We start from the raw sequence: 54,072 nt of genomic DNA on the forward strand, positions 1-54,072 counted from the left end.
CCCCGGGCCTGCCCCACCTACCCGGTGCGGCCGGCCCCGGTCAGGGCTCGCGCAGATCGAGCCTTCCGTGGGCGTCCCGAGTGATCTGAACCCGCGAACTCCACCTCCGGCCGCGCCAGGCCACTCGGGCCTCCTTATCGAAGTCCAAATCGTTCATCTCGACGATCCGCACGGTGCGACCTTTGTAGGCGAAGACCATAAGGCCGTTGTCGAGCGGCCGGTAGACATCCTTCGGGTAGGAGATCCCGGTCTTCCTCTTCAGATCGGACGGCTCGATCACCCGCATGCGATCCCAGGAGAAGCCGAGGTCGCCGATGGCGACATGGTCTCCGTCATCGAGACCGTCGGCCTTCTTGATGAAGACGTCCCGTGCGGCGGTGTCGAAGAGACGGCGAAACTCGCTGGGCCGGCTCAACCTCATTATGCCGCTCCCGTCGGGGTCGACGAGATACGAGTCGGCCGGGTACTCCCTGCCGCTGTCGTAGTGCAGTGGGTGGTCCGTGTTGAACGCGAGCCGGACGACCTTGGCCAGGGTGGTTCCACGGGCGAAGACGAGGAGATGATTGTCCTCGTCGAGCTCCCGCCCGTCCGGCATGAAGGTGAAGCCCGTCCTGGTGCGCACGTCCCGTCCGCTGGCGCCCGGGCCGAAGGCGAACAGGCGGTCCCAGGAGAAGGGGGTAACGGTTCGCATCGGGACGCCGGGAAACTCGGGGTGCGTCCGGGAGGTCCGGTTCAGGAGCGCGGCCACCTTGGCGGTCGCCCGGTCGTCGATGGCCTCCTCCCAGGGCCGGGGAGCGCAGGCCGCCAGGCCGCAGCACAGCAGCGCGACGGCGAACACGGCGGCCCCACGGTCGCGCATCGGCTTCGCTATCACCGTCCGACCTCGGACGGCGGCCGCCCCGGGCCGAACTCGGGCAGCTTGTTGACGCTCGGTTCCGGCATCGAGTGGCCTCTGGGGACGCGGTCGCTCCAGTTGAGCTGCCCGTCAGGCCCGACGACGACCATCCTCCCGCCGTCGACCGCCTCCCTGATGTGCGCGGCGAGCTCCTCGTCGGTGGCGTCCGGGTACCGCAGCGCGATCTGCCGCCCGACCTCGTTGTTGTACAGGTCCATGGCTTCGCGCGGGCCGGGGTTGTGCAGGGAGGTGCGCTCGTGGGAGACGGCGAACTTCCGCGTCCACTCCTCACCGAAGTCGCGGGTCATGAGGGCGTTCCAGTACGCGTGCCGCCAAGCATCGCCGTGGCCGTCGAAGCGACCTTCGGGCAGCCATTTCGGTGGACCTTCGGTGGCGGAGCTGCGATCATGCTGGAACTCGCTCAGCCCCTTCATTCCCTCCTTGTGGAAAAGGTCATCGAGCATCTCCTTCTCGCTCATGGTGACCGTTTGCGGATCATGGCCGAACCGCTTCGCCACCCATTCGAGCCAGCCGTCCGGATATTCCGTCATGCCCTGCGGGTCTTTCTCCACCTGGTAAAGCTTCATGATGTCGGCGAGGGAACGGCGTCCTTCGACGTCGTGAGGATTGGCCATCCACACCGCCCGGTAGGCGAGCTGCCGCGGATCCAGGCCCGCAGCCCCGATCTCCAGGACTTCCGGCGTCAGGGTCGCCAGCGCCTCGGTGATCCTTCTGTCGGCATCGGCGGCCGACTGGAGCGCGGACCGCATGCGGGTCTGGACGGCCTTGCCGTGTTGCTGCATCAGCGTCTGCTCGGCGACCGTGGTGGGACCGTCGGCGGGGGGAAAGCGCAGCGAGCCGTCGTCTCCGACCTGGATGTGCAGTTCGCCGGCGCTCTCGATGGCCTGGCGGAGGGCGGTCTGGGCGGATGAGAGGCGCTGGTGCGCCGCCTCCAGGACGCGGCTGATTCCGCTGACGGCCAGGTAGGCGCCGCGCGTCTTCTCGTGCAGCGTCTGCATCTGTGCGTTGGCCGCCTCCGCGTCGTTCCCCTTCCAGTACATCCGGACCCTCTGCTGTAACTCCCGGACGGTGGTGTCCGAATGATCGATGCGTGCGGCGAGGGCCTTCCAGGCTTCGGTGGCCTCCGCCACCGAGTCCAGCCGGGCGTCGCGGAGCGCGGCGAAGGTCACCATCGTCAGCCGCCCGTCATCGCGCCGGCCGCACGGGTGACGGCCTGGACCGCCTGCCTGCTCCGTGTCTCCGCGAGCAGGTGGTTGTCGGCTGTCGCCGACAGTTTGGGTCCCACCTCACCGATCTGCGCCGCGAGCTTGTTGAGCGCGGCCTCCCAACTCGCCGTGAGCTCCGTGATCTTCGCTGAGGTGGACCACTCCGGACCGAGGCCGCGCGCCGCCTGGTCGGACTCGGGGACCATCTTGTGCGCGGCGGACCGGATGTCGCCTTCGGCCTCTCGGGCTTCCGGAGCCAGCTTTTTGATCTCTTTGGGGAAGACCCGGAGTTCGTGGCCGCCGCCGGGGGGTGGTGGGTCGGCCGGGGGAGCGGTGGGGCGGGCGGGGACCTTGGTGTTGATGAGCTTGCCGATCTCGGTCGTCACCGGGAGGGGCCTTTCGGGCAGGTATCGGGAGAACTGTCCTTTCTGGCTGACGCTGTGCGTGGTCCTGTGGTTCCGGGCTGGCCGGATGCGGCGAGTGGCTCTGCGGGCCCGGAGCGCCGGAGGAGGTCCTAGGCGAGGGAGCGGCGCGCGACCAGGGCCGCGTTCAGCAGTTGCAGATCGGCCGGGCGGGCCGGGTCCAGGCCGGTCAGCTCGCAGATCCGGCGGACCCGGTAGGCGACCGTGTTCGGGTGGACGTGCAGGGCCGCCGCGGTGGCGCGGCGGTCCAGGTCGTCGGCCAGGTAGCGGCGCAGCGTGTGCAGCAGCTCGGGCTTGCGGTCGAGCGGCTCCAGCAGCCCGGCCAGCGCGGCCAGCGCGCCGCTCGGCCGGCTGAGCTGGTAGTCCAGCAGGACGTCGGCGAGCCGGTACAGGCCGGGCGGCCGGCCCGACCCGCGCACCAGGTCGACGATCTCGGCCGTCTGGGTGACGGCGGCGGGGATGCCGGACGGCCCGGTGATCTCCGCCGCCGCGGTGACACGGGTGTCGGCGGCCTTCCCGGCCTGCGCGACGACGTCGTGCACCAGGTCCCAGGACGGCGGCGCCGCGAACGGCAGCAGCGCCGTCCCGCCGGCGGCGTCCAGCGCGGTGAGGGCGGGCTCGCCGGCGAACCGGTCCAGCACCGTCCGGACGCGGCGGATCTTGCGGCGGGCGGCGACGCGGGCGCGCTGCCCGGCGCCGCGCTCGTCCGGCGTCGGGGCGAACGCGAGCGTCAGCACGGCGTACCGGGCGGCGGGGCGCAGGCCGGTCCGGCGGACGATGCTCTCCAGCGGTTCCCCGGCGAGCAGCGCCGTCATCAGCGCGTGCCGCCCGCCGTGCTCCTGGCTGTCCAGGACCTGCCGGACCTCCAGGTAGGAGCCGCTGACGGCGGTGGCCAGCCGCGCCTGGAAGTCGACGAAGTAGCCGAGCGCCTCCTGCAGGTCCCGCAGGTCGGACGGCAGCGCGCCGGCGGCCAGCTCGTCCCAGGCCATCGCCGCGCCGATCCGGTACGCGGTGAGGACCGCCTCCAGCGGCACGCCCTCCTCGGCGCGCAGCGCGGCCGAGTCGCGCTGCCGGCCGAACTCCTCCGCGCCGGCGGGGCGGCGGCGCTCCAGCACGTCCGCGAACTGGCGGAGGCTGTGCTGGACGATCCCGGCGATGTCCCCGGCGATCTCCTCCTGCGGCAGCTCGGCGTAGACGGGCAGCTCGTCCAGCAGCCGGGCCAGGACGCGCCGGGTCAGCTCCGGCGCCCGGGCCCGCAGATGCGCGGCCAGCGGACGCCCGCCCATGCGCAACGCCCGCCCGGCCGCCCGCGAAGGCGGCGCGGCCGTGCTCAGCGGCCCCTTGTTGTCCTCCGGCACAACGGCTCCCGGGAAACTCTGCGCCCGCACCAATTGAACGGTGTGTCAAAAGTCTGGACGATCACGGCGACATCGTCCATGACGGCCAGGAGGAGTTCTGATGAAGCGTCTGCTCGGTGGCGTTGTCGGCTCGATCCTCACCATGGGCGCGGCCCTGGCGGTGGCCGCGCCCGCGCACGCGGCCACGGGGGAGTACGTCGCGCTCGGCGACTCGATGGCGTCCGGGCCGCTCATCCCGGACATCACCGGCAACCTCGGGTGCGGCCGGTCCACCCGCAACTACGCGCACGACCTGGCCTCGGCGATGAACCTGAACCTGAAGGACGTGACGTGCAGCGGCGCGTCCACCAAGCACATGACGGGGTCGCAGAGCACGAGCGTCGCGGGCGTCGACACCGGGACCGTCCCGCCGCAGTTCGACGCGCTGACCGCGAACACGACCCTGGTCACGCTGACCATCGGCGGCAACGACGTCGGGCTGGTCGGCGTCGCGCAGAACTGCGCGACGCTCGACCCGACGGCGACGCCGTGCAAGGGCGAGTACGAGGCGCAGGTCGCGCAGCGCACCGCCGACTTCGAGCCGAAGCTGTCGGCGGTGCTCGACGGCATCCGGCAGCGGTCCCCGAACGCGCGGATCGTCGTCACCGGCTACGGCCTCTACATCAAGCCGAACGGCTGCTGGCCGGTCCAGCCCGTCCTGTCCACCGACGCGAACTTCCTGCAGGGCTCCGTCAACGCCATGAACGCGGTCATCAAGCGGCAGACGGTCGCGCACGGCGACACCTACATCGACCTGGTCACGCCGAGCGCAGGCCACGACTCGTGCCAGTCGGCGTCCCAGCGCTGGCTCGAGGGTTACGTCCCCGTGCACGCCGCCGCCCCGCTGCATCCGAACGCGTCGGGCGAGGCCGCCTACGCCACCGTCATCCGAACCACGATCGACGCGGCATAGGATCCGGGCGCCGTCCCTCATCGGCAGGGACGGCGCCCGGGTGCGTCCGGGCCCGGTCGGTACATTGAGGGCGCCTCACTCCCCCCTGATGAAGGACGCCGGGATGAACGACGAGATGCGCGCCCATGTCGCCGCGTTCGAGCAGACGGTCCGCTCCTCGCTCGCGCTGGCGGCGACGCTGGGCGCCGCCGAGTGGGACCGCCCGACCGACTGCCCGGGATGGACGGTCAAGGACCAGTTCGCCCACCTGGTCTCGGTGGAGGCGTCGCTGCTCGGCGACCCGCCTCCCGAGGTCGAGGTCCCCGAGTTCGCCCATGTCCGCAACGACTTCGGGCGGTTCCTGGAGGCCGGTGTGCACGCGCGGCGGTCCGTCCCCGGGCCGCAGGTCGCCGCTGAGTTGGCGGACGTGCTGGAGCGCCGCCTCGCCCAGCTGCCGGGCATCGACCCCGGCGAGCGGACCATGCTGCCGAACGGCAAGGAGGGCACGTACGAGCTGTTCGTGAAGTTCCGGGCGATGGACTGCTGGACGCACGAGCAGGACGTGCGGCGCGCGGTGGGCCGTCCGGGCAATCTGGACGCGCCGGCGGCGGCCTGCTTCTGGGACATCCTCGCCAAGGGGCTGCCGCTCGTCGTCGCGCGCAAGGCGGGGGCGGAGCCGGGGCAGTCGGTGCTGTTCCGGATCACCGGGCCGGTCGAGCACCGGGTGGCCGTGGTGGTGGACGGCGGCGGGCGCGGCGCGTTCGCCGGGGAGGTGCCGGACGCCGCGACGGCCGAGCTCGACATGGACTGGGAGGGCTACGTGCGCCTGACCGCCGGACGCTGCGGCCCGGACGCGGTGAAGTCCCAGGTGAAGGGGGATGCGGAGCTCGCGAACCGGGTGCTGGCCGGGATGTCCCTGACCCCGTGAGGCGCGCCGCCGGGCGGTAGCCGGTTCCGGCCACGGGCGGCCGGGACGGCTTTACAACTCGATCATGCCAGTGAATGCTGGCATGATCGTGTTCCCTGCACGGGAGGAGACCGTCCGTGAGAACCGCTGTCGCCCGCCGTACCGCGCCACTCGCCCTCGCCGCCGTCGTCGTCACTGCCGCCGCCGCCGGGACGGCCGGCACCGCGCTGGCCGACGCCCCGCCCGGCACCTGGACCGCCACCGAGATCACCGGTCTGACCGCTCCGGCGCTCTACGGGGTGACGGCGCCCGACCGCGGGCACGCCTGGGCCGTCGGCACGCAGTCGTCCTCGTCGGCCCCGCTGATCCTGAGCTACCGGAACGGCGCCTGGACACCGCAGGCCGCGCCCGCGGGGACCGCGCCCGAGCTGGTGGACGTCGCGTCCGGCGGCCCGTCCAACGTGTGGGCCGTGGGCCAGGGCGGCGGTGACACCTCGGCGAAGGCGCTGCACTGGAACGGCGGCGCGTGGAAGGCCGTCGACTACCCGCGGCCGCTGCCGATGGCGGTCTCGGTCGACTCCCGGGGCAAGGCCTGGTCGATCGGCTCCAACGCCGACGGCAGCGGCGCCGCCGTCTACCGCCGCTCCGGCGGCGCCTGGGCGGACAAGGGGTTCGCGCTCCCGGACAGGGGGATCGTGGACGCGCTGGCCGCGCGCACGCCGAAGGACGTCTGGGTCGGCGGCGCGACCTCGACGTCCGCCGACGGTCTGTGGCACTACGACGGGACGAGCTGGACCCAGATGGATATTCCAGACAACTGGCCGCACTGGGTGCTGCAGATAGTCGCGCTGTCGCCGAAGGACGTGTGGTTCTACACGATCCCGCAGGACCCGCTCTTCTCCGGCCCGGACCTCGTCCACTGGGACGGCACCGCGTTCACCGTGACCAAGACGCCCTCACCGTCCGCGAAGGTCAGCACCTATGCCCAGGACGTCGGGTTCCTCGGCGACATCGCCTCCGACGGGCGCGGCGGCATCTGGCTCCAGGACAGCCGCACCGCCTACTACCGGCACTTCGACGGCACGACCTGGACGGACGTGCCGCGTCCCGCCAACGACCTGGGCGGCTGGCCGCAGGTCTACGACGTCGCGCAGGTCGGCCGCACGCAGTCGGTCTGGGGTGTCGGACCGGGCGCGGGCGACCGGTTGCTGATCGACCGGTTCCGCTGACCGCACCCGGCCGGACCGGCCCCGCCGTCCGGGCGGCGGGGCGGTCCGGTCCGGCGGCACTCGGGGTGAAGATCCTCTTGAACGGGATTCGGTCGTCATGAACACTCGGTTACCGGCGGTTCCGCCGACCGCGCGCCGTCCCACCCCGGAGGAGCACCCCCCATGGCGAAGATCATCGAGCATGGCACCTGGCAGTTGGCGCCCGCGGACGAGCGGTTGCACGCGCCCGGGCCCGAGGTGCTGTGGAACGAGTCCTACTACTTCGACTTCGCCGCACCGGACGGGTCCGTCGCCGGGTACGTCCGGCTCGGCCTGTACCCGAACTGGGACCGCGCCTGGTACTGGGCGTGCGTCACCGGCAAGGACCGTCCGCTCGTCCTGATCGCCGACAACGACGCGCCGCTGCCGAAGCCGGGCACCACCGACGTCCGCACCGGCACCTATGACGCCACGCAACGCATCGCCGAGCCGTTCGGCCCCGCGGAGATCGGGCTGGACGGCGAGGCCGTGATCCTGCCCGACCCCACCGCCGCCTACGGCGACACGTCCGGGGCGGAGACGACGCGCCTGGCCTTCGACCTGCGATGGGACACCGTCAGCGGCGTCTACCCCTATAAGGACATCCCGCGCTACGAGATCCCGTGCACGGTCTCCGGCACGGTGACGGTCGGCGGCGAGACGATCGCCGTCGACGCGCCCGGCGAGCGCGACCACAGCTGGGGCGAGCGCGACTGGTGGAAGACGTCGTGGCTCTGGTCGTCCGGGCGGCTCGACGACGGCGCGTTCTTCCACTGCATGCAGGCCAACATCGGGTTCGCGATCCCGTGGCCGTCGTTCGCGGTGCCGCCGGGCGGCGAGATCGAGCACCGCGACGGCTTCTCCGCCGAGACCCGCTTCGGTGCCGACGAGCTGCCCGCGTCGTCGCACCTGCGGGTGCCGGGCGCCCCGATGACCGCGACGCCGATCGCGTTCGCGCCCGTCGCCGTCGTCTCGCCGGACGGCCGGACGGCGCACTTCCCGCGCGCGCTCTGCCGCTTCGACGCCGAGGACGGCCGCACCGGGCACGGCTGGACCGAATGGCACCAGCCGCCCGGCTGGCAGGACCACGGCTGGTCCTACCTCGCGGAAGGCGGCGCGCAGTGACCGGGCCGGTCGCCGGCGGCGCCGGGCTGACCGCCGGCTGGCTGACCGAGGCGCTCGCGCGCGACCTCGGCGGCGCGGCGGTCACCGCCGTCGCGGCCGAGCCCGTCGGCACCGGCCAGGTCTCCGACAGCCTGCGCCTGAGCCTCACCTACGACGGCCGGGTCGCGCTGCCCGCGACGATGATCGCGAAGGTGCCCGCGGCGGACGAGGCGAGCCGCGCGGCGGCCCGCGCGATCCGCACCTACGAGGTGGAGGCGAGCTTCTACGCGGGCATCGCGGGCGGGCTCGACGCCAGCGTGCCCGCCTGCTACTTCTCCGCCTACGAGCCCGAGAAGGACGAGTACGTCGTCCTGCTTCAGGACCTCGCGCCCGCGCGGCCGGGCGACCAGCTCGCGGGCGTCTCGCCGGACGAGGCCGCCGCCGCGGTCGACGAGATGGCCGCGCTGCACGCCGCCGGGTGGAACGATCCGGAACTCGCCGCGCTGCCGTGGCTGAACCGGCACAGCGCCGAGGCCGCCGAGTTCACCACCGCGATGGTCGCGGGCCTGTACGAGGGCTTCAAGGAGCGGTACGCGGAACGGCTGGAACCCGAGGTCATCGGCCTGATCGAGGACTTCCTGCCGTCGATGGGCGGCTACCTCGCCGCGCGGGACGGCGCGTCCACGCTCATGCACGGCGACTTCCGCGCCGACAACCTGCTGTTCGGCGGGCCGCGCCCGGTCGTCCTGGACTGGCAGACCTGCGCCTACGGGCCGGGCGCCGCCGACCTGGCGTACTTCCTCGGCTCCAGCCTGCCCGTCGAGGCGCGCCGCGCGCACGAGCGCGCGCTCGTCCGCCGCTACCACGCCGCCCTCACCGGACGCGGCGTGCGGGTGTCCTGGGACGAGTGCTGGGACGGCTACCGGCGGCACGCCTTCCAGGGCATCGTCATGGCCATCGGCGCGTCGATGCTGGTCGAACGCACCGACCGGGGCGACGAGATGTTCTGCACGATGACCGCGCGGCACGCCCACCACGCCCTCGACCTCGACGCCGCGTCGCTGCTGTGACCGCCCGCCGTGGCGCCCCGCGTCCGGGGGCGCCACGGCGGTGCCAGTTCAGGCGCGCTCGGCGTCCGGGAAGTGCGAGGCGAGCAGGTCGGGGGACTCGGCGCGGCCGTCCAGGACGCGGTTCGTCCGGTTGGTGACGCTCCAGCCGCCGGACGTGCGGTGCAGCGTCCAGTGGTTGGCGGTGGCACGGCGCAGCGCGAACCCGTCCTCCCGGTTCACGATCATCAGCGTGTAGCCGACGGCGGTGGCCGTGTCGCCGGAGACGGTGACGTGCGGCGGCCCGACGAAGTGCGCGCAGCCGCCCGCGATCCACCGCTGGTGGCCGGCGGACCGGACCATCGCGTCGATCGCGGGACGGCCGTCCATCATGATCTCGTCCACGTCGTAGACGCCGTCCTCGTCCCACAACCCGGCGACGGCCTCGGCGCACCCGCTGTCGACCAGCGGCCCGTACGACAGGATCAGCCGGGTGATCTCCTGCTCGTCCTCCAGCGCGCGGACGCGGTCCTCCAGGGCCGCCAGGCGGGTCTCGACATCGGTCACAGGGCGTCTCCGAAGGTGAGGCCGCAGGGGCCGGCGAGGTCGCGGAGGGCGGCGAGCTGCTCGCAGTAGTGGGCGGCCGACTCCGCCGTGATGCGGACGCCGGCGATCGTCGCGCCCGCCTCGCGCAGCCGGACGAGGGCCTTGCCCGCGCCCTCGGCGTCCCCGATCGGGTCTAGCGGACGGGACGGCCCGAGCACGACGTCGAAGCCGTCCGGCAGGTCCGCGTCGGCGAGCATCCCGGCGAGCTCGGTGAGGGGCAGCCCGAACGGCACCCACCCGTCGGCGGCGAGCGCCCGGCGCAGCGAGCGCGCCGTCCGGCCGCCGATCCAGAACGGGACGTGCTCCTGCACGGCGTGCGGCTCGACGACCAGGCCGGAGAAGTCGTAGTGCTCGCCGTGGTACTCCGGCACCCGCCGCGACAGGGACGCCCGCAGTGCCGCGATGGCGTCGTCGGCGCGCGCGCCGCGTCCGGCGAACGGGGCGCCGAGCAGGTCGAACTCCTCCTCCAGGCTGCCGACGCCGAGCCCGAGCGTGAGCCGGCCGCCGCTGATCCGGTCGAGGGTGCCGTACCGCTTGGCGATCGCGAGCGGGTGGTGGTAGCCGAGCACCAGCACCTGCGTGGCCAGCCGGATCCGGGCGGTGCGGGCGGCGAGGTAGCCGAAGGTGGCGAGCGGGTCCCAGTACACGCCGCCGCGCCGCTCGGCGGCCTCGACCGGCACCGCGACGTGCTCGCTGCAGGTCAGATGGTGGTAGCCGAGCCGGTCGGCGGCCTCGGCGATCCGCCCGACGTCCTCGGCGCCGGCGTCCCGCTCCCATCCGGCGTGCCCGGGCGGCGGCTGGGCCACCACCGGCGTGACGATGCCGACTCGCATCGCGTCCCCTCTCGAAAGAAAACGTTCTACTCGCCGTCCGGGGACCGTCCAGGATCCGGGGGCGTGCCGTGTGGTCAGGTGTGACCTGGCCTGACGCTACCCCTTCCGGTCGGCGCCTCGACTTGCTAGATTCCACTCAACAAGAATTCATTTCAGTCGTGTTCCCGGGAGGTGCGATGACCGAGACCCTGGACGCGCCCGTGCGGCGCGATGCGCCGCCCTCGATGATCGAGCGGATGACGCTCATCCTCGACGCCTTCAACGGGCCCTCCGCCCGGCTCACCCTGGAGGACGTGGCCCGCCGCACCGGGCTGCCGCGCTCCACCGCGCACCGGATCCTCGACCAGCTCGTCCGGCAGCGCTGGCTCGCCCACCACTCCTTCGGCTACGGCCTCGGCCAGCGGGCGCTCGGCCTCGGCGGGCAGGACGGCGGGCACGGCAAGATCCGCGAGGCCGCCGCGCCGTACCTGCACGAGCTGCAGGTCACCACCGGGCTCGTCGCGCACCTGGCCGTGCTGGACGGCGCCGAGGTCTTCTACCTGGACAAGCTCGGCGGGCGCCTCGCCGCGTCCGTGCCGTCCCGGGTCGGCGGGCGCGTCCCCGCGCACTCGACGGCGCTCGGCAAGGCGATGCTCGCCTGGCTGGAGCCCGAGCAGGTCGACGCGCTGCTCGGCACCGCCATCACCCGGCTGACCAGCCGCACCATCGGCGAGCTCGGCACCCTGCACCAGGAGCTGCACCGCGTCCGGCAGCGCCGCGGCCTGGCGTTCGAGCGCGGCGAGTCGTTCCCCGGCATCGCCTGCGTGGCCGCCGCGGTCCGCGGCGCCGAGGGCCCGGTCGCCGGGATCTCCCTGGTCGGCGACATCCACACGCCGCTGGAGAACGTCGCGCCGCTGGTGGTCACCGCCGCCCGCGAGACCGCGCAGGTGCTGTTCCCCGGCGCCGCGTCGGCGGGACGCGCCGGGAGCCGCACCCGGCGCCCGCACGCCGACCGCCCGGTCCCGGAGCACACCTGGTCCGCCGCGACGATGAACCGGCTGCTCGCCGTGGACGGCCGCGGCGACTGGATGTGACCCGGATGTGACCGCGCCGACCGGCCGCGTCCCGGGTCCGCCGCCGGCCGCGGCCTCAGCCCCAGCCCCAGCGGTCGCCCTCGCCCCACGGGTCGGGGGCGAACGGCACGTCGGGCGGGTGCACGCCGAACCGGCTGCGGAAGAACAGCATCGGGCGGCGCCACACCCCGCCGGGCGCCTCGTGCACCCGGACCGACAGCACCCGGCCGATCACCACGTCGTGGTCGCCGGCCTCGTGCACGGCGTGCACGGTCGCGTGCACGTTCAGCAGGACGTCCCGCAGCTGCGGGGTGCCGTGCGGGGACAGGTCCCAGTCGAGCCCCTCGTACTTCAGGCCGCGGCTCGACCCGAACCGCGCGCACAGGTCGGCCTGGTCCTCGGCGAGGACGTTCACGCAGAACCGGCCGGCGGCGCGGATCCGCGGCCACGACCGGCCCCGCCGGTCCGCGCAGAACAGGATCAGCGGCGGGTCCAGCGACACCGACGCGAACGACTGGCAGGCGAACCCGACGGGCTCGTCCCCGTCGACGGCGGTCACCACGGTGACGCCGGTGGCGAACTCCGCCATCGCCCGCCGGAACTCCAGGGGGTCGGGGGAGTCCGCGGGCTCCGCGGACTCCGCGGTGAGCGCTGGCTCTGCTGGCATGAAGTCACCTCGCGGCTCTCTGGCGCTGTCGCCGGTCTCGTTGGACGGGACCGTAGGCACGCGCCGCGCCGCGCGCGCCACCGGATCCCGATGAGTGGAAGCCCGCGCCCCGCCGGCCGTCAAGAGGGCGGTTCCGGCGGGGCCCGGCGAGGCGTCCCGCTGATCGGGAATCCACTGGACGGTCCCGACCAAACGACCGTTAGGTTTCCGGCAAGCCACCCAGAAGGACTGAGAACATGCCCACGGAGCTGACTTACGAGTCGACGCTGCGCGAACTCGCCACGGACCAGGGCGTCCTGCGCTACCACGAGGCCGGCGACGGCCCGCCGCTGCTGATGCTGCACGGCTCGGGCCCCGGCGTGACGGGCTGGCGCAACTTCCGCGGCAACCTCGCGCGGTTCGCCGAGCACTTCCGCTGCCTGGTGCTGGAGTTCCCCGGCTTCGGTGTGAGCGACCCGACCGACGAGCACCCGATGGCCGCCGCGTCCGGCGCGGTGGTCCGCTTCCTGGACGGCCTCGGCCTGGCGCAGGTCGACGTGATCGGCAACTCCATGGGCGGCATCGTCGGCACCCAGACCGCGCTCGCGCACCCCGAGCGGGTGCGGCGGCTGGTCACCATCGGCGGGCTCGGCCGCAACATCTTCAGCCCCGGCCCCGGCGAGGGCATCAAGCTGCTGATGGAGTTCACCGACGACCCGACCCGCGAGGGCCTGGTCCGGTGGCTGCACTCGATGGTGTTCGACCCGAAGGTGGTCACCGAGGAGCTGATCGAGGAGCGCTGGCAGCAGGCCACCGACCCCGACACCCTCGCCGCCGCGCGCCGCATGTACTCCACGGCCGCGATGACCGCGAGCTTCAAGATGCAGGCGCGCTCGCCCGAGCCGCCCTACTGGGCGATGCTCCACAAGCTGAGGGCCGAGACCCTCATCACCTGGGGACGCGACGACCGGGTCAGCCCCGTCGACATGATGCTCGTCCCGATGCGGACCATCCCGAACGTCCAGGTGAACATCTTCCCGAACTGCGGGCACTGGGTGATGATCGAGCAGAAGGCGGCGTGGGAGAGCGCCGTGCTGGCCTTCCTGACGCGGAAGGACGAGGCATGAGCGCGAGCGAACCGGGGGGCGCGGGGGGTCGTCCCCCCTCGGAAGAGCAGGGCATGAGCGGCGGGGAGGACGGCTGGGACGAGGAGTACGACCTCGTCATCGTCGGCAGCGGGGGAGGCGGCATGGCCGCCGCGCTCACCGCGCACGACGCCGGGCTGAAGCCACTGATCATCGAGAAGGGCAAGAAGTTCGGCGGCTCGACGGCGCTGTCCGGCGGCGGCATCTGGGTCCCGAACAACCCGACGCTGAAGGCGCGCGGCCACGACGACAGCCGCGAGTCGATCCGCCGCTACCTCGACCTGCTCACCCAGGGGAAGGTGCCGGCGGCCCGGCTGGACGCCTACGTCGACAACGGCCCCGCCGCCATGGAACTCATCTGCCGGAGCAGGTGGATGCAGTTCTTCTGGACCAAGGGCTACGCCGACTACCACCCCGAGCTGGAGGGCGGGCGCCCGCTTGGCCGGTCCATCGAGGCCAAGCCGTTCGACACCCGCAAGCTCGGCGAGGACGAGCAGTACCAGCGCCCGAACAACATGAAGGGCCCGCTCGGGCTCTGGGTGACCGCGAAGGACTACCACGACCTCGCGATGGCCAAGCGCACGTGGGCGGGCCGGCGCGCGTCGCTGGTCGCGGCGTGGCGGGTGTCGTCCAACCTGGTCCGCCGCCGGCACATGGCGACCGGCGGCCGGGCGCTCGTCGCGCGGATGCGGATGGCGCTGAAGGACGCCGGGATCCCGCTGCGGCTGAAGACCGCGATGACGGAGCTGGTCACCGACGGCGACGGCCGCGTGGTCGGGATCGTCGCGCGGACCCGCGACGGCGGGACGCTGCGGATCCGCGGCCGCAACGGCGTCCTGCTGGCGACCGGCGGGTTCGACCACAACCAGGACATGCGGGACAAGTACCTGCCCAAGGGCGGCCAGGAGGACTTCGCCATGGGCGCCCGCGAGAACACCGGCGACGGCATCCGCGCCGGCGAGGGCCTCGGCGCCGCGACCGACCTGATGGACGACGCGTGGTGGATGCCGGCCGTCCGGCACCCGCTCGGCGCGACGATCCCGCTGGTGTCCGAGCGGGCCATCCCGCGCCAGGTCATCGTGTCCGGGGACGGCAAGCGGTTCACCAACGAGGCCGCGCCGTACGTCAACTTCGTCCACGACCAGCTCGAGGGCGGGCACGTCCCGGCGTGGTTCGTGATGGACGCCAAGTCCCGCGCCCGCTACCCGTTCGCGCAGATCCTGCCCGGCGCGCCCATCCCGAAGGCGTTCTACGACAAGGGGATCGCCTTCAAGGCGGACACCCTCAGGGAGCTGGCCGAGAAGATCGGTGTCCCGGCGGACGCGCTGGAGGAGACCGTCGAGAAGTTCAACGGCTACGCCCGCGACGGCAAGGACCCCGAGTTCGGCCGCGGCGACTCCGCCTACGACCGCTACTACGGCGACCCGAACCTGAAGAACCCGAACCTGGACGTGCTGGAGACCGCGCCGTACTACGCGTTCCGGCTGGAGGTCGGGGACCTCGGCACCAAGGGCGGCCTGGTCTGCGACGAGCACTCCCGCGTGCTGCGCGAGGACGGCTCGGTCATCGGCGGCCTGTACGCGACGGGCAACACGTCCGCGTCGGTGATGGGCAACGAGTACGCCGGGCCGGGCGCCACGATCGGCCCGTCCATCGTGTTCGGCTACATCGCGGCGCGGCACGCCGCCGGCCTCGGCAAGGCGGGCGGGGAGAAGGCTTCGGGACGGGCATGACCGCATCGCTCAAGGCGCGCGTCGTCGAGGTCGTCCGGGAGACGCCCGACGCGAACTCGCTCGTCCTGGAACCGATGGAGGGGGACGGGGACCGGTTCGCCTACCGGCCCGGCCAGTTCCTCACGGTCCGGGTGCCCGCCGGGGACGGCTGGGTCGCGCGCTCGTACTCGTTGTGCAGCTCGCCGGTCTGCGACGAGCGGCTCAAGGTGACGGTGAAGCGGGTCGCCGAGGGGGTCGGGTCCAACTGGATCTGCGACAACGTCGCCGCCGGCGACGTGCTGGAGGTGCTGCGCCCCGCCGGCACGTTCACCCCGCACTCGCTGGACGCCGACCTGCTGCTGGTCGCGGGCGGCAGCGGCATCACCCCGGTGATGTCGATCCTGAAGTCGGTCCTCGCGGGCGGCACCGGCACCGCCACGCTGCTGTACGCCAACCGCGACGAACGGTCGGTGATCTTCGCTGAGGAGCTGCGCGCCCTCACCGAGGAGCACGGCGAGCGGCTGACGGTCGTGCACTGGCTGGAGTCGGTGCAGGGCCTGCCGACGCCCGCCGCGTTCCACTCCCTCGCCCGGCACTTCACCGGCCGCGAGGCGTTCGTGTGCGGGCCCGGGCTGTTCATGGACATGGCGGAGGCCGCGCTGACCGGCCTCGGCATGCGGGTGAACGTCGAGCGCTTCTTCTCGCTGGCCGGCGACCCGTTCGAGGAGCGGGACGCGGAGCCGCCGACCGGGGCCGACGAGGCCGGGGTCGCCGAGATCGAGGTGGAGATCGACGGCGAGACTCAGACGGTGCCGTGGCCGAAGTCGCAGCTGCTGCTGGACGCGCTGCTGCGGGCCGGCGTCGACGCCCCGTTCTCCTGCCGGGAGGGCAACTGCTCCGCCTGCGCCTGCGTGGCCCTGGAGGGCGAGGTCGCGCTCGACGCCAACTCGGTCCTCGACGAGCAGGATCTCGCCGACGGCCTCATCCTCGCCTGCCAGGCGAGGCCGGTCAGCGACCGGCTCAGGATCAGCTACGACGGCTGACGGACACATCGGAGGACTTGATGACCAACCCCGTGCTCGACGCGATGATGGACCGGGCCGAGGAGATCCGCGCGCTCGGCCCGTCGAACGAGTCGCTCGGCCGGCTCGACGACCAGGCCGCGAAGGCGCTGCGCGACTCCGGTGCGATCCGCCAGCTGCAGCCCCGCGCGCACGGCGGCCTCGAGGTGCACCCGCGCGAGTTCGCCGAGACGGTGATGGGCATCGCCTCCCTCGACGGCTCGACCGGCTGGGTCGCCGGGATCGTCGGCGTCCACCCGTGGGAGATGGCCTACGCCGACCCGAAGGTCCGCGAGGAGATCTGGGGCCAGGACCCCGACACGTGGATCGCGTCCCCGTACGCGCCGATGGGCATCGCCCGGCCCGTCGACGGCGGTTACGTCTTCAACGGCCGCTGGCAGTTCTCCTCCGGCACCGACCACTGCGACTGGATCTTCCTCGGCGGGATGCTCGGCGACGACGAGGGCAAGATGGCGCAGCCGCCGCGGTCGCTGCACCTGATCCTGCCGCGCTCGGACTACGAGATCGTCCAGGACTCCTGGGACGTCGCGGGCCTCAAGGGCACCGGCAGCAAGGACATCATCGTCAAGGACGCGTTCGTCCCGTCGTACCGGACGCTGTGGTACGACAAGGTCGTGGACGGGTCGGCGCCGCGCGAGGCGGGGCTGACCAACCCGTCCTACCTGATGCCGTTCTCGTGCGTGTTCCCGCTCGGCATCACCGCCGCGGTGATCGGCATCGCCGAGGGCGCGCTGCACCACCACCTGGCCTACCAGCGCAACCGCGTCCAGATCACCGGCACCCGGATCAAGGACGACCCGTACGTGCTGTACGCGATCAGCGAGGCCGCCGAGGAGATCAAGGCGTCCCGGACCGCGCTGCTGGACAACTGCTCCCGGATGTACGACCGGGTCGCGGCCGGCGAGGAGATCAGCTTCGCCGACCGGGCGGCGGGCCGCCGCACCCAGGTCCGCGCCGCGTGGCGGGCGGCGCAGGCGATGAACGAGATCGTGGTGCGGTCGGGCGGCAACGCGATGCGGCTGGACAACCCGATCCAGCGGTTCTGGCGGGACGCGCACGTCGGCCTCGCGCACGCCATCCACGTCCCCGGCTCGGTCTACCACGTGTCCGCGCTGACCGACCTGGACATCGAGCCCCCGCAGGGCCCGATGCGCTCCATGATCTGACGCCGGCTCGCGGCGAGTCGTCGTCGTGGCGGCGTCCATGACGACGACTCGCCGCGGCTCAACGGAGCAGGTGCTGGTCGGCGACGAGCTTCGGCGTCCAGATCACCCGGCCGAGGAGAGCGTCGGCGTCCGGAGAGGTGACGAGCCAGACGACGGCGGCGCCGGGCGCCTCCTCCGGCGTCGCCTCGAACCCCTCGTCCTGGAGCGTGGTGAGGCCGCCGCGCGCCGCGCCCGCGTCGGTGATCACGAAGCCGGGGTCGAGGTTGAACGCGCGGATCCCGCGGCCGCGGTACTCGGCGTTGACCGCGCCCGCGAGCCGGCCGAACGCCGCCTTGGACGCCGCGTACGCCACGCCCCAGCCGCCCTCGCCGGGCGGCCCCGGCGGGTCGCTGGTCGCCGAGCCCGAGCACAGGTTCACGATCGTCCCGCCGCCGCGCTCCAGCATCGCCGGCAGCACCGCCTGGATCAGCGCGATCTGGTTCAGGTAGTTGCCGGTCACGACCTGCGCGGCGACGTCGGCGTCCAGGTCGAGGAACCGCTCGTGGGTGCCCGCGATGTGCGCCACCGCGTTGTTGACCAGCACGTCCACGCGGCCCCACGCGTCCAGGACGGTCGCGGCGGCCGACGTCACGCTCGCCCGGTCGAGCAGGTCCATCCGGACGGGCAGCGCCCGCGCGCCGAGCGCCTCGATCTCCGCCCGCGTCCGCGCCAGGCTGCCCGGCACCGGGATCGCGTCCGCGTGCCCGTAGCGCGGCGGGATCGTGCCCTGCCCCTCCTCGACGGTCCGCGCCGTGAACGCGACGTCGTACCCGGCGCCGGCGAGCGCCAGCGCCGTCCGCCGCCCGATCCCGCGGCTCGCCCCGGTCACCATCGCCACCGGCCTCGTCGCCGTCATCGAATCTCCCGTCCTCTGCTCCGCCTCGCGCATGACATCCGGCGGTAGGGCGCCGGCGCGGAAAGACTCTCACTGAGCGGGAAGGTCTCCGCGCCCCGGCACCGGATTTGGCAGGTTGACGGAGACGGCCGCCGCGTCGGCCGCGCCGCCGTACGGGCCGCACCACCGAAGGGACCGAGGACAGTGACGCACATCCGAGGGCTGGGCTATCTGAAGGTCCAGACCCAGCACATCGAACGCTGGCGCGAGTTCGCCTTCGAGGGGCTCGGGTTCGCCGAGGGCGAGGGCCCCGACCCCGACGGCCTGTACCTGCGCATGGACGAGCGCCGGTCGCGGCTGCGGCTGGTGCCCGGCGACACCGACAAGGTGCTGGCCGTCGGCTGGGAGGTCCGCGACCAGTACGCGCTGGCCGCCGTCCGCGAGGCCGTCGAGAAGTCCGGCACCGCCGTGACGGCGCTGACCGCGAAGGAGGCCGCCGAGCGCGACGCCGAGGAGGTCATCGCGTTCACCGACCCCGGCGGCACGCCGGTCGAGGTGTTCTTCGGCCCGGTCCTGGACCACAGCCCGCTGCTGACCCGCTTCGCGCAGAAGTTCGTCACCGGCGCGATGGGCATGGGCCACGTGGTGCTGCCCACCCCGAACTTCGCCGAGACCGCCGCGTTCTACAACGAGGTGCTCGGCTTCCTGCCGCGCGGCGCGATGAAGGTCGGCGGCCCGGTGCGGATCCGCTTCATGGGCGTCAACCAGCGGCACCACAGCGCGGCGATCTGCCCGGCCCCGCACGACGGCGCGCCCGGCCTGGTGCACCTGATGGTGGAGGTCGACACCCTTGACGCCGTCGGCATCGCGCTGGACGCGGTGAAGGAGCACGGCTTCTCGATCTCCTCCACGCTCGGCCGGCACACCAACGACAAGATGGTGTCGTTCTACGTGCGCGCCCCCGGCGGCTGGGACATCGAGTACGGCTGCGAGGGCATGCTCGTCGACGAGGCGTACTACACCGCCGAGGAGATCACCAAGGACAGCTACTGGGGCCACGACTGGTCGGGCTCCGAGCCGCTGGCCGCCTTCACCCCGCCCGGGAAGTGATCGGGTGAGCCCTCGTTCCTCGGTCGAGCCGGTCCCGCTCGCGGAGATCGGCGCGTTCGACCACGAGTGCGACGTGCTCGTCGTCGGGTTCGGCTGCGCGGGCGCGGCGGCGGCGTACGAGGCGGCGCGGGCCGGCGCGGACGTGCTGGTGCTGGAGCGGGCGAGCGGGCCCGGCGGGTCGTCGGCGCAGTCCGGCGGCGAGCTGTACCTCGGCGGCGGCACCGAGGTGCAGAAGGCGTGCGGCTTCGACGACGACCCCGACAACATGTACGCCTACCTGGTGAAGGCGATCGGCCCGAACGCCGACACCGAGAAGATCCGGCTGTACTGCGACGGGAGCGTCGAGCACTTCACGTGGTTCCAGGAGTGCGGCGTCACGTTCAACCACAGCTTCTACGACTCGCCGACGTGGATGCCCATGTCCGAGGACGGGCTGATGTGGATCGGTGAGAACTCCTGGCCGTACAACACCGTCGCCCGTCCCGTCCCGCGCGGGCACCGTCCGGCTGCGAGCGGGTTCGGCGGCACCGTGCTGATGGAGAAGCTGGCTGCGGCGGCGACCGGGGCCGGTGCCGTCACGCATGTCGACACCGTGGCGTCGAACCTCGTCCTGGACGGGGACGGTCGCGTCGCCGGGCTCGTCGCCCGCAAGTACGGCGAGCGGGTCGCCTACCGGGCGCGCCGCGCTGTGGTGCTCACCACCGGCGGGTTCGTCGACAACGAGGAGATGCTGGCCGACCACGCGCCGGTGCTGCTCGGGCACGGCAAGGTCAGCGACGGCCTGGACGACGGCTCCGGCATCCGGATGGCGGCGGCGATCGGCGCCGCGACCCGGCGGATGGGCATGGTCGAGATCGCGCTGACGGCGCTGCCCGCGATGGTGTGCCGCGGCATGCTCGTCGACGGGCTGGGCCGCCGGTTCCTCAACGAGGACGTCTACCCGGGCCACTGGAGCGTCCACGCGGTCCGCGACCAGCCGGGCCCCTACTGGACGATCATCGACGAGGAGGGGTACGAGTCCGTCCCCGAGGCGGACCGGTGGGGCGTGCTGCCGAAGCACGCCGCCGAGACCCTCGCCGAGCTGGAGGAGGCCCTCGGCATGCCGCCCGGGTCCCTGGAGGCGACGGTCGAGACGTACAACCGGCACGCCGAGAGGGGCGAGGACCCCTACTTCCACAAGGACCCCAAGTGGCTGCGGCCGCTGAAGGCCCCGTTCGCGGCGATCGACCCGGGCGCGGGCTTCTTCGGCGGCACCGGCGGGCCGGCGAGCGGCGCGTCCGGGTTCACGCTCGGCGGGCTGCACACCACCGTCGACGGCGAGGTCCTGAACAACTCGGGCGAGCCGGTGCCGGGCCTGTACGCGGCGGGCCGCGCCGCGTCCGGCATGCACGGCGAGGGATATGTCAGCGGGACGTCCCTGGGTGACGGCACGTTCTTCGGCCGCCGCGCCGGACGCGCCGCCGCCGCTCTCGAGAAGGAGAATGCATGAAGTACGCCGTCCTGCTGCCCGTCGCGGCCGGGGTGACCGCCGATCCCGAGTGGATCGGCGCGTACGTCCGGCATGCCGAGGACTGCGGTTTCGAGTCCGTCGGCGCGGTCGAGCACGCGGTGGTGGCGAGCGGCTACTCCTCGGTCTACCCCTACGACAGCTCGGGGAAGATGGAGCTGGCGGACGACCTGGACATCCCCGATCCGCTCGACCTGCTGGCGTTCCTCGCCGGCCGGACGACCCGGATCGGCCTCGCCACCGGCGTCCTCGTCCTGCCGAACCACCATCCGGTGGTGCTTGCCAAGCGGCTCGCGACGATCGACGCGCTGTCGGGCGGGCGGCTGCGGCTGGTCGTCGGCATGGGCTGGATGCGCGAGGAGATCGAGGCGTGCGGCGCCGACTTCGGCTCGCGCGGGCGACGCGGTGACGAGCAGCTCCAGGTGCTGCGGAAGCTGTGGGCGGAGACGGGGCCGGAGGGCGCGTCGCACGACGGCGAGTTCTTCCAGTTCAAGGGCGCGATGAGCTACCCGAAGCCGGTGCAGGAGGGCGGCGTGCCGATCCACGTCGGCGGCCACACCAAGGCCGCCGCGCGGCGCGCCGGCCGCTACGGCGACGGCCTCCAGCCCCTCGGCGTCGCGGGTGACGAGCTTCGCGGGCTGGTCGCGCTGATGCGCGAGGAGGCCGAGAAGAACGGCCGCGACCCGGACGCGCTGGAACTCACGCTCGGCCATTCGCTGTCGGCGGTCACGCCGGAGAAGGCGGAGAAGCTCGCAGCCCTCGGCGCGGGCCGTCTCGTCCTGCGCGGGAACGCGACGAAGTCGCTCGACGAGGCGAAGGACGAGCTGTCGGCGTGCGCGCAGCGTCTCGGCCTCTCATGACGCTGGGAACGGACGACCGGATCGCCCTTGGCGACCTGGTCGCCCGCTACGCCCTGTACGCCGACCGCCGCGACATCGACGCGATGGCGGGCCTCTTCACCGGCGACGCGGTGCTCGTCCTGCCGTCCGCCCCCGAGGAGCTCGACCCGGTGCGCGCCTTCACCGGACGCGCGGAGATCACCGCGACGCTGTCGGTGCTGAACGCCATCCCGGTCACGTTCCACGCCCTCGTCGGGCAGGTGTTCGACGCGGGCCCCGGACCCGGCACGGCCACCGGGGAGATCGCCTGCGTCGCCCACCACCTGACCGAACGCGACGACGGCCGGACGTCCGACCTCGTATGGAACTGCCGCTACACCGACGCCTACCGGCTCGACGGCGGGACGTGGCGGATCGCCCGCCGCGAGCAGCGGATCGACTCCATCGAGACCCGTCCGGTCCGAAGGCGCCGTAATGGCTGACAGGGACGGCTGACAGGGAGGGACAGATGGCAGAGGTGCTGGGGGACGACCGGCCGGCCGATGAGGTCACGTTCGGGGAGCTGGTCGCGGCCCGCGCGGACGACGACCGGACGGGCCTGCGGTTCGAGGACCGCTCGTGGACGTGGCGCGAGGTCGTCGCCGAGGCGCGGCTGCGCGCCGGGCTCGTCCGGGACGCGCGGCGGCCGGGCCCGTGGCATCTCGGGCTGTTCCTGGAGAACGGGCCCGAGCACCTGTTCTGGCTGCTCGGCGCGGCCCTCGCGGGCGTCCCGGTGGTGGAGCTGAACCCGACCCGGCGCGGCGCGGAGCTGGCCCGCGACATCACGCACACCGACTGCGCGCTGCTGGTCACCGAGACGTCCCGGTCGCCGCTGGTCGACGGGCTCGTCCCGGAGGTCGCGCGGCTGACCGTGGACGCCGCCGCGTACGCCGAGGCGCTCGGCGCGGCCCGTCCCGCCGCCGCCGAGCCGGTCTCCCCGGAGACGATCTTCTCGCTGGTGTTCACGTCCGGGACGACGGCGGCGCCGAAGGCGGTCATCTGCACGCAGGGCCGGCTCGGGCGGATCGCCGTCCAGCAGCGCGACCGGCGCCGCCTCACCCGCGACGACGTCTTCTACGTCGTGATGCCGATGTTCCACTCCAACGCGCTGATGGCCGGGATCGCGCCGGCGGTCGCGGCGGGCGGGTGCGTGGTGCTGCGGCGCAGGTTCTCGGCGTCGGGGTTCCTGCCGGACGTCCGCCGCCACGGCGTCACGTTCTTCAACTACGTCGGCAAGCCGCTGAACTACGTCCTGGCCGTCCCCGAGGAGCCGGACGACGCCGACAACCCGCTGCGGATCGCGTTCGGCAACGAGGCGGCCCAGCGCGACATCGAGGAGTTCGCGCGCCGCTTCGGCTGCACCGTGATCGACTCCTACGGGTCGAGCGAGGGGGAGATCCGGCTCACCCGCGTCCCGGGGACGCCGCCGGGTTCGCTCGGCGTCGCCGAGGAGGGGACCGTGGTGATGGACCCGGACACGCTGCGGGAATGCCCGCCCGCCAAGTTCGGCGCGCACGGCGAGCTGCTGAACGCCGAGGAGGCGATCGGCGAGATCGTCGACATGAAGGGCGCCGCGAAGTTCGAGGGCTACTACAACAACCCGGAGGCGACGGCGAAGCGCGTCCGCAACGGCTGGACGTGGTCGGGCGACCTCGCCTACCGCGACGCCGACGGCTACTGGTACTTCGCCGGGCGCGACAGCGACTGGCTGCGGGTGGACGGCGAGAACTTCGCCGCCGCGCCCGTCGAGCGGCTGCTCGCGCGCTTCGAGGCGTTCGCGGACGTCGCCGTCTACGCGGTGCCGGACGAGCATGTCGGCGACCAGGTCATGGCGGCGGTCTCGATGGCCCCGGGGCGGGCGTTCGAGCCCGGCGCCTTCGCCGCGTTCCTGGCGGCCCAGCCCGACCTGGGCACCAAGTGGGCGCCGCGCTACGTCCGGATCGTCGCGGAGCTGCCGCGCACCCCGACCAACAAGGTGATCAAGCGTCCGCTGCGGGACGCGGCGTGGAACACCGCCGACCCCGTCTACGAGCGCCGCGACGGCTCCTATGTCCTGCGGTCTCCGGGCGCCGCGGGCTGAGCGCCGTTCAGGCGGTGGGCAGCCCCTCCCGCTCGGCGATCAGCCCGAGCGCCTCGTGCAGCGCCGCGCGCTGGGCGGGCGCGAGCGGGGCGGCGATCTCCTCGTCCACCTCGCGCGCCGCCGCCGCGCACTTGCGCAGCAGCTCGCGGCCGTGGCCGGTCAGCGTGAGGACCTGCCGGCGCCGGTCGGCCGGGTCGCGCCGCCGCTCGATCGCGCCGAGCGCCACCAGGTGGTCGGCGAGCGCGACGACGAGGCTCGGCGCGACGCCCATCCGCGCGGCGAGGTCCTGCTGCGAGGCGGCGACGCCCGCCTCCAGCGCCGTCATCAGCCCGGCGTGCTTGAGCTTCAGGTCGTAGGCGGCGATCTTTCCGGCCAGCCGGTCGCCGAAGATCGCGCCGAGCGTCCCGAGCCGGAACGCGACCGTCGCGGGCAGGGCCTTGGCGTCGCTCATGCCGCCGATGGTACTCGTGCTAAATCATTCTTCGCCTGAACCGTCGGGGTGCTCGGCGCAGAGGCACCCGACGCCCGGCTCGATCCACTCCCGTCCGGCCCAGTCCGGGTGCCGCTCGATCATCAGCGCCCGGACCTCCTCGACGATCGTCTCCTCGCCCACGGCGGAGTCCCGGCGCGCCCAGGTCTCGTCGCGGAGCAGTTCGAGGTAGGCGCGGACGTCCGCGAGCAGGCGCGCGTCGCCGGTGTCCCCGTGGCCCGGGACCACCAGGCGGGGGCGCTCCGCCGCCAGCCGCCGCATCACCTCGATCCACCGGATGCCGGAGACGTCGGCGTCGTGCGGCGGGAACCAAGGGAAGATCGCGAACTGCCCGGTCTCCACGAGGTCGCCGGTGAACATCACCCCGGCGTCCGGGACCGTCACGACCTGGTCGCCCCGGCTGTGCGCGCGGCCGGTGGCCCGCAGCCGCACCACCCGCCCGCCCAGGTCGAGGTCGTGCGAGCCGTCGTAGACGGTGTCGGGGGCGCCCAGCTCGACGCCTTCGAGCTCCCGCGCGACCGGAGCGCCGAGCCCCCGGAACATGGCCAGGTAACCGGCGCCCTTCGCGGCCCGCTCCTCGGCCTGCGCGCCGTTGACCAGGTACGTCGCCTCCTCGGCGAACACCTGTGCGCCGAACGAGTGCTCGGGATGGAAATGCGTCGTGGTCAGGTACAGCCTGCGGCCCTTGGCGTACCCGGCCGCGAACTCCAGCACGGACTCGGCGTTGCGGGGGCCCATCCCGGTCTCGACCACCAGCACCGAATGGGAACCGCCGATCACGCCGATGTTCGGCACCAGCTGCACTCCCCGGTTGGGGATCACCACGAGATCGTCGGCGACGTCCTGCGCTCCGGTGACATCGACGATCGGGTCGGGTGCCGTGTACTCGGCCATTGCATGGACTCCTGTATCGCAGGTCAGTGAAGGTCCCAGTGCATCGCCGGGACGTCCGGGGCGTCCAACACCGGTTCCGTTCGCCCGATACCGTCCGCGTATCGTCGCCGGTGATGGACCTACGCTCGCTGCGCTACTTCGTGGCCGTCGCCGAGGAACGCCACTTCGGGCGCGCCGCCGCCCGGCTGCACATGACCCAGCCGCCGCTGAGCCGGGCGGTCAGGCGGCTGGAGACCGACCTCGGAGCCGTCCTGCTGCACCGCTCGCCCACCGGGGTCGCGCTGACCGCCGCCGGGACGGTCCTCTACGACGAGGCGCGCCTGCTGCTGGAGCAGACCGAGCAACTGCGCGCCCGCGTCGCCGCCGCGACCGGCCCCGCCGCACTGACGATCGGCATCCTCGCCGACAGCGCGCAGCAGGCGGGCACCCGCCTGGCCGCGGCGTTCCGCCGCCGCCACCCCGGCGTCGAGGTGCGCGTCCGGGAGGCCGACCTCACCGACCCGACCACCGGCCTGCGGAACGGGCTGGTCGACGTCGCCCTCACCCGGACGCCCTTCGACGACACCGGGATCACCGTCCACGAGCTGCGCGCCGATCCCGTCGGGGTCGTGCTGCGCACCGACGACCCGCTCGCCGGACGCGCCGCCGTGCGGCTGGACGATCTCGCCGGCCGCCGCTGGTTCCGGTTCCCGGACGGGACCGACCCGGTCTGGTCGGCCTACTGGACCGGTCCCGCCGCCGGGCCCGCCGCGGACCGGCCCGTGGTGCGCACCGTCAACGAGTGCCTGCAGGCCGTGCTGTGGAGCGGGACGATCGGCCTGGGGCCGCTCGCCGACGCGCTGCCCGAGGGCCTCACCTCGGTGCCGGTGACCGACATGCCGCCGAGCCGGCTGGTCGTCGCCTGGTCCGGCGCGGACCCCGGCCCCCTCGTCCGCTCGTTCGCCCGGATCGCCGCCGCGCTCCTCCGCCCCGAGGCCGCGCCGGGCCGGTAGGGTGCGCCACCCGCTGGCAGGCCGTCAGTCCAGCGTGAGGACGACCTTTCCGCGGCCGTGGCCGGTCGCGACCAGGCGGTGCGCGTCCGCCGCGCGGTCGAGCGGGAACGTCGCGCGGACGTGCAGCCGCAGCCGCCCCTCCGCGTGGAACCGGGCGGCCTGCGCGACCCGCGCCGACGACCGCTTGTCCGGCGTCGTCCGGATCCCCAGCTCGGCGGCCCGGGCGTGCTCGACCAGCGTGATGATCCGGCTCCGGTCCCGGACGAGCTTCAGCGACACCTCCAGCGCGTCGCCGCCGGCCCCGTCGAGCGCTGCGTCCACCCCGCCGGGCGCCGCCTCGCGGATGCGTTCCTCCAGGCCGTCCCCGTAGGCGACCGGGATCGCGCCGAGCGAGCGCAGGTAGGCGTGGTTGGCCTCGCTCGCCGTGCCGACGACCGTCGCCCCGGCGATCCGCGCGAGCTGGACGGCGACCGCCCCGACCCCGCCCGCCGCCGCGTGGACGAGCAGCGTGTCGCCGTGCCCGACGCCCATCTCCTCCAGTGCGATGTGCGGGGTCATCACCGCCGCCGGGAAGCCGCCCGCCACGTCCCACGGCATGCTCGCGGGCTTGGCCGTCACCGCCTCGGCGGGGACGGCGACGTACTCCGCGTAGGCGTTGAGCCGGCAGTTGCCCATCACCTCGTCACCGGGCTGGACGCCCGTGACGCCCGCTCCGACCTGGTCGACCGTGCCCGCGAACTCGTTGCCCGGCACGCGCGGGAGCCCCTCGGGCGTCCCCGGCGGCGTCCACCCCTCGCGGACGGCGACGTCGAACGGCTGCACCCCGGCCGCCTTGACGCGGACCCGGACCTGCCCGGGCCCCGCCTCCGGCGCCGGGACCTCCAGCACCCGGAGCACGTCCGGCCCGCCCGGCTCGCTGAATCCCGCAACCCGCATGTGCCCTCCCTTGAACCGTTCAAGGAGGACGCTAGAACCTCGACCAAGGCTGAGGTCAACGCCGGAAAGCCGGGCCCTCGACCGATTTTTGTACCTCACGTGCGGATTTCTCCCACTTCACTAGGATGCTTTCCGTGCGCGACGATCAAGACGAGCGGGGCCCCGGCGCCGAGGCCGTCGAACTGGCGACCGCGCCGCTGCGGCCGCTGCCCGACGACCCGGCGGGCGGCGACGATCCGGCACCCGAGACGCCCGGCGAGCCCGCCGTCGCGGAACCCGAACCCGACCCCGCGTACTGCGAGCACTGCGCCCGCCCGCTCCCGCCCGGCGCGCACCGGTTCTGCAGCGACGCCCACCGCGCCGCGCACGAGCAGGAGGCCGACCGCCGCGACGCCGCCGGGACCGCCGCCCTGCAGACCTTCGGCGACGGCGTCGACCGGCTCGGCGACCTGGTCGTCCAGCTGGTCAAGGCCGCCGCCGCGCTCGGCGAGCGGCTGGACGGCGAGGTCCGCGGCGCGATCGACGGCGGCGAGGAGGCGCTGGCCGAGGCGCGCGCCGCCCGCCGCGCCGCCGCCGAGGCCGACGCCCGCACCCGCGAGGCCGAGGCCCGCGCCGAGGCCGCCCGCGCGGAGGCCGCCGCCGCCCTCGAGGATCTGCACGACGGCATGGCCGCCGCGAAGGCCAGCATCGCCGCCGCCCAGGAGAGCGAGGCCAACGCCTGGAAGGAGGCCGGCGCCGCGCAGCAGGCCCGCGCCACCGCCGCCAACGAGGCCGCGCACGCCGACGGGCTCCGCAAGCACGCCGAGACGGTCTGGCGGACCGAGCACCAGGCCCGCACCGAGGCCGAGAACGAGCGCGACGCCCTCGCCGGCCGCCTCACCGGCGAGCAGACCGCGCTCGCCACCGCGCACGCCGAGCTGAAGGAGGTCCGCGCCGAACTCGACGAGGCGCGCTCCCGGCTCGACGCCGCCGCCGAGACCGAGCGGCGGCTGCGCGAGGAGCTGACCGCCGCGCAGGCCGAGGCCGCCCGGCTCGCCGCCGAGGGCGAGTCCGCCGCCGCCCGCGCCGACGAGCAGGCCGCGCGCGCCGAGCGCGCCGAGCGGCTCGCCGACGAGACCGCCGCCCGCGCCGAGGGCGCCGACGCCCGCATCGAACGCGCCGAGCAGCGCGCCGATACCGCCGAGCAGCGCGCCGAGACCGCCGCCGAGCGCGCCGACCGGGACGCCGCCACCGTCCGCTCGCTGCAGGACACCCTGCGCGCCGCGCTCGACCTGCCCGCCGTCGAGGAGCTCGACGAGGGCCAGGGCGTCCGGGTCGGCGAGTCCGGCGTGATCATCGCCCGGCCCGGCGGCCTGATCGGCGTCGAGCAGGTCCCGGACGTCCTGGACGGCGAGCTCGCCGCCCGGTTCGCCCGCGCCGTGCTGGCCGTCCGCGTCCACCAGGCGACCCAGCGCGCCGTCCAGGACGTGGCCGGGGAGTGACCTCAGGCGGCCGGCAGCGACCGGCCGTAGAACTCGCGCGGGTCGCGTGCCAGGCTCGCCTTGATCATGGCGCTCCACGCGTCGACGAGCACCTCGATCCGGCCCGCCTCGACGCCGTCGAGGGCGGCGCGGGCGACGTCGGCCGGATCGATCTTGTCGCCGTCGTAGTCCGCGGTGATGGCGGTGTCGGCGGCGCCCAGGTGCACGCCGGTGACCAGGGTGCCCTGGTCCGCGAGTTCGAGGCGGACGCCGTTGGTCATGTTCCATTCGGCGGCCTTCGCCGCCGCGTAGGCGTTCGACCCGACGTAGGCGAACCAGGACAGCGCCGACAGGACGTTCACGATGGCGCCGCCGCCGTTGCCCCCGAGCACGGGCGCGAAGGCGCGGACCATGCCCAGCGTGCCGAAGAAGTGGGTGTCCATCTCGCGCCTGATCTCAGCCATGTCGCCGCTGACCAGATGCGCGCCCGTCATGATCCCGGCGTTGTTGACCAGCAGCGTCACGTCCGGAGCGGCCGCGGCCGCGGCCGCGACGGACGCCGGGTCGGTGATGTCCAGCCGCAGTGGTTCCACGCCCGGGACGTCGACGCTCTCCGGGTCGCGCGCCGCAGCGTAGACCTTGGCGGCGCCCCGCTCCACCAGCTGCGCGGCGAAATGCCGGCCGATGCCCCGGTTGGCACCGGTGACGAGCGCGACCGAATCGGTGATCTTCATGGGTCCGTCCTTCGTTCAGTGGAGTTCCGCGGACGCCCGGGTGGGCGCCCGCGTCGGCTACGCTAAAACCTCACGTTGACGTCAGGTGCAAGTCCGGGAGGGGCGATGCGGATCGGCGAGGTGGCCGCGCAGGCGGGGGTGAGCGTCCGGGCGCTGCGCTACTACGAGGAGCAGGACCTCCTGCACCCCGCCCGCAACTCCGGCGGGCAGCGGCTGTACCCGCCCGCCGCGGTCGAACGCGTCCGGCTGATCCAGCAGTTCTACGCCGCCGGCCTGCCGAGCCGGGTCATCCGCGAGATGCTGCCGTGCATGGACTCCGGCGATGTGACGACGGCCCTGCTGAACAGGCTGGCGTCGGAACGCGACCGCATCGACCGGCAGGCCCGCGAGCTGCTGGACGTCCGCGACCGCCTCGACGCCCTCATCGCGACCGCCGAAGGGCCGGGCCCCGGCTGCACCCGCGTGGACGCCTGAGGTCCTCGTAGGGGGCATCGCGGGAAAGCGACATCACCCATGTCGGTGTCGGAAACCCGCCAGCCCTCCGCCCGCGCCGCCTATTGGCTGTGACGCGTCCTCGCTCCTCCGACCACAGGGCGGAACCGATGCGCACGGCCACCTCTCCGGCCACCGGCCGGCTCGCCTCCCCCTCTTCCGGCTGGCCCGCGGTGCTCGCGGTGACCGCCGGCATCTTCGCGATCGTCACCACCGAGATCCTGCCGATCGGGCTGCTGACCTCCATCGGGGCCGGCTTCACCGTCTCCGACGGCACCGCGGGGCTGACGATGGCGCTGCCCGGCTACGTCGCGGCCGCCGCCGCGCCTACCGTCACCGTCGCGACCGCGGGCGTCGACCGGCGGCGCATGCTGTGCGCCTTCATGTTCCTGCTGGCGGTCGCGAACCTTCTCGCCGCCGCGGCACCGGCGTACTGGGCGGTGCTGGTCTCCCGGGTCCTCGTCGGGATCGTCATCGGCGGGTTCTGGTCGGTCGGCGCGGGGCTCGCCGGCCGGCTCGTCCCCGCCCGGTCCGCGCGCCGGGCCACCGCGGTGGTGTTCGCGGCCGTTCCGCTGGGATCGGTCGTCGGCGTGCCGCTCGGAACGCTGATCGGAGACCTCGCCGGGTGGCGCGCCGGGTTCCTCATGCCGGGCGCGCTGTCGGCGGCGGTGCTGGTCGCGCTCGCCGTGCTGCTGCCTCCGCTGCCCGCCGGGCGGCCCGCACGCCTCGGCGTCCTGCGCGGCATGCTCCGCGGCACCGGCACCCGGTCCGCGCTGCTGCTGACCTTCCTCATCGTCCTCGCGCACTTCGGCGCCTACACCTATGTGACGCCATTCCTCGAACGCGTCACCGACGTGCCGCCAGGGCGGATCACGCTCTTCCTGCTCGTCTACGGCGCCGCCGGGATCGCGGGCACCTTCCTTGCGGGGGCGGCTGCGGCCCGCCGCCCGTACGCCGCGTTCGGAGTCGCCGGCGGCCTGATCGCCTTCGCCGTCCTGGCGCTGCCGTTCCTTGGACGCGCGGAGCCGGGCGCCCTCGGGCTGCTCGTCGTCTGGGGGATCGGCTACGGAGCCGTCCCGGTCTGCTCGCAGGCGTGCTTCGCGGAATCGGCGCCGGAGAGCCCCGAGGCCGCCTCGGTCCTGTTCACGGCGTCGTTCCAGGCGACCCTGTCGAGCGGCGCGCTGGTCGGGGGCGTCGTCCTCGACCATGCGTGCCCGCCGGTCCTCATGCTGCTCGCCGGCACGACCGCGTCCGCCATGGTCGCCGCCACCGCCCTTCTCGCCCACATGCGGAAAAATGGGGAAGATTTCTCCGCTTAGGGTTGCCGGGTGCCGGATGGCATGCCACGCTTAAGCGGAGATAGTTTCCCCGCTTAGATGGCGTCGAAGGAGTCGTGATGGCCTCCGCTGAACTCCCGCCGAAGCTGGCACGGATGAGCCGCGGCCCGTTGCGGCTGCTCGGATGGGGCGTCCCGATGGGACCCCTGCGCCTGCTGCGCACGCGCGGCCGGCGCACCGGCCTACCCCGCACCGCGCCCGTCGCGCTGCTGAAGTACGACGGGCGGCAGTGGCTCGTCTCGCCGTTCGGCGACACCCACTGGGTCGGCAACGTGCGCGCGGACGGACGGGCGGCCCTCGGCCGCGGGCGGCGGCTCCGGCCGGTGCGCCTCACCGAGATCGACGACGACCGCGCACCCCGCGTCCTGCGCGCCTACCGGCACAAGTTCCGCATCGTCCCGTTCGTCCGCGACGCCTTCACCACCGGCGAACACCACCCGGTCTTCCTCGTAGAACCGGAGAAGTGACCACCCGGCCTCGACATTCACGGCCGGACCAGGTCGCACGCGTCACCCGCGACGAGGTCGCGCTCCGGGATCACTCGCCGTCGTAGACCAGCAGCCCATCGGCCCGCAGCCGCGCTCCCGGCGTCGGCGGATGCTCGGTGAGACGGCCGTCGTGCGCGAGGTGCAGGACGGACCGGCCGCGGGCCAGCACCGCGAAATCGGCGATCAGCCGCCGGTGGCAGCGCCACCACACCGACTCGCTGCACATCACGGCCGTCCGCCCCCGGTCGGCCTCGGGCAGCAGCTCGTCCATGGCGGCCAGGAACTCGGGGGCGCGGGTGTACCCGGCGTAGCCGCGGAAGGAGTCGTTGCGCCAGAAGGTGTCCGGCGAGTCCGGCGCGGCCCGGCGGAAACCGCCGAGCCGCTTCTCCCACCGGTAGCCGATGCCCTCTTCGGGCAGCCACTCGCGCAGCGCGTCGCGGTGCACGTCCGGGTTGCGCCTGCTGCCGGGCGCGGTCCGCACGTCCACCACGTCCCGCACCCCGGCACCCCGGAGCAGGGACGCGAGTTCCTGCCGCTCCGCCGTCCCATGCCCGAAGGTCAGCAGCGGCTCCCTGTCGTCCACACACCCAGCATTCCCTGCCAGGCGCAACGGCCTTCAGGAATCATCCCTCCCGCACGCCGACGGCGGCGCGGTGGTGGCGGGGAGCGTCCACCTCGTCGAGCAGCGCGATCGCGAAGTCCGCATAGGAGATCCGGCTGGCCATGTCCCCATGGTCGGCGATCTTGTACCGGCCGGTGCGTGCGCCGGCATGGTCGAAGTCGCCCGCGGGAGAGATGTAGGCCCAGTCCAGGTCACTGGCCCGAAGCTCCTCCAGGCCCGCGGCGTGGCCGAGGGAGAACGGGCGGAACTCGTCCGGAAAGCCGGGCTCGTCCATGAGTCGTGTGCCGGACGGCCCGGGCATGACCGTCGCGATGCCGACCAGCACCAGGCGGCGCACGCCCGCCTTCGCCAGCCCGGTGGCCAGGGCGCGGGCCGAGGTGGTGAAGAAGTCGTGCGGCGGCACGGACAGATCCGCGGCGGCGACGATGGCGGCGTCGTGCCCGGCGGCGGCCTGCTCGATAGCGGCCTCGTCCGTGACATCGCCCGCCACCACCCGCGCGCCGACCAGGTCGTCGTGGCGTGCCGGGTCGCGCACCACCGCGGTCACCTCGTGGCCGCGCCGGTGCGCCTCCGCGACGGCCTGCCGCCCCGCGCGCCCACCCGCGCCGAAGACCACAACGTTCATGACGAACCGCCTTTCACCAGGGCCGGAGCCCACGCTCCCGGCCGGTTCGCCGACGCTAACGGGGGCAGCGGTTACTTCCGGGATACCGGCTATCGTGAGCCCATGAGGGAACCGCTGCCCGCCGACATGTTCGACGAGCTGTGCCCGTCATCGCTGAATCCGTTCCGATTCGGCGACAAATGGGCGGGGCTCATCGTCCGCTGCCTCGAACAGGGGCCGCGCCGCTTCTCCGAACTGCGCGTGCCGCTGAGCCGCGTCACCCCCAAGGTGCTCACCCAGTCGCTGCGCTCTCTCGAACGGGACGGACTGGTCAAGCGCACCGTCTACGCCGAGGCCACCCCCCACGTGGAGTACGAGCTGACCCCGCTGGGCCGCAGCATGCTCGAACCGATGGCGGCCGCCTGCGCCTGGGCCGAGCAGCACTGGGACGAACTGCTCGACGCCCGCGAGTCCTACGAATCCCCAGCCCACCTCAACCACACCGCCTGACGTCACACCAACGGCCCGATCAGTCGCCGCGAGCCGCCAGCGGCGCAGCGGCGGACAAACGCGCGGTGAGGATATTCCTGAACCGATGGTTCTGGAAGATCGTCAGACGCGGCATGGCGACGAGCGCGGCTTTGACGCCCGAGCCCTCCTCGCCGAGCTCTTTCCACGTGCGGCCAGGACAGGGATGAGGGACGTAGAGGGTCACCGTGCCATGGGTAGGCCGGGCAGGGCCGATCTTGGCCGGGACAACGAGCTTGAGGTTGAAGTCCAGCGGCACGGACGGATTCTGCCCGCCGACGACGGTGCCGTGGTCAAGGATCAGCAGGCGGAACGGCCGGGTGTCGGATGGGGCGGTGATATTGGCGGCCATGGCAGAGGTGATGGTGTAGTCGACCACCGGTGCCCCATCGCGATCCGCCCGCACGGCCGCGAGCCGCAGCGTCAGCGGGCCTTCCGAGGACGGGGAAAGCGCCGGTCGTTCCCCGCATTTGTAGACGTGCGAGATCGGATTCGGAAGCGGTGCGACCGTCCCGCCGGGACTGGGCGCAGCGCTGGAGTGCCCCTGACCGCCGCACCCGCCCAGGCACAAGGTCGCTCCGAGTGCGGCCAGAGAGACCAGACGAGACGCGCGCTCGGCCGACGGAGCTGGCAAGTGGAGCAGCATGGGTCTCCTACTGCGACGTCCCGCCTGGCTCGGCGGGGACGGTCTAAACGGTCGACCGGTCCCGCGCCAGGGCCGCGCGCGTCGTCCACGGCATCCACGTGCTCGATCCCCCCGGCGCCGTCGGCGTCCAATGCCTTCTCTCTGTAAGAGCAGGTCAGGGGCGCTAGGGCTGCTCTTTCGCCTGTTCGGCACGGCCGCCTCGTCAATCGGACGTCTGATCGCGCTTCAGGTGGTCGAGGAGGGCGGCGAAGGCTTGGGGGCGAGTTGGAGGTGCCCAGCTGCGGGATCCTTGCTGTCGCGGACGCAGACGGCGTGGGAAAGCCGAGCCAGCTCGACGCACTGCCCCCCGGTCTCGTCGCTGCGGCTGGACTTGCGCCAGGTCGTCATATTGACCTCGTCAGTTGGACGTCTGGTGGTGCTTGAGGTGATCGAGGAGGATGGCGAAGGACGAGAGAGGAAGTTGGAGATGTCCGGCCTCGGGATCCTTGCTGTCACGGACGGCGACGCTGAGGGGAAAACGAGCTAGCTCGACGCAGGCCCCACCGGTCTCGTCGCTGCGGCTGCTCTTTCGCCAGGTCGTCATTGGGCTCCCATCAGACGAAGGGCTGGTCGTTCCTCAGTTGACCGAGCAGGGCGGCGAAGGCTCGCGGAGAGAGTTCGAGGCATCCGGCGCCCGGGGCCTTGCTGTCGCGGACGGCGATGGCTTCGGGGAGACGTGCGACTTCCACACACTCACTCGTACCTGAGCCGCTGTGGCTGCTCTTCCGCCAAGTCGTCATGTACGCATCCCTGCTATCCATTCGCGAGACTGATCTTCGCTCCATGCCCGAGCGGCGATCCGTTCGAAGCGTACAACCACCTCCGCTGCTTCTCCTTGATCTTCTATCACTCGCCCGACTTCGAGGGTCGTTCCTGCGAAGGCGGCGCAGAGGCCGCGCGGCAGTTCGAAATGCCTGAACGAACCGTCGACGCCGACGTGAGGGGCCGCCTTCTCGGGTATAACGCGTAGTGATATGTGGCGTTCCCGTCCGAGGGCGAGTAGCAGATCGCGTTGCTCTTCCATGACGGCGCTGCCCCCCATTGGGCGCAGCGAGATTTCGTCCAGCACCCCCCATATTTGTGGGGCGTCGGCGAGCATTGCGGCTTGGTGGCCAAGTCGCCTTTCGACTGCCGCGTCCACGTCCTTGACCAGGCTGGCGGCATGTCCTGCGCTGAGAAGCGCCCGTGCGTACCCCTCGGACTGAAATGGCATCGGGATGAGGTTGGTGCTGAAGATGCGATGGGTTGTGGCGGTTCGCTCGTATTTGCGGAGCTTCTCGGACCAGTTGGGGTCCACGCCGAGCTTGGCGTAGCGGAGGAGGATGGTGAGCAGGCCGCCGGTGTCCCACAGCTGGTCGAGGACCGCGGCTTCACGTTCGTCGAGCTGGCGGGTGCCGCCCTCGTACTTGGAAACTTGGCTCTTCGTACAGCCGATGATCTTTCCGACCTCCTCCTGCGTCATCTTGTGCTTCTGGCGGAGGAAGCGCAGGTAGTAGGCGATGAGGGCGTAGAGCGAGACGTTGGGGTCGGGGGACTTCCTGACCATGATCGATCGCCTTCCGGGGGGAACGGTAGTTGCCAACTCGTCCGGCAATGGTGACAACGTAGCCAACCGCTCTCATTCTTGTCCTGGAAAACGAGGGAGGGAAGGGGGAGGTCATGGGGATTAAAGCCGCTAATTCGGGCGAATTGGATGTGGTGTGTCTGGCGGCGGCCACGGTGCCGGGGATGGTGCGGGCGCTGATCGAGTTCCGGCTCGCGGAATGGAGGCTGGCCGGATTGGCGGGGGACGTTCATCTCATCGCCGGGGAACTGGTCGCAAATGCGATACAAAGCACGCCCGATCGGGAGATCCGGGTCAGGTTCGTACGGGCGGAACGGGTCGTGCGGCTGATGGTGTGGGACGCCTCGGACGCCATGCCGGTCGCCAGGCCGGTGCTGGAACTGACCCTGGACGACATCGTCCCCGACGCGTGTGCGCTGGACGCGGGGCACGACGACGGGACGGGCGGGTGGGGCCTCCCGATCGTCCAGGCGCTGGCGAGCCGGTGCGGGGTGGAGCGGACGCGGCCCGGCAAGTGGGTCTGGGCGGAGGTCGCCTTCTGATGCGCGAGCGGATCCTGCTGAGGCGGCGGGGACGGCAATTCGCCATCCGATATCTGGATCACTTGTCCGTCGCCGTGCGTATGGACGGGTGGCGTTGCGTGAAGTTTTACCGCGACGACCGCTTCCCTTTCCCAGAGCCGTTGTTGTGGGTTTATGCGAGTGGCGTTGCCGAGGACGTGGGCGTCGTTGTCGGCGTGCGCGCTCTGCCCGGTAATGGGTGGGGATACTGCGAGGTGCGGCGGGGGCGGAGTCGCGTCTTGTTCCCGTGCGGTGACGTCAATGCGGCGTCTGAGCGGGTTGGCCGCCTGCTCAGGCGCCGCATGTTTCCGGCGACGTGGTGAAGCGGGCGTCAGTTGTTCGGGTCGGGTTCCGGGTCGCCCTTCTGCGGGGTGACGAGGAGGCCGAGCGAGTTGGAGCTGCGCATCCAGGCGCCGGTGATCCGGCGGTCGCCGGCGGGGCGCCAGTTCGCCGGGGCGTTCCAGCTGCCGCCCGAGCCGTCCGGCTTGAACTGGCCGAGGGAGAACGCCCAGGTCAGGCTGCGGCGGTCGAGGTCGGCGAGGGCCTGGTCGACGGTGCGGCCGGTGAGGTGCAGGCTTTTCGGGCGGTCGCCGGGCTCGGGGGTGGCGTCCTGGTAGAGCTCGCCGGGGCGGGCCTTGCGGCCGAGGACGACGTCGGCGCCCTCCAGGTGGAACATCGGGCCGCCGAGCCTGACCCTCAGCGGGCAGGCGCCCCGGTCGGGCGGGCATGCCAGGTCGGTGTCGGACGTGCCGGTCACGCCGCCCGGCGGCAGGTCTCCGTCGGAGGCGTGCAGCGGGCCGATGCGGATGAGCCGGCGCTCCTCGCCCGGGGACACCGGCACGATGCTCAGCCGGACGTCCAGCCCGAACTTCGCGAACGCCTCGCGGAACTCGCGCTGGTCGGCGTAGGCGTCCTTGACCTCGACCTCGTAGGCGTCCTTGCCCGTGACGTCGATCTGCACGGCGGCGTTGGCGTAGCTGCGGAGCGGGCCGGAATCGTGGCCGGACAGGACAATGAGCGTGGTGGTTGCGGCGGCGACGGCTGTGGCCGCCAACGCGGCGAGACGGAAGCGGCGGCGCCGGGCCGGCGGCGTGTCCGTGGTGATGGCGTTCAGGAGGGTGCGGGCCGCTTCGTCCGACGCGGGGATGTCGTCGTCGCGGACGGGGTTCAGGGACGCCACGACGTCGTCCATCGGGTAGGTCATGCCAGCTCGCTCCTCAGGACGGGCCTGCCCGGCCCCGGTTGGTCGATTCCGGCGGCCTGCAGAGCGCGCGCGAAGCGTTTGCGGGCTCGGTGGAGGCGGATGCTCGCGGCGTTGCGGGAGCAGCCGAGCACCGCGGCGATCTCGGGGACGGTCAGGCCCTCCCACGCGACGAGGGTGAGCAGTTCGCGGTCGCGGTCGGGGAGGGTGCGGAACACCTCGGCCACGGGGGAGTCGTCGTGGGCGGGCGCGGAGAGTTCGGCGCGCAGCGCCGCCGTCTTGTGCGCGTGGCGCTGGACGCCGCGCCGGTGGTTGGCGAGGACGCGGCGCGCCACCCCGTACAGCCACAGCCGGGCGCCGTCGCCGGCGGGGATGTCGGCGGCGCGCCGCCAGGCGATCGTGAAGGTCTCGGCGACGACGTCCGCCGCGTCATCGGGGGTGTCGCAGCGCCGCAGCGCGTAGCCGAGCAGCCCTCTGTAGGTCGTGGCGTAGACGGCCGCGAACTCCTCTTTATCCATCGGCGGGGATCCTCCGCATGTGGCCTCCTCGGCGGTCGTCCTTCACATGTCGCGGGATCCCCGGATCTTTCACCCGGCGAAGGATGCGATGCGGGACCACACCTGTGCCGGCTGCTCCTCTTGGGCGAAGTGCCCGGCGTCCTGGACGGTCGCCGTCGTGACGTCGCGGACGCCCGCGTCGCGGAAGCCCTGTGCGTAAGCGTCGATGTCGCTGCCCTCGCCGTCGCCGCGAAGGTAGAGGAGCGGGGTCGAGGTGGGGTCGGTGAAGGCCGCGTTGTCCTTCTCGTCCTGGGCGAACGCGCGGTAGAGGTCGAAGCCGGCGGTGAGCGAGGTGCCGGTGTACGCGGCGGCGTGCGCGGCCCGGGATTCCGGCGTGATCCGTGACGGATCGACGGACAGCACCGCGTAGAAGTAGTCGAAGTACTCGCGCTCGCGGCCCCGGACGAGCGTCTCCGGCAGCGACGGGACGGCGTGCAGGCCGAAGTGCCAGACGTAGGGGTCCCGCAGGACGTCGTCCCACGGGGCCACACCGGGGACGACCGTGTTCATGATGACGACCCGTGCGGTGTCGTACCGCCGCAGGTGGGCGTAGGCGACCATGCCTCCGGCGTCGTGGCCGACGAGCGTGAGGTCGGCGAGTTCGAGACGTTCCACGAGGCCGTGGACGAGCGACGCGAGTTCGAGTTTCGAGCCGCCGGTGGAGGGCCCGGTGGACGCGCCGATTCCGGGCAGGTCGATCGCGATCAGGCGGGCGCCGGACGGCGCGGCCTCCATGACGCCCGTCCACGTCCGCCATGACTCGGGCCAGCCGTGCAGGAACAGGAACGGACGGCCCGCCGGGTCGCCGGACTCGGCGATGTGCAGGGAATGGGCACCGGCCGGGACGCGGGCATGGCGGATTGACATGAACCATGTCTATCAAAGCACATGATGTATGTCTAACAACTAGGCTGGCGCCGTGCACGCCTACGAGCGGGGAACCGGGTTCCTGCTGGCCCGGATGGGGTCGCTGGCGGCGCGGTCGTGGACGGCGTTCCTCGCCGCCCACGACCTGACGCAGGGCCAGTACGCGGTTCTCGTCACGCTCGACGAGCACGGCCCGCAGGGGCAGCGGCGGCTCGCCGGGCTCGTCGCCGTGGACGCCCGCAACCTCGTCGCGGTGCTCGATTCGCTGGCCGGGCGGGGGCTCGTGGAGAGACGTCCGGACGAAGCGGACAAGCGCCGCCGCACCGTGGCGCTCACGGAGCAGGGGAGAACCCTCGTCAAGGCGATCGCCGAGGCGGCCGCCGGGGAGCAGGACGCCTTCCTGCGCCCCCTCGACGGAACGGAGCGTGCCCAGCTCAACCGGCTGCTGAGGCGGCTCTACGAGTCGCACGTCGAAGGCACGTGACCGCCCGGGAAGGGAAGGTCAGGACGGCTTCGGGAGCATCCGCTTCATCGCCTCGTGCGCGCCCGCGACCAGCTCGTTGCGGGGAAAGCCGGCCCGTTTCCGGGCGGCCCTGTAGTTGCCGCCCGCGACCCAGACCGGGCCGTCGGAAAGGTGCTCCAGCCCCTCGCGGGCGATGTCGTCCGGCTCGGCGACGTTGAGGCCCGGGATGTCCATGTTGAGGCCGGCGCGTTCCATCGCCGGGGTGCGGGTGACGCCGAGGACGAGTTCCAGCACGTCCACGCCGTACTCGCGCAGTTCGAGCCACAGCCCCTCGGCGAAGACGCGGCCGAACGCCTTCACCGCGGCGTAGATGCTGATCTGCGGCTGCCCCATGTAGCCGGCGAGCGAGCCGACCAGCAGGATCCCGCCGCGCCCGCGCTCCTTCATCAGCGCGCCGAAGTGCTGCGTCAGCGCCAGCTGCGCGGTGATGTTCAGGTCGATGACGCCCTGGAAGCGGGCCAGGTCGCCGGACGCGAACTCGTGGCCGTAGCTGTTGGCGCCCGCGTTGAAGACTAGGAGCCCGACCTCCAGGCCGTCCGTCACCTCGCGGATCCTCTTGAGCGGCTCGGGGGCGACGAGGTCCAGCTCGATGGTGCGGACCTCCACGCCCTTCGCGCGGACCTCCTCGGCGGTGCGCGCGAGGGGTCCGGGCTTGCGGGCGATCAGCACGAGGTTCAGTCCCGCGTCGGCCAGCCGGTGGGCGAAGGCGGAGCCGACGCCCTCGGAGCCGCCGGCGATGACGGCCCACCGGCCGTAGCGGTCGATCATTGTTCTCCGTCCAGGTCCGGCGTCCAGGCGACGCCGTTGACAGGCGAGCCGCCGGCCACGAACAGGGTGTTTCCGGTCAGGTAGCGGGCGCCGTCGGAGGCCAGGAACACCGCGACCGGCGCACGCTCTTCGCGCCCGGGCAGATGGCGTCGACGACGACGCCGGCCGGCGCCCATTCGCGGGCGGCCGTCCGGGTCAGCGTGCGCGGCGTCACTCATCGATCACCCGGATCGCGCCGGTCAGCGCGGCCTCCTGGATCGCCGAGCGCAGCGCCGGGCACGTCTCGTGCGGGTCCGCGGCGAGCTCCGGGCACGCGGCCCGGGCCTCGGCCGTCCACTGGATGCTCGTCTGCTCCCAGCTCGACTTGCGCACCAGCACCTCGGCGGCGCAGCGTCGGCAGCGGACGGGCAGCAGCGGCCCGTCCACGAGCCGGTCGTCCTGGCGGATCGTCACGCCGAGGCCCCTTCGGCCGCGCGGCGGGCCAGGTTCTCCTCGACCTCCTTCTCCCACGACTCGACGGGACGGGTCGTGTCGATCTCGAACTCGAACCGGTCGGTCATCTCCGGCCGCACGTCGGCGGCGTCCACGTAGAACTGCTGGTACCAGCGGCGCAGCTGGTAGACGGGCCCGTCCTCCTCGCACAGCAGCGGGTTGTCGATGCGGGCCTTGCGCTTCCAGATCGCGACGTCCTGCTCGAACCCGGTGAGGATGAAGCTGGACAGCTTCTCCGCGGTGGCCTCGGCGACCTCCGGCGGCAGCTTGTCGCTGTGCTGGACGATGATCCCCGAGTGCAGCGCGAACGAGTGCTCGTCGATCGGGTAGTGGCAGTTGATCAGCACCGAGTTCAGGTCGTAGCCCTCGTAGTGGTACGTGAGCTCGTCGATCATGAAGGACGGGCCGTGGTAGGACGCGACGGAGGAGTTGCCGAGCATCCGCGGCCCGCCGCTCCCGCTGCCCTCGCGGCGCGCGTCCGGCCGGCTCTTGCCCTTCATGATCTGCGTCGCGACGGGCCCCTCGAAGATGTTCTTGAAGTACGTCGGGAACGAGTTGTGGATGTAGAAGAAGTGCGCCATGTCGACGACGTTGTCGATGATCTCGCGGCAGTTGGTGTGGACGACCTGCTCGGTCCAGCGCCAGTCCGTCCAGTCGTCGCGGGTGGCGCCCTCGATCACCGGGATCGTCACGTCCGCCGGCGGCTGCTTGCCCTCCGGGTCGTTCCAGACGAACAGCAGCTTGTCCTGCTCCATCGTCGGCCACGCGGCGGTGCGGGCGCGCAGCGGGACGCGGCGCGAGTACGGGATCTTCTTGCAGCGGCCGTCCCCGCCCCAGCGCCAGTCGTGGAACGGGCAGGCGATCTCGTTGCCCTTGACGGTGCCGTCGGACAGGTCGCCGCCCATGTGCCGGCAGTAGCCGTCCAGCACGTTCGTCTTGCCGTCCGCGCCGGTGAAGACGACGAGTTTCCCCCCGAACGCGTTGACCGTGTGGGGCTTGCCGTCCTTGAACTTCTCGGCCAGCCCGAGGCAGTGCCATCCCCGGGCGAAACGGGAGGAGACGGCCTCCGCCTCGATCTTGCGGACGGCGTCCGGCTCGGTTGCGGTCACGTGGATCATCCCTTCGGCGATGGACGGGTGATTCGAACGTTAGGTCGCGCCCCGCCGTCCGGTCCCGGCAGTCTCGGTGGCCGGGACGCGCGTCCGCGCGGCGGCACCCCGACATGGTGTCCTGCGAGGGCCGGACGAGGGAAGACGGGAACGAGGAGCGGGGATGAGCAACGAGGTCCTGGAGGCCGTGCGCGGGCTGCTGCCGGAGATCGCCGAACGGGCCCGGGCCGTGGACGACAAGGGCCGCATCCCGGCCGAGACGATCAAGGAGCTGACCGCCGCCGGGGTGTTCCGGATGCTGCAGCCGGCCCGGTACGGCGGCGCGGAGGACGACCCGGTCGCGTTCTACGAGGTGGTCCGGGCGGTGTCGGGCGCGTGCGGGTCGACCGGCTGGGTGACGGCCGTGCTCGGCGTCCACTCCTGGCATCTCGGGCTGTTCCCGGACGAGGCGCAGCGCGAGGTGTGGGAGCCGGGACCGGACGTCCTGGCCGCCTCGTCGTACGCGCCGATCGGCCGGCTCACCCCCGTCGACGGCGGGTTCGAGGTGTCGGGCCGGTGGGCGTTCTCGTCCGGCTGCGAGTTCGCGGACTGGGCGCTGCTCGGCGGCCTCGTCGTCGGCGCGGAGGGCCGCCCGGTCGACTTCATGACGGTGCTCGTCCCGAAGCGGGACTACGAGATCCGCCGGGTGTGGAACTCGATGGGCCTGCGCGGCACCGCCAGCGACGACATCGTGGTGGAGAAGGCGTTCGTGCCGGAGCACCGCGCGATGCGCAACTTCGACCAGGCGCAGCTGCGCACCGCGGGCCGCAAGGTCAACACCGGCCCGCTGTACCGGCTGCCGTTCGGCACGATCTTCACCACGACGGTCGCGGCCAGCGTGATCGGGATGGCGGCGGGCTGCCACGACCTGTACGTGGCGCGGATGCGCGACCGGATCCGGCTGAGCCTCGGCGGCGGACGGTTCGTCGAGGACCAGTTCGCGCAGGTCGCGGTGGCACGGGCGGCGTCGGAGATCGACGCGGCGATCCTGCAGACCGACCGGAACGTCCGGGAGATCTACGAGTACGCGGTCCGCAACGAGAAGATCCCGATGGAGCTGCGGCTGCGCGCGCGCCGGGACCAGGTGCGCGGCACCGAGCGGGCCATCGAGGCGATCGACATCCTGTTCAAGACGGCGGGCGGCAACTCGCTGCACCGCGGGAACGTGATCGAGCGCGCCTGGCGGGACGCGCACGCGGGCAGCGTGCACGTGGCGAACGACGTCGAGCACGCGCTGTCGATGTACGGGCGCGGGGAGTTCGGCCTCGCGGTGGAGGACAACCTCGTCTGAAAAGGGTTGGGCGTGACGACGTCCGCCTGGTAGGTTCCACGAGATCGTGAAGGACCGCGAGGAGGTGAGACCCATGAACGCAGTAACGAGGTGGGTGCTCCCCCTTTCGCCACGGTCGTGCGGCTGACATAGGTGTCGCCGGGAGCGCCCGAACAAGGCACTCCCGAAAGGCACCACCATGCATTCTCTGCACTTCACCGCCGACACCGCCGTGAACGGCGTCCGCGAACGCGACTTCACCGTGGGCGGGCTTCCCGGCGTTCTCTGGTCGCCCGAATCCGGCGCCGATCGTAGGCCCCTGATCCTGATGGCCCACGGCGGCGGCAACCACAAGAAGTCGCCGGCGATGTCGGGCCGCGCGCACCGCCTCGTCACCGGCTGCGGCTTCCACGTCGCCGTCATCGACGCCCCCGGGCACGGCGACCGTCCCCGCACGCCGCACGACGAGCAGGAGATCGCCGAGCTGTTCCGGGCGAGGGCGGCGGGCGAGCCGGAAGGGCCGATCGTCGTCCGGTACAACGCCCACCTCGCGGAGCGGGCCGTCCCGGAGTACCGCGCGACCCTCGACGCCCTCCAGGAACTGCCCGAGATCGGCACCGAAGGGCCGGTCGGCTTCTTCGGGCTGAACATGGGCACCGCGATCGGCGTCCCGTTCGTGGCGGCCGACCCCAGGATCTCCGCCGCCGTCTTCGGCCTGCACTGGCCCGACGCGCTGGCCGACGCGGCGCGGCGGATCGCCATTCCGATCGAGTTCGATCTCCAGTGGGACGACGAGCACATCCCGCGGGAATCCGGTCTCGCGCTGTTCGACGCCTTCGCGTCGAAGGAGAAGACGCTGCACGCCAATGCGGGCGCGCACAAGGAACTCCCCAGGTTCGAGGCGGACAACGCCGTTCTCTTCTTCGCGCGCCATTTCGGCACCTGGAGTTAGGTCGTCGAGTCGTGGCGGGTCGCTCTTATCCGGAGGCTGGCAAGGGCGACCCGCCACAAGTGAACGGGGCCCGGTCAGCAGGTTCCGCTGGGCGTGCGGCCGGACTGCACGGCCTGGACGAAGCTCAGGGCGTCGCCGAAGGACGCGCCGATGCTGGCGCGGTGGTCGGCGCCCTGGTACTCGCGGTAGGAGATGTCCGGGTACCGCTTGCACAGGTCGGCGACGAGCGCCGTCGTCGCGGCGGGGGACACCGAGGTGTCGGCGGACCCCTGGGCGACGAAGGTGGGGACGCCCAGGCCGAGGCCGGCGGCCTCCTGCGAGTCGAAGTAGTTCTCGAACGCGGTCAGGTCGGCGCCCGGCCGGAAGACCTGGTCCAGCGGGATCGACGCGCCCGCGTCGCGGAGCTGGGCGAGGCACGCGTCCTTCTGCCCGGCCGCGAGCACCTTCGCGGCGGCCGTCGTCAGCAGGTCCTCCGGGTGGAACGACGGGTTCGCCGCCTTCGCGCCGTTGAGCAGCACGAACAGGAACGGCAGCGCCGCCTCCGCGCCCGGGTACTGAGCCTGGACGTACTGCGCGGTCTCCGCCATGTGCGAGCCGGGCGCGATCGACACGGCTCCCTTCAGCCGGACGTCGCGGGCCTTCGCGGCGGCGGCCGTGAACAGCGTCGCCTGGCCGCCCTGGCTGTGGCCCGCCACGTACCAGTTCCGCCCGATGTGGGGGTCGAGGCGGCGCGCGGCGCGGACGATGTCGAGGACGGTGTTCGCCTCGCTCGCGCCGTTCATGTACGGGTGCCCGCCCGGCGTGCCCATGCCCTCGTAGTCGGTCTGGACGACGGCGAAGCCGCGCGCGACCCACTTGTCCAGGTACCCCTCGGTGATCGACAGGTAGTCGTGGGCGGGGCCGGTGGCGGTGTCGCGGGACGGGGCGCAGACGTCGGCGTTGCCGGTCGTGCCGTGCGCCCAGCTGATCACGGGCCAGCCGCCGCGCGGGGCCCTGCCCCTCGGCACGGCGACGGTGCCCGTCACCGTGATCCGCCTGCCGCCGACGCCCTCGGAGACGTAGCTGATCGAGCGGGTGACCGAGGCGGACGGCAGCGCCGCCGTGGTGTGCAGCGGCCTGCTGCTCAGCAGGCTTCCCCGGTGCCCCGCGCCGGCGTGGGCGGGGACCGCCGTGACGGCGAGCCCGGCGGCGGTGACGGCGGCGATCCCGGCCGCGCGTCCCCTGGCGAATCTCACGTGTTGCTCCTTCTCATGTCCTGGACGGCGCGGTAGGCGAAGGCCATCGCCGATCCGATCGGGATGCCGGGCCCGGGGTAGACGGGGCCGGTGAACGAGGCACTGGTGTTGCCCGCGGCGTAGAGGCCGGGGATGGGGCCGCCGGCGGTGTCCAGGACGCGGCCGTCGGGGTCGGTGCGCAGCCCGCCCTTCGTCCCGAGGTCGCTCAGGACGATCTCCGCCGCGTAGAAGGGCGGCTCGGCGACGGCGGCGAGGCAGGACCTGCCGCCGGAGAAGAACAGGTCGTAGGGGTCCTCGCCACGGTGGAAGTCCTCGTCGACGCCCTTCTCGGCGAAGCCGTTGAACCGTTCCACGGTGGCGGTGAGGGCGGCGGCGGGAAGGCCGGTCCTCGCGGCCAGCTCCTCCAGCGTGCCGGCCTGGATCCAGGTGCCCGACGCCACCTGCTCCGCCAACCTCACCGGCGGGACGGAGATCGCGGGCAGGCCCTCGGAGCGGGCGTCGAACACCAGGTGGAAGGGGCCGTCGGCCGCCGCGAGGCGCCGGCCCATCTGGTCGTAGGGCAGCGACTCGTTGGCGAAGCGGCGGCCCGAGCCGTCCACGATGAGGCCGCCGCGGAGGCCGAGCGTGAACGCGGGCAGGCCGTCCGGGGTGAGGACGCCGGGGCAGAACCAGGCCTGGTCCAGCAGCCCGGTGGACGCGCCGACCGCGGTGGCGGCGGTGATCGCGTCGCCGGTGTTGGCGCCGTCCGGGGCCATCGTCCAGCCGGCGGCGCCGGGCACGCCGCGCTCCTGGCGCAGCGCCGCCGACGACTCGAAGCCCCCGGCGGCGAGCAGCACGCCGCGCCGGGCGCGCAGCCGGACGGGGCCGCTCGCTGTCGCCGCCGTCACCCCGGTGACCTGCCCGTTCTCCGTGAGCAGGCCGGTCAGCGCCGTCCGGGTGCGGACGGCGCCGTTGCCGGTCGCGGTGATCGCCAGCAGCAGCCGGCCGATCAGCGCCCGGCCCTGCACCAGCGGCCTGGACGCGGAGTGGCCGCGCCCGGCGCGGTCGCGGTCGACCGGCGGGCGGACGAGCCCGGCGAGATCACCGAGCCGTTCGGCGGGCAGCGGCAGCGGGACGAACGACCGGCCCATGGCCAGGCGTCCCGGCGCGTCGTAGTAGTCGGGGAACGCCTGGAACTCGAACTCGATCGCCGGGTCCTTCTCCAGGAACTCCACCAGCTCGGGCGCCGTTTCCAGAAACGCCTCGCGGTGCGCGGCGTTGCCGTCGCCGATCAGCGCCCGCAGGTAGGCGCGCGCCCCTTCGGTCGAGTCGCCGATCCCGGCGCGTTCCTGCACCCGCGTCCCGGGCAGCCAGATCGCCGACCCCGAGTAGGCGGACGTCCCGCCGAGCACGCCCGTCTTCTCCAGGACGGCCGTCCGCAGGCCGGCGGAGGCCGCGGCCAGCGCGCCCGCCATCGCGCCGGCACCGGAGCCGGCCACCACGATGTCGTACTCGTCGTCCCACGATTCCCCGGCTTTTCCCATGTGACGTCCCCTCCGAGCCCTCGGGTCCTGGCGCGCGGTCAACGTAAGCGGGGCCGCGGCGCGCCGGGACGCCCCGTCCCACTGACCGGTATCGACGATCGCGAGACGTGCCGGGGGGCCGGATATTCTTCCTTGTCAGCACAGGAATGGACCCGTTGGGGGAGGACCGTGGCGAGGATCGCGTCGGCGAGGCTGTCCGCCGAGCCGAACTCACCCGACCAGCACGACCGCCGCCAGCGCATCCTCCGCGCCGCGGCGCGCATCGGCGCGGAGAAGACCCTCGAGCGCGTCCAGATGCACGAGGTCGCGAAGGCCGCCGGGGTGGCGATCGGGACCCTCTACCGGTACTTCCCGTCCAAGGTCCACCTGTTCACCGCGGTGATGGCGGCGCAGGTCGACCGGCTCCGCGAGCAGGTCACCGAGCCGCAGCCGGGCGCCGCCCCCGAGGACGCGGTCGCCGACATGCTGGTGCAGGCCAGCCGGTACCTGATGGCGCAGCCGGTGCTGTCGACGTCGATGCTGCACGCGTCCAACACCGCGCACGTCGCGACGGTCGCCGACACCGTCCACATCGACAACACCTTCCGCGAGATCCTGTTGCGGGCCGTGGGCATCGAGGTACCGACGGCGAAGGACGTCACGCTCGTCCGGCTGCTGATGCAGTGCTGGTACGGCGTGCTGCAGTCGAGCCTGAACGGGCGGGCGTCGATGGCGGACGTGGAGAGCGACATCCGGCTCGCCTGCAAGCTGCTGCTCGCGCCGCGCTCCAACGCCCCTCAGAACGCCGCACGGAACGCTCCGCAGAACGCGTCCGAGTAGACGCTCCCGTTCATCGGGATCATTCCGGCGGGGATCCGGGCGCGCGGTTAGCGTTCCCGCATGAATCGCTATGACGGCGTGAAGGTCCTGCTCACCGGGGCCGCGTCGGGGATCGGGCGGGCGACCGCGCACCGGCTCGCCGCCGAGGGCGCCGCGGTCTGCGCGGTGGACCTGTCCGAGGACGGCCTCGCCGAGACCGCCGCCGGCGCCACCGGCCCCGGGACGATCACCACGCGGGTCGCGGACGTCACCGACGAGCCCGCCGTGATCGCCGCCGTGGACGGCGCGGCGGAGACGCTGGGCGGCATCGACGTCCTGGTCAACGTCGCGGGCGTGCACAAGACCACGCCCATCGGGACGCTGTCGGTCGCGGACCTGATGTGGATCTTCAACGTCAACCTGGTCGGCACCGCGCTGTTCTGCCGGGAGGCGCTCCGGCACCTCCCGGACGGCACCGGCGTCATCGTCAACACCGCGTCGCTGTCGGCGACGCAGGGCAACCCGTACATGACGGCCTACTCGGCGTCCAAGGGCGCGGTGCTGTCGTTCTCGCTGAGCCTGGCGGCCGAGCTGACCGCCCGCCGCATCCGCGTCGTGCCGATCTCCCCCGGAACCGTCGACACCCCGCTGACCAGGGCGGACATGTTCCCCAAGGGGATCGACCTCAGCTACTTCGCGCGGGTCGTGTCACCGTTCGGGGTCGCCGATCCGGAGCAGATCGCGTCCGTCATCGCGTTCGCCGGGTCGTCCGACGCCGGCTACCTGACCGGTGCCGAGCTGCGCGTCGACGGCGGCTCGCACCTGTAGCGCCGTCCGGGACATTCGAAGGGAAGTCGTACATGGGACGCACCATCGCCGTGAGCGGGTCGGCCTCCGGCATCGGGAAGACGCTGGCGGAGCTGCTGCGCGAGCAGGGCGACGACGTCGTCGGCGTCGATCTGCGCGACGCCGAGGTCTGCGCCGACCTGAGCACGGCCGAGGGCCGCATGCAGGCGGTCGCGGAGGTGCTGGAACGGTCCGGCGGCACGCTGGACGGCGCCGTGGCCTGCGCCGGCGTGACCGGGCCGACGCCGCTGACCGTGCAGGTCAACTACTTCGGCGCGGTCGCGCTGCTGGACGGCCTGCGGCCCGCGCTGGCCGAGGCCCGGGCGCCGCGCGCCGCCGCCGTCGGGTCGATCTCCGGCACGCAGCCGCTGGACGAGGCGGTGCTGCGCGCCTGCCTGGACGGCGACGAGCCGGCCGCGCTCGCGGCGGCGGACCGCGTCCTGGAGACCGGGCAGGGCAACCGGCTCTACCCGTCGTCGAAGTCGGCGCTCGCGCAGTGGCTGCGGCGCGTGTCGGTCACGCCCGAGTGGGCGGGCGCCGGGATCCCGCTGAACGCGATCGCGCCCGGCGTCGTCCGGACGCCGATGAGCGCGCCGCTGTTCGAGGACGCGAAGATGTTCAAGATCATGAACGAGGCCTTGCCGATGCCGCTGAACGGCTACGCGGACGCGATCGTGATCGCCGAGGCGCTCGCCTGGCTGGTGTCGCCCGCGAACTCCCACATGGCGGGCCAGGTCGTCTACGTCGACGGCGGCGCTGAAGCCACCCTGCGCGGCCCGTCCGTCTTCTGACCCGGTGCTCTGAGCGGGAAAGACCGAAGGCCGCCCTCCGCGCCGGGGGCGGCCTTCGGACGTTCGGTCGGCGGACGTCCGGTCGGCGGACGTCCGGTCGGCGGACGTCCGGTCAGCGGACGTTCGGTCAGCGGACGTTGGTGCCGGTGTCGTCCAGCTTGGCGACGCTGTAGGCGGCGTAGGTCCGGTGCGGGTCGCGGTCCTCGAAGTACGGGGTGAGCTGCGCGCCGAACTCCTCGACGGAGAACACGCCGTCCGCCGCGGTGAACTTCTGCTCGACGGTCGGTGCGGCCATCAGCGCGACCATGTCGCCGTACACGACGAACACCTGGCCGCTGATCTTCTCGGCGGCGGGCGAGGCGAGGTAGCCGACGAACGTGCCGACGCGCTCGGGCGCCATCGCGTCCAGGCCGCCGGGGGAGGTGCCCTCGCCGAAGGTCGCCTCGGTCATCGACGTGCGCGCGCGGGGGCAGATCGCGTTGGCGCGTACGCCGTACCGGGCGAGCCCGGCGGACGTCGACAGGGTGAGCGCGACGATGCCGGCCTTGGCCGCGGAGTAGTTCGGCTGTCCCGGCGAGCCGAACAGGAAGGCCTCGGACGCGGTGTTGACCACGCGGCCGTAGACCGGGCCGCCGGCGGCCTTGCTCGCCGCCCGCCAGTGCACGGCGGCGGCGCGCGACACCGACGCGTGCCCCTTCAGGTGGACGTGGATCACGTCGTCCCAGTCCGACTCCGACAGGTTGAACAGCATCTTGTCGCGCAGCACGCCGGCGTTGTTGACCAGCACGTCCAGGGCCCCGTAGGTGTCGACGGCGGCGGAGACGAGGGTGTCGCCCATCGACCAGTCGCCGACGTCCCCGGTGACCGCGACCGCGCTGCCGCCCGCCTCGGTGATCTCGGCGACGACCTTCTCGGCGGCCTGCCCCACGTCGTTGACGACGACGTTGGCGCCCCGCGCGGCCAGCGCGAGGGCCTCGGCGCGGCCCAGCCCGGCGCCCGCGCCGGTGACGACGGCGGTGCGGCCCGCCAGGGAGAGGTCAGCGTTCATCGGTGCTCCCGGTAAGTCCGTGCGATTCGGCCGGACACGGAGGCTAGTACGTATTCTAGTGCGCTCGCGGCGGCCGTCCCGCTGAGCGGGCCGCGCCCGAGGCCCTGGCCTGCGGGACCGGTGAGTGGGACGCCGCTTGCCGTCGGCAAGAACGAATTCTAGTGTCGCGCCCATCCATGCGCCGAGCCGGCCACCATCATCGAACGGATCCGAGGACACCCATGACCATCGGGCTCACCGAGGAGCACCGCGACCTGCGCGACGCGGTGCGGGCCTTCACGTCCCGGCAGGTGACGCAGGCGGCCGTCCGCACCGCCGTCGACGCCGAGACGGAGAAGGCGCCCGCGTTCTGGGCCGATCTCGCGGCGCAGGGGCTGCTCGGCCTGCACCTGCCGGAGGACGCGGGCGGCGCCGGATACGGGCTGGTCGAGCTGGCCGTCGTGCTGGAGGAACTGGGCCGCGCGATGACCCCCGGGCCGTTCCTGCCGACCGTCCTGGCGAGCGCGGTGCTGCACCGGGCCGGGCACTCCTCGCTGCTGTCCGGGCTGGCATCGGGCGCGACGTTCGGCGCGGTCGGGCTGGAAGCGGGCGGTGTCACGGTGTCGCGTGCCGGCGGCGGGATCACGCTGGACGGCGTCTCCGCGCCGGTCCTCGGCGGGCAGCTCGCCGACGCGTTCGTCCTGCCGGCCGCCGACGGCGACGCGACCGTGTGGACCGTCCTGCCGCGCGACGCCGTCACCGTCGAGGCGCTGCCCAGCCACGACCTCACCCGCCGCCTGGCCAGGGTCAGGTTGGAGAACACAACGGTCCCGTCCGAGTCCGTTGTGAATCTGGACTCGCGCGACGTGCTGGACCTCGCCGCGACGCTGTTCGCCGCCGAGTCGTCCGGGCTCGCCGACCGGGCCACCACCACCGCCGCCGAATACGCCAAGGTCCGCGAGCAGTTCGGCCGCCCGATCGGCCAGTTCCAGGGCGTCAAGCACCGCTGCGCCCGGATGCTCGCGCACGCCGAGCAGGCCCGCGCCTGCGCCTGGGACGCCGCCCGCGCCCAGGACGACCCGGCCGCCGACCCCGGTGAGGCGTCCCTCGCCGCCGCCGTCGCCGGCGCCACCAGCGTCCAGGCCGCGTTCCAGACCGCCAAGGACTGCATCCAGACCCTCGGCGGCATCGGCTTCACCTGGGAACACGACGCGAGCCTCTACCTGCGCCGCACCCAGACCCTGCGCGTCCTGCTCGGCTCCACCGCCTCGTGGCGGCGCCGCGTCGCGTCCCTCACCCTCGGCGGGGTCCGCCGCGAACTGAGCGTCGACCTGCCCGCCGAGGCCGAGGCGATCCGCGCCGGGATCCGCGCCGAACTCGACCCCGCCAAGGCCCTCACCGGCAAGGAGCGCACCGACTACCTCGCCGACCGCGGCTACACCGCCCCGCACCTGCCCGCCCCCTGGGGCAAGGGCGCCGGCGCCGTCACCCAGCTCGTCATCTCCGAGGAGATGCGCGCCGCTGGCCTGCGCGCCCACGACATGGTCATCGGCAACTGGGTCGTCCCGACGCTGATCGCGCACGGCTCGCCCGCCCAGCACGAGCGGTTCCTGCCCGCCTCGCTGCGCGGCGACATCCGCTGGTGCCAGCTGTTCTCCGAGCCCGGCGCCGGCTCCGACCTCGCCGCGCTGTCCACCCGCGCCGAGAAGGCCGACGGCGGCTGGCGGATCGACGGTCAGAAGGTCTGGACCTCCATGGCCCGCGAGGCCGACTGGGGCATCCTGCTCGCCCGCACCGACCCGTCCGTCCCCAAGCACAAAGGCCTGTCGTACTTCCTGCTCGACATGAGGTCGCCCGGCATCGACATCCGCCCGCTGCGCGAGCTGACCGGCGACACCCTGTTCAACGAGGTGTTCCTTGACGGCGTCTTCATCCCCGACGACCTGCTCGTCGCGCGGCCCGGCGACGGCTGGAAGCTCGCCCGCACCACCCTCGCCAACGAACGCGTCTCGCTGTCCAACGACTCGTCCCTCGGCAGCGGCGGCGAGGCACTCCTGAAGCTCGCCGCGGACGCCGACGACGAGCGGCTCACCACCCTCGGCGGCATCCTCTGCGACGCCCAGTCCAGCAGCCTGTTCGGGCTGCGCACCACGCTGCGCTCCCTCGCCGGCGAGCAGCCCGGCGCCGAGTCCAGCATCGGCAAGCTGATCGGCGTCGAGCACCTCCAGCAGGTGTGGGAGACCGCCGTCGACTGGATCGGCCCGGACGCGCTGACCGGCGAGAGCGCCGGCGGCAGGGGCGACCCGACCTGGATGTTCCTCAACTCCCGCAACATGTCGATCGCGGGCGGTACCACCGACGTCCAGCTCAACATCATCGGCGAGCGGCTCCTCGGGCTGCCCCGCGACCCGCGGCCCGCCGGGAGGGCCTGATGCCGATGGCCCTCCAGGCCGACCGCCGCTCCTGCGGCGGGGACGCCGCCGCCGCCGACCTCGAAGCCCAGGCTCGCCCTTGAGTTAATCTATGTAGATGCAATCTACGTAGAGTGGAGCTACATTGCCGGGGTTCATCGGGCGGGATGCGGAGCTCGCCGTCCTGCGCAAGCGGCTCGAACGCGTCGCCAGGACCGGGACGGGAGCGGCGCTCGCGCTGCGCGGCCGGCGGCAGGTGGGCAAGTCCCGGCTCGTCCAGGAGTTCTGCGACCGCGCCGGCGTGCCGTACGTGTTCTCCACCGCCACCAAGGGCGCCTCGCCGATCGAGGCGGTGGACGCCTTCCTGCGGGACGTCCGGGAGTCGGCGCTGCCTGCGGACCCCGAACTCGTGCCGACGCTGCAGAACGGCAGCTGGCCGGACGCCTTCCGGGTGCTGGCCTCGGTGCTGCCCGACGCGCCGTCCATCCTCGTCCTGGACGAGCTGCCCTGGCTGGCCGAGCAGGACGCGCTGTTCGACGGCGCGCTGCAGACGGGCTGGGACCGGCTCCTGTCGTCCAGGCCGGTGCTGCTCCTGCTGCTCGGCAGCGACGTGCACATGATGGAGCGGCTGACCGCCCACGACCGGCCGTTCTACGGTCGCGCCGACACCATGGTCCTCGGTCCGCTGAACCCGGCGGACCTGAGCGGGGCACTCGGGCTGGGGGCGGCGGACGCGATCGACGCGCACCTGGTCACGGGCGGCCTGCCCGGGATCGTCCGCACCTGGCCGCACGGGACGCCCGCGCTGGAGTTCATCGAGGAGGAGTGCGCCGACCCCGCGGCGGCGCTGTTCGGCGTCCCGGAGGCGTCGCTGCTCGCCGAGTTCCCCAACCCCGACGTCTCCCGCCGCGTCATCGAGGCGGTGGGATTCGGCGACCGCACGCACGCCAACATCGCCGCGTCCGCGGGCAGCCGCGCCGGCGCCGTCCCCTCGGGGACGCTCTCGCCCCTGCTGCGGCGCCTCACCGAGGAGAAGCGGGTCATCGCGGTGGACGAGCCGCTGTCGACGCGTCCCGGCAAACCCGCCCTCTACCGCATCGCCGACAGCAACCTGCGGCTGTATCTGGCGGCGCTGCGGGCGGCGCACGAGCAGGCGCGGCGGGGCCGCCCGGAGGCGGGCTTCCGGATCGTCCGGCGGCGCTGGACATCGTGGCGCGGACGCGCCGTCGAGCCGCTGGTGAGGGAGGCCCTCGAACGCGCGGACCTGCCCTGGCCGGAGGTGGAGGCGGTCGGCGGCTGGTGGAACCGGCGGTTCGATCCCGAGGTCGACCTGGTCGGCGCCGACCGCGCGCCCGTCGCGGGCCGCATCGGGTTCGCCGGGTCGGTCAAGTGGCTCGCCGGCCCCTTCGACGGCCACGACCTCGCGGGCCTGCGGCGCGCGGCCGTCCAG

General features: G+C 72.8%; 59 protein-coding genes (1 of these 59 cut by a window edge). 30 read left to right on the plus strand and 29 right to left on the minus strand.

Features of this window, described 5'->3' with window-relative positions; translation table 11 throughout:
* Positions 1-40: 40 nt before the first annotated feature.
* The 4 genes from ACA514_RS29465 to ACA514_RS29480 form a co-directional block, all read right to left on the minus strand.
* Positions 41-859, minus strand: coding sequence for a hypothetical protein (locus ACA514_RS29465; RefSeq protein WP_375044508.1), 819 nt, complete (start codon positions 857-859; stop codon positions 41-43).
* An 11-nt stretch (positions 860-870) separates the two neighbouring features.
* The gene (locus tag ACA514_RS29470) at positions 871-2,088 is read right to left on the minus strand and encodes a hypothetical protein (RefSeq protein WP_375044509.1); all 1,218 of its coding nucleotides are present in this window, start codon (positions 2,086-2,088) and stop codon (positions 871-873) included.
* A gap of 2 nt (positions 2,089-2,090) precedes the next feature.
* Entirely contained in the window at positions 2,091-2,507 is a 417-nt protein-coding gene (locus ACA514_RS29475) for a hypothetical protein (protein ID WP_375044510.1), read from the minus strand.
* A gap of 128 nt (positions 2,508-2,635) precedes the next feature.
* The gene (locus ACA514_RS29480; RefSeq protein ID WP_375044511.1) at positions 2,636-3,901 is read right to left on the minus strand and encodes a PucR family transcriptional regulator; all 1,266 of its coding nucleotides are present in this window, start codon (positions 3,899-3,901) and stop codon (positions 2,636-2,638) included.
* 100 nt (positions 3,902-4,001) lie between these two features.
* Here ACA514_RS29480 and ACA514_RS29485 point away from each other — a divergent pair, with 100 nt between their 5' ends.
* The 5 genes from ACA514_RS29485 (at position 4,002) to ACA514_RS29505 (ending at position 9,160) form a co-directional block, all read left to right on the plus strand.
* Positions 4,002-4,853 (plus strand): SGNH/GDSL hydrolase family protein, encoded by an 852-nt coding sequence (locus ACA514_RS29485; RefSeq protein ID WP_375044512.1) that lies wholly within the window; start codon positions 4,002-4,004, stop codon positions 4,851-4,853.
* 103 nt (positions 4,854-4,956) lie between these two features.
* Positions 4,957-5,760 (plus strand): maleylpyruvate isomerase family mycothiol-dependent enzyme, encoded by an 804-nt coding sequence (locus ACA514_RS29490; RefSeq protein WP_375044513.1) that lies wholly within the window; start codon positions 4,957-4,959, stop codon positions 5,758-5,760.
* Positions 5,761-5,876: 116 nt separating this feature from the next.
* Positions 5,877-6,968 carry a hypothetical protein gene (locus ACA514_RS29495; RefSeq protein ID WP_375044514.1) on the plus strand — a complete coding sequence of 364 codons (1,092 nt, stop codon included), beginning with the start codon at positions 5,877-5,879 and terminating at the stop codon, positions 6,966-6,968.
* 162 nt (positions 6,969-7,130) lie between these two features.
* A complete protein-coding gene (locus ACA514_RS29500; RefSeq protein ID WP_375044515.1) occupies positions 7,131-8,111 on the plus strand; it encodes a hypothetical protein in 981 nt (326 codons plus the stop codon).
* The gene (locus ACA514_RS29505; protein WP_375044516.1) at positions 8,108-9,160 is read left to right on the plus strand and encodes a phosphotransferase; all 1,053 of its coding nucleotides are present in this window, start codon (positions 8,108-8,110) and stop codon (positions 9,158-9,160) included. Before ACA514_RS29500 ends, ACA514_RS29505 begins: the two co-directional genes overlap by 4 nt.
* 48 nt (positions 9,161-9,208) lie before the next feature.
* Here the strand turns inward: ACA514_RS29505 and ACA514_RS29510 are convergent, their stop codons facing one another.
* Together ACA514_RS29510 and ACA514_RS29515 are read right to left on the minus strand one after the other, a co-directional pair.
* Positions 9,209-9,703 carry a nuclear transport factor 2 family protein gene (locus ACA514_RS29510; protein ID WP_375044517.1) on the minus strand — a complete coding sequence of 165 codons (495 nt, stop codon included), beginning with the start codon at positions 9,701-9,703 and terminating at the stop codon, positions 9,209-9,211.
* The gene (locus ACA514_RS29515; RefSeq protein ID WP_375044518.1) at positions 9,700-10,575 is read right to left on the minus strand and encodes an LLM class F420-dependent oxidoreductase; all 876 of its coding nucleotides are present in this window, start codon (positions 10,573-10,575) and stop codon (positions 9,700-9,702) included. The genes ACA514_RS29510 and ACA514_RS29515 overlap by 4 nt, the downstream gene beginning before the upstream one ends.
* A 176-nt stretch (positions 10,576-10,751) precedes the next feature.
* On the opposite strand from ACA514_RS29515, the gene ACA514_RS29520 reads away from it, so the two are divergent.
* Entirely contained in the window at positions 10,752-11,648 is an 897-nt protein-coding gene (locus ACA514_RS29520) for an IclR family transcriptional regulator (RefSeq protein ID WP_375044519.1), read from the plus strand.
* A 55-nt stretch (positions 11,649-11,703) separates the two neighbouring features.
* Here ACA514_RS29520 and ACA514_RS29525 read toward each other — a convergent pair whose 3' ends face one another.
* Complete coding sequence (locus ACA514_RS29525; RefSeq protein ID WP_375044520.1) at positions 11,704-12,294, minus strand: flavin reductase family protein; 591 nt, start codon at positions 12,292-12,294, stop codon at positions 11,704-11,706.
* Between the two features lie 236 nt (positions 12,295-12,530).
* Here ACA514_RS29525 and ACA514_RS29530 point away from each other — a divergent pair, with 236 nt between their 5' ends.
* Genes ACA514_RS29530 through ACA514_RS29545 form a run of 4 tightly spaced genes read left to right on the plus strand, consistent with a single transcriptional unit; the run spans position 12,531 to position 17,378 of the window.
* Positions 12,531-13,400: an alpha/beta fold hydrolase gene (locus tag ACA514_RS29530; protein WP_375044521.1), complete on the plus strand. Its 870-nt coding sequence runs from the start codon at positions 12,531-12,533 to the stop codon at positions 13,398-13,400.
* 53 nt (positions 13,401-13,453) lie between these two features.
* The gene (locus ACA514_RS29535; protein WP_375044522.1) at positions 13,454-15,151 is read left to right on the plus strand and encodes an FAD-binding protein; all 1,698 of its coding nucleotides are present in this window, start codon (positions 13,454-13,456) and stop codon (positions 15,149-15,151) included.
* Complete coding sequence (locus ACA514_RS29540) at positions 15,148-16,173, plus strand: 2Fe-2S iron-sulfur cluster-binding protein (RefSeq protein WP_375044523.1); 1,026 nt, start codon at positions 15,148-15,150, stop codon at positions 16,171-16,173. The genes ACA514_RS29535 and ACA514_RS29540 overlap by 4 nt, the downstream gene beginning before the upstream one ends.
* A gap of 20 nt (positions 16,174-16,193) precedes the next feature.
* Entirely contained in the window at positions 16,194-17,378 is a 1,185-nt protein-coding gene (locus ACA514_RS29545) for an acyl-CoA dehydrogenase family protein (RefSeq protein ID WP_375044524.1), read from the plus strand.
* A gap of 58 nt (positions 17,379-17,436) precedes the next feature.
* Here ACA514_RS29545 and ACA514_RS29550 read toward each other — a convergent pair whose 3' ends face one another.
* Positions 17,437-18,273, minus strand: coding sequence for an SDR family NAD(P)-dependent oxidoreductase (locus ACA514_RS29550; RefSeq protein ID WP_375044525.1), 837 nt, complete (start codon positions 18,271-18,273; stop codon positions 17,437-17,439).
* A gap of 183 nt (positions 18,274-18,456) precedes the next feature.
* Between ACA514_RS29550 and ACA514_RS29555 the strand changes: the two genes are divergently transcribed.
* From ACA514_RS29555 to ACA514_RS29575, 5 genes are read left to right on the plus strand one after another with little or no spacing between them, the layout of a single operon-like run.
* A complete protein-coding gene (locus ACA514_RS29555) occupies positions 18,457-19,362 on the plus strand; it encodes a VOC family protein (RefSeq protein ID WP_375044526.1) in 906 nt (301 codons plus the stop codon).
* Between the two features lie 4 nt (positions 19,363-19,366).
* Complete coding sequence (locus ACA514_RS29560; RefSeq protein WP_375044527.1) at positions 19,367-20,851, plus strand: FAD-dependent oxidoreductase; 1,485 nt, start codon at positions 19,367-19,369, stop codon at positions 20,849-20,851.
* On the plus strand, positions 20,848-21,729 hold the full coding sequence (locus ACA514_RS29565; protein WP_375044528.1) for an LLM class F420-dependent oxidoreductase: 882 nt from the start codon (positions 20,848-20,850) through the stop codon (positions 21,727-21,729). The genes ACA514_RS29560 and ACA514_RS29565 overlap by 4 nt, the downstream gene beginning before the upstream one ends.
* Positions 21,726-22,190, plus strand: a complete 465-nt coding sequence (locus ACA514_RS29570; protein WP_375044529.1) for a nuclear transport factor 2 family protein — start codon at positions 21,726-21,728, stop codon at positions 22,188-22,190. The genes ACA514_RS29565 and ACA514_RS29570 overlap by 4 nt, the downstream gene beginning before the upstream one ends.
* 26 nt (positions 22,191-22,216) lie before the next feature.
* Positions 22,217-23,827, plus strand: a complete 1,611-nt coding sequence (locus ACA514_RS29575) for an AMP-binding protein (protein ID WP_375044530.1) — start codon at positions 22,217-22,219, stop codon at positions 23,825-23,827.
* A gap of 7 nt (positions 23,828-23,834) precedes the next feature.
* Here the strand turns inward: ACA514_RS29575 and ACA514_RS29580 are convergent, their stop codons facing one another.
* On the minus strand, positions 23,835-24,278 hold the full coding sequence (locus ACA514_RS29580) for a MarR family winged helix-turn-helix transcriptional regulator (RefSeq protein ID WP_375044531.1): 444 nt from the start codon (positions 24,276-24,278) through the stop codon (positions 23,835-23,837).
* 24 nt (positions 24,279-24,302) lie between these two features.
* Positions 24,303-25,211: an MBL fold metallo-hydrolase gene (locus tag ACA514_RS29585; RefSeq protein WP_375044532.1), complete on the minus strand. Its 909-nt coding sequence runs from the start codon at positions 25,209-25,211 to the stop codon at positions 24,303-24,305.
* Positions 25,212-25,324: 113 nt separating this feature from the next.
* Here ACA514_RS29585 and ACA514_RS29590 point away from each other — a divergent pair, with 113 nt between their 5' ends.
* A complete protein-coding gene (locus tag ACA514_RS29590) occupies positions 25,325-26,203 on the plus strand; it encodes a LysR family transcriptional regulator (protein ID WP_375044533.1) in 879 nt (292 codons plus the stop codon).
* 24 nt (positions 26,204-26,227) lie between these two features.
* Here ACA514_RS29590 and ACA514_RS29595 read toward each other — a convergent pair whose 3' ends face one another.
* Positions 26,228-27,139 (minus strand): NADP-dependent oxidoreductase, encoded by a 912-nt coding sequence (locus ACA514_RS29595; RefSeq protein WP_375044534.1) that lies wholly within the window; start codon positions 27,137-27,139, stop codon positions 26,228-26,230.
* 134 nt (positions 27,140-27,273) lie between these two features.
* Here ACA514_RS29595 and ACA514_RS29600 point away from each other — a divergent pair, with 134 nt between their 5' ends.
* The gene (locus tag ACA514_RS29600; protein ID WP_375044535.1) at positions 27,274-28,620 is read left to right on the plus strand and encodes a hypothetical protein; all 1,347 of its coding nucleotides are present in this window, start codon (positions 27,274-27,276) and stop codon (positions 28,618-28,620) included.
* 2 nt (positions 28,621-28,622) lie between these two features.
* Here ACA514_RS29600 and ACA514_RS29605 read toward each other — a convergent pair whose 3' ends face one another.
* Positions 28,623-29,333, minus strand: a complete 711-nt coding sequence (locus ACA514_RS29605) for an SDR family oxidoreductase (protein WP_375044536.1) — start codon at positions 29,331-29,333, stop codon at positions 28,623-28,625.
* Between the two features lie 105 nt (positions 29,334-29,438).
* Between ACA514_RS29605 and ACA514_RS29610 the strand changes: the two genes are divergently transcribed.
* The 3 genes from ACA514_RS29610 (at position 29,439) to ACA514_RS29620 (ending at position 31,629) form a co-directional block, all read left to right on the plus strand.
* Positions 29,439-29,807 carry a MerR family transcriptional regulator gene (locus tag ACA514_RS29610; protein WP_375044537.1) on the plus strand — a complete coding sequence of 123 codons (369 nt, stop codon included), beginning with the start codon at positions 29,439-29,441 and terminating at the stop codon, positions 29,805-29,807.
* Positions 29,808-29,935: 128 nt separating this feature from the next.
* Positions 29,936-31,144, plus strand: coding sequence for an MFS transporter (locus ACA514_RS29615; protein ID WP_375044538.1), 1,209 nt, complete (start codon positions 29,936-29,938; stop codon positions 31,142-31,144).
* Positions 31,145-31,221: 77 nt separating this feature from the next.
* Positions 31,222-31,629, plus strand: a complete 408-nt coding sequence (locus tag ACA514_RS29620; RefSeq protein WP_375044539.1) for a nitroreductase family deazaflavin-dependent oxidoreductase — start codon at positions 31,222-31,224, stop codon at positions 31,627-31,629.
* 70 nt (positions 31,630-31,699) lie between these two features.
* On the opposite strand, the gene ACA514_RS29625 is transcribed toward ACA514_RS29620, so the two are convergent.
* Both ACA514_RS29625 and ACA514_RS29630 read right to left on the minus strand, forming a co-directional pair.
* The gene (locus tag ACA514_RS29625) at positions 31,700-32,233 is read right to left on the minus strand and encodes a DUF488 family protein (protein ID WP_375044540.1); all 534 of its coding nucleotides are present in this window, start codon (positions 32,231-32,233) and stop codon (positions 31,700-31,702) included.
* 40 nt (positions 32,234-32,273) lie between these two features.
* Complete coding sequence (locus ACA514_RS29630) at positions 32,274-32,897, minus strand: NAD(P)-dependent oxidoreductase (protein WP_375044541.1); 624 nt, start codon at positions 32,895-32,897, stop codon at positions 32,274-32,276.
* 102 nt (positions 32,898-32,999) lie between these two features.
* On the opposite strand from ACA514_RS29630, the gene ACA514_RS29635 reads away from it, so the two are divergent.
* Entirely contained in the window at positions 33,000-33,386 is a 387-nt protein-coding gene (locus ACA514_RS29635) for a winged helix-turn-helix transcriptional regulator (protein WP_375044542.1), read from the plus strand.
* A gap of 19 nt (positions 33,387-33,405) precedes the next feature.
* Here ACA514_RS29635 and ACA514_RS29640 read toward each other — a convergent pair whose 3' ends face one another.
* From ACA514_RS29640 to ACA514_RS29660, 5 genes are all read right to left on the minus strand, one after another.
* Positions 33,406-33,783, minus strand: coding sequence for a hypothetical protein (locus tag ACA514_RS29640; protein ID WP_375044543.1), 378 nt, complete (start codon positions 33,781-33,783; stop codon positions 33,406-33,408).
* Positions 33,784-34,275: 492 nt separating this feature from the next.
* Positions 34,276-34,437 carry a DUF397 domain-containing protein gene (locus ACA514_RS29645; protein ID WP_375044544.1) on the minus strand — a complete coding sequence of 54 codons (162 nt, stop codon included), beginning with the start codon at positions 34,435-34,437 and terminating at the stop codon, positions 34,276-34,278.
* Positions 34,438-34,447: 10 nt separating this feature from the next.
* Entirely contained in the window at positions 34,448-34,633 is a 186-nt protein-coding gene (locus ACA514_RS29650) for a DUF397 domain-containing protein (protein ID WP_375044545.1), read from the minus strand.
* A 10-nt stretch (positions 34,634-34,643) separates the two neighbouring features.
* Positions 34,644-34,874: a DUF397 domain-containing protein gene (locus ACA514_RS29655; RefSeq protein WP_375044546.1), complete on the minus strand. Its 231-nt coding sequence runs from the start codon at positions 34,872-34,874 to the stop codon at positions 34,644-34,646.
* Positions 34,826-35,635 carry a helix-turn-helix domain-containing protein gene (locus tag ACA514_RS29660; RefSeq protein ID WP_375044547.1) on the minus strand — a complete coding sequence of 270 codons (810 nt, stop codon included), beginning with the start codon at positions 35,633-35,635 and terminating at the stop codon, positions 34,826-34,828. Before ACA514_RS29660 ends, ACA514_RS29655 begins: the two co-directional genes overlap by 49 nt.
* 182 nt (positions 35,636-35,817) lie before the next feature.
* Between ACA514_RS29660 and ACA514_RS29665 the strand changes: the two genes are divergently transcribed.
* On the plus strand, positions 35,818-36,195 hold the full coding sequence (locus tag ACA514_RS29665; RefSeq protein ID WP_375044548.1) for an ATP-binding protein: 378 nt from the start codon (positions 35,818-35,820) through the stop codon (positions 36,193-36,195).
* A 349-nt stretch (positions 36,196-36,544) separates the two neighbouring features.
* Here the strand turns inward: ACA514_RS29665 and ACA514_RS29670 are convergent, their stop codons facing one another.
* The 3 genes from ACA514_RS29670 to ACA514_RS29680 form a co-directional block, all read right to left on the minus strand.
* Entirely contained in the window at positions 36,545-37,417 is an 873-nt protein-coding gene (locus ACA514_RS29670; RefSeq protein WP_375044549.1) for a hypothetical protein, read from the minus strand.
* Complete coding sequence (locus ACA514_RS29675) at positions 37,414-37,932, minus strand: RNA polymerase sigma factor (RefSeq protein WP_375044550.1); 519 nt, start codon at positions 37,930-37,932, stop codon at positions 37,414-37,416. Before ACA514_RS29675 ends, ACA514_RS29670 begins: the two co-directional genes overlap by 4 nt.
* 69 nt (positions 37,933-38,001) lie before the next feature.
* On the minus strand, positions 38,002-38,838 hold the full coding sequence (locus ACA514_RS29680) for an alpha/beta fold hydrolase (RefSeq protein ID WP_375044551.1): 837 nt from the start codon (positions 38,836-38,838) through the stop codon (positions 38,002-38,004).
* 52 nt (positions 38,839-38,890) lie between these two features.
* On the opposite strand from ACA514_RS29680, the gene ACA514_RS29685 reads away from it, so the two are divergent.
* Complete coding sequence (locus ACA514_RS29685; protein ID WP_375044552.1) at positions 38,891-39,322, plus strand: MarR family winged helix-turn-helix transcriptional regulator; 432 nt, start codon at positions 38,891-38,893, stop codon at positions 39,320-39,322.
* Between the two features lie 18 nt (positions 39,323-39,340).
* On the opposite strand, the gene ACA514_RS29690 is transcribed toward ACA514_RS29685, so the two are convergent.
* From ACA514_RS29690 to ACA514_RS29705, 4 genes are read right to left on the minus strand one after another with little or no spacing between them, the layout of a single operon-like run.
* Complete coding sequence (locus ACA514_RS29690) at positions 39,341-40,129, minus strand: SDR family NAD(P)-dependent oxidoreductase (protein ID WP_375044553.1); 789 nt, start codon at positions 40,127-40,129, stop codon at positions 39,341-39,343.
* Positions 40,126-40,347 (minus strand): hypothetical protein, encoded by a 222-nt coding sequence (locus tag ACA514_RS29695; RefSeq protein ID WP_375044554.1) that lies wholly within the window; start codon positions 40,345-40,347, stop codon positions 40,126-40,128. The genes ACA514_RS29690 and ACA514_RS29695 overlap by 4 nt, the downstream gene beginning before the upstream one ends.
* Positions 40,340-40,582, minus strand: a complete 243-nt coding sequence (locus ACA514_RS29700) for a ferredoxin (protein WP_375044555.1) — start codon at positions 40,580-40,582, stop codon at positions 40,340-40,342. The genes ACA514_RS29695 and ACA514_RS29700 overlap by 8 nt, the downstream gene beginning before the upstream one ends.
* On the minus strand, positions 40,579-41,739 hold the full coding sequence (locus ACA514_RS29705; RefSeq protein WP_375044556.1) for a Rieske 2Fe-2S domain-containing protein: 1,161 nt from the start codon (positions 41,737-41,739) through the stop codon (positions 40,579-40,581). Before ACA514_RS29705 ends, ACA514_RS29700 begins: the two co-directional genes overlap by 4 nt.
* Positions 41,740-41,893: 154 nt before the next feature.
* Here ACA514_RS29705 and hsaA point away from each other — a divergent pair, with 154 nt between their 5' ends.
* Both hsaA and ACA514_RS29715 read left to right on the plus strand, forming a co-directional pair.
* On the plus strand, positions 41,894-43,060 hold the full coding sequence (gene hsaA, locus ACA514_RS29710) for a 3-hydroxy-9,10-secoandrosta-1,3,5(10)-triene-9,17-dione monooxygenase oxygenase subunit (protein ID WP_375044557.1): 1,167 nt from the start codon (positions 41,894-41,896) through the stop codon (positions 43,058-43,060).
* A gap of 178 nt (positions 43,061-43,238) precedes the next feature.
* Positions 43,239-43,991, plus strand: coding sequence for a dienelactone hydrolase family protein (locus ACA514_RS29715; protein ID WP_375044558.1), 753 nt, complete (start codon positions 43,239-43,241; stop codon positions 43,989-43,991).
* A 74-nt stretch (positions 43,992-44,065) separates the two neighbouring features.
* Here ACA514_RS29715 and ACA514_RS29720 read toward each other — a convergent pair whose 3' ends face one another.
* Positions 44,066-45,226 carry an alpha/beta hydrolase family protein gene (locus ACA514_RS29720; RefSeq protein WP_375044559.1) on the minus strand — a complete coding sequence of 387 codons (1,161 nt, stop codon included), beginning with the start codon at positions 45,224-45,226 and terminating at the stop codon, positions 44,066-44,068.
* Positions 45,223-46,749 carry an FAD-binding protein gene (locus tag ACA514_RS29725; protein WP_375044560.1) on the minus strand — a complete coding sequence of 509 codons (1,527 nt, stop codon included), beginning with the start codon at positions 46,747-46,749 and terminating at the stop codon, positions 45,223-45,225. The genes ACA514_RS29720 and ACA514_RS29725 overlap by 4 nt, the downstream gene beginning before the upstream one ends.
* Positions 46,750-46,917: 168 nt before the next feature.
* On the opposite strand from ACA514_RS29725, the gene ACA514_RS29730 reads away from it, so the two are divergent.
* The 3 genes from ACA514_RS29730 to ACA514_RS29740 are packed head-to-tail and all read left to right on the plus strand — an operon-like array spanning position 46,918 to position 49,184.
* A complete protein-coding gene (locus ACA514_RS29730; RefSeq protein WP_375044561.1) occupies positions 46,918-47,568 on the plus strand; it encodes a TetR family transcriptional regulator in 651 nt (216 codons plus the stop codon).
* A 60-nt stretch (positions 47,569-47,628) separates the two neighbouring features.
* Positions 47,629-48,375: an SDR family NAD(P)-dependent oxidoreductase gene (locus ACA514_RS29735; RefSeq protein WP_375044562.1), complete on the plus strand. Its 747-nt coding sequence runs from the start codon at positions 47,629-47,631 to the stop codon at positions 48,373-48,375.
* Between the two features lie 32 nt (positions 48,376-48,407).
* On the plus strand, positions 48,408-49,184 hold the full coding sequence (locus ACA514_RS29740) for an SDR family oxidoreductase (protein ID WP_375044563.1): 777 nt from the start codon (positions 48,408-48,410) through the stop codon (positions 49,182-49,184).
* 127 nt (positions 49,185-49,311) lie between these two features.
* On the opposite strand, the gene ACA514_RS29745 is transcribed toward ACA514_RS29740, so the two are convergent.
* The gene (locus ACA514_RS29745) at positions 49,312-50,232 is read right to left on the minus strand and encodes an SDR family NAD(P)-dependent oxidoreductase (RefSeq protein ID WP_375044564.1); all 921 of its coding nucleotides are present in this window, start codon (positions 50,230-50,232) and stop codon (positions 49,312-49,314) included.
* Between the two features lie 221 nt (positions 50,233-50,453).
* Here ACA514_RS29745 and ACA514_RS29750 point away from each other — a divergent pair, with 221 nt between their 5' ends.
* A complete protein-coding gene (locus tag ACA514_RS29750) occupies positions 50,454-52,643 on the plus strand; it encodes an acyl-CoA dehydrogenase (protein WP_375044565.1) in 2,190 nt (729 codons plus the stop codon).
* Positions 52,644-52,767: 124 nt separating this feature from the next.
* A protein-coding gene (locus ACA514_RS29755) for an ATP-binding protein (protein WP_375044566.1) crosses the window boundary here: on the plus strand, positions 52,768-54,072 show its 5' portion. The gene runs 123 nt beyond the window's last position; the window shows 1,305 of its 1,428 coding nt (coding positions 1-1,305); it begins with the start codon at positions 52,768-52,770; the stop codon falls past the right edge of the window.

It is taken from the genome of Actinomadura sp. NTSP31 (assembly GCF_041951385.1).
GTDB lineage: Bacteria > Actinomycetota > Actinomycetes > Streptosporangiales > Streptosporangiaceae > Spirillospora > Spirillospora napierensis.

Bases quoted from the DNA above. Each gene is read 5' to 3' on its own strand.
- ACA514_RS29485 (WP_375044512.1), top strand. From the start codon at position 4,002: ATGAAGCGTCTGCTCGGTGGCGTTGTCGGCTCGATCCTCACCATGGGC.
- ACA514_RS29595 (WP_375044534.1), bottom strand. From the start codon at position 27,139: ATGCGGGTTGCGGGATTCAGCGAGCCGGGCGGGCCGGACGTGCTCCGG.
- ACA514_RS29545 (WP_375044524.1), top strand. From the start codon at position 16,194: ATGACCAACCCCGTGCTCGACGCGATGATGGACCGGGCCGAGGAGATC.
- ACA514_RS29630 (WP_375044541.1), bottom strand. From the start codon at position 32,897: ATGAACGTTGTGGTCTTCGGCGCGGGTGGGCGCGCGGGGCGGCAGGCC.
- ACA514_RS29620 (WP_375044539.1), top strand. From the start codon at position 31,222: ATGGCCTCCGCTGAACTCCCGCCGAAGCTGGCACGGATGAGCCGCGGC.
- ACA514_RS29575 (WP_375044530.1), top strand. From the start codon at position 22,217: ATGGCAGAGGTGCTGGGGGACGACCGGCCGGCCGATGAGGTCACGTTC.
- ACA514_RS29655 (WP_375044546.1), bottom strand. From the start codon at position 34,874: ATGGAGCGAAGATCAGTCTCGCGAATGGATAGCAGGGATGCGTACATG.
- ACA514_RS29490 (WP_375044513.1), top strand. From the start codon at position 4,957: ATGAACGACGAGATGCGCGCCCATGTCGCCGCGTTCGAGCAGACGGTC.
- ACA514_RS29660 (WP_375044547.1), bottom strand. From the start codon at position 35,635: ATGGTCAGGAAGTCCCCCGACCCCAACGTCTCGCTCTACGCCCTCATC.
- ACA514_RS29715 (WP_375044558.1), top strand. From the start codon at position 43,239: ATGCATTCTCTGCACTTCACCGCCGACACCGCCGTGAACGGCGTCCGC.
- ACA514_RS29670 (WP_375044549.1), bottom strand. From the start codon at position 37,417: ATGACCTACCCGATGGACGACGTCGTGGCGTCCCTGAACCCCGTCCGC.
- ACA514_RS29470 (WP_375044509.1), bottom strand. From the start codon at position 2,088: ATGGTGACCTTCGCCGCGCTCCGCGACGCCCGGCTGGACTCGGTGGCG.
- ACA514_RS29705 (WP_375044556.1), bottom strand. From the start codon at position 41,739: ATGATCCACGTGACCGCAACCGAGCCGGACGCCGTCCGCAAGATCGAG.
- ACA514_RS29580 (WP_375044531.1), bottom strand. From the start codon at position 24,278: ATGAGCGACGCCAAGGCCCTGCCCGCGACGGTCGCGTTCCGGCTCGGG.
- ACA514_RS29525 (WP_375044520.1), bottom strand. From the start codon at position 12,294: ATGCCAGCAGAGCCAGCGCTCACCGCGGAGTCCGCGGAGCCCGCGGAC.
- ACA514_RS29500 (WP_375044515.1), top strand. From the start codon at position 7,131: ATGGCGAAGATCATCGAGCATGGCACCTGGCAGTTGGCGCCCGCGGAC.
- ACA514_RS29520 (WP_375044519.1), top strand. From the start codon at position 10,752: ATGACCGAGACCCTGGACGCGCCCGTGCGGCGCGATGCGCCGCCCTCG.
- ACA514_RS29745 (WP_375044564.1), bottom strand. From the start codon at position 50,232: ATGAACGCTGACCTCTCCCTGGCGGGCCGCACCGCCGTCGTCACCGGC.
- hsaA (WP_375044557.1), top strand. From the start codon at position 41,894: ATGAGCAACGAGGTCCTGGAGGCCGTGCGCGGGCTGCTGCCGGAGATC.
- ACA514_RS29540 (WP_375044523.1), top strand. From the start codon at position 15,148: ATGACCGCATCGCTCAAGGCGCGCGTCGTCGAGGTCGTCCGGGAGACG.
- ACA514_RS29515 (WP_375044518.1), bottom strand. From the start codon at position 10,575: ATGCGAGTCGGCATCGTCACGCCGGTGGTGGCCCAGCCGCCGCCCGGG.
- ACA514_RS29665 (WP_375044548.1), top strand. From the start codon at position 35,818: ATGGTGCGGGCGCTGATCGAGTTCCGGCTCGCGGAATGGAGGCTGGCC.
- ACA514_RS29750 (WP_375044565.1), top strand. From the start codon at position 50,454: ATGACCATCGGGCTCACCGAGGAGCACCGCGACCTGCGCGACGCGGTG.
- ACA514_RS29740 (WP_375044563.1), top strand. From the start codon at position 48,408: ATGGGACGCACCATCGCCGTGAGCGGGTCGGCCTCCGGCATCGGGAAG.
- ACA514_RS29735 (WP_375044562.1), top strand. From the start codon at position 47,629: ATGAATCGCTATGACGGCGTGAAGGTCCTGCTCACCGGGGCCGCGTCG.
- ACA514_RS29585 (WP_375044532.1), bottom strand. From the start codon at position 25,211: ATGGCCGAGTACACGGCACCCGACCCGATCGTCGATGTCACCGGAGCG.
- ACA514_RS29690 (WP_375044553.1), bottom strand. From the start codon at position 40,129: ATGATCGACCGCTACGGCCGGTGGGCCGTCATCGCCGGCGGCTCCGAG.
- ACA514_RS29725 (WP_375044560.1), bottom strand. From the start codon at position 46,749: ATGGGAAAAGCCGGGGAATCGTGGGACGACGAGTACGACATCGTGGTG.
- ACA514_RS29650 (WP_375044545.1), bottom strand. From the start codon at position 34,633: ATGACGACCTGGCGAAAGAGCAGCCGCAGCGACGAGACCGGTGGGGCC.
- ACA514_RS29565 (WP_375044528.1), top strand. From the start codon at position 20,848: ATGAAGTACGCCGTCCTGCTGCCCGTCGCGGCCGGGGTGACCGCCGAT.
- ACA514_RS29465 (WP_375044508.1), bottom strand. From the start codon at position 859: ATGCGCGACCGTGGGGCCGCCGTGTTCGCCGTCGCGCTGCTGTGCTGC.
- ACA514_RS29645 (WP_375044544.1), bottom strand. From the start codon at position 34,437: ATGACGACCTGGCGCAAGTCCAGCCGCAGCGACGAGACCGGGGGGCAG.
- ACA514_RS29610 (WP_375044537.1), top strand. From the start codon at position 29,439: ATGCGGATCGGCGAGGTGGCCGCGCAGGCGGGGGTGAGCGTCCGGGCG.
- ACA514_RS29590 (WP_375044533.1), top strand. From the start codon at position 25,325: ATGGACCTACGCTCGCTGCGCTACTTCGTGGCCGTCGCCGAGGAACGC.
- ACA514_RS29605 (WP_375044536.1), bottom strand. From the start codon at position 29,333: ATGAAGATCACCGATTCGGTCGCGCTCGTCACCGGTGCCAACCGGGGC.
- ACA514_RS29680 (WP_375044551.1), bottom strand. From the start codon at position 38,838: ATGTCAATCCGCCATGCCCGCGTCCCGGCCGGTGCCCATTCCCTGCAC.
- ACA514_RS29695 (WP_375044554.1), bottom strand. From the start codon at position 40,347: ATGAGTGACGCCGCGCACGCTGACCCGGACGGCCGCCCGCGAATGGGC.
- ACA514_RS29570 (WP_375044529.1), top strand. From the start codon at position 21,726: ATGACGCTGGGAACGGACGACCGGATCGCCCTTGGCGACCTGGTCGCC.
- ACA514_RS29550 (WP_375044525.1), bottom strand. From the start codon at position 18,273: ATGACGGCGACGAGGCCGGTGGCGATGGTGACCGGGGCGAGCCGCGGG.
- ACA514_RS29675 (WP_375044550.1), bottom strand. From the start codon at position 37,932: ATGGATAAAGAGGAGTTCGCGGCCGTCTACGCCACGACCTACAGAGGG.
- ACA514_RS29635 (WP_375044542.1), top strand. From the start codon at position 33,000: ATGAGGGAACCGCTGCCCGCCGACATGTTCGACGAGCTGTGCCCGTCA.
- ACA514_RS29615 (WP_375044538.1), top strand. From the start codon at position 29,936: ATGCGCACGGCCACCTCTCCGGCCACCGGCCGGCTCGCCTCCCCCTCT.
- ACA514_RS29535 (WP_375044522.1), top strand. From the start codon at position 13,454: ATGAGCGGCGGGGAGGACGGCTGGGACGAGGAGTACGACCTCGTCATC.
- ACA514_RS29530 (WP_375044521.1), top strand. From the start codon at position 12,531: ATGCCCACGGAGCTGACTTACGAGTCGACGCTGCGCGAACTCGCCACG.